Genomic DNA, 57671 nt, shown 5'->3' with positions numbered 1-57671 from the left:
GTACGGTATAGACCACCGTTTTCTTTGCCAGCAGGCCAAGGGAGTGCGGCAGCGCAATGCCCTCACCCAACAGCGTACTGACAATCGCCTCGCGTTCTACCACCGAGGGGAAAAAGTCAGCGCCGACAAAGCCTTCCCGCTCCAGTTGCGGGCACAGCAGGCTGAACAGCCCGTGCTGATCCATCGGCGCATCAAGCACGATAAAATGCCCGGCATCAAAAAACTTCTCAAACATATAAGGCCGCGTGCGATCCACCAGCACCAGCTTGCCAATCTGTTCGAGTTGATAATCGGTGGGAAATGGCGACATCACTACCACCGGCTTATTTTTGTCGCTGAGCCGCACGGTGGAGATCACAAAATCTTCGTCGATCGCCACGCGCTGCTCATAATCACGCAGTGACAACCGCTCGCGTACCACGATGTGTGGATATTTACGCAGCAGCATCGCCTCGATCATGCGCACCGTGGAAGTGCCGGTATCGCACACCAGCAGCACCTGCGGATGACGCTGATAGCCAACGTCATAATGACGCTCAAGGCCGACGCCAATGTGCAGCACCAGAAATCCGATCTCATTTTCACTGATGCTGTAGGGCGAATATTTACCCCAGCTCGATACCGCCGCCAGGGTCACATCCCACGCCATTGGATAGTGCTGTTTAATGTTGCCGAGCAGCGGATTGGGGATATTAATTTGATAGCGAACCCGCGTAATCATGGTCTTCACGTGGGTCAGCAGATCGGCACGCAGCTGCGCATCGCGCTGTAAATCGTAGTTATAGTGGCGGTTGATATAACCGAGAATATATTCCACCAGCGTGTCGCTGTCGTCAGCGTTGATGGCGCTCGGCGCCCGCTCTTCGGTGCGGCGCGCGGCGATGTTAATGCGCAGAAATGCCTCTTCCGCCGGTGAAATAGGCTTACCGGCCATCGGCTCAAGCTGATTCACCAACTGGCGCGCGGCATCGCGCACGTCATCATCCACATCGTCAGCAACAAAATCGGACAGCGGATAGCCCTCGCCGATGCGTCGCACCGCCACCGCGCAGTAGAGCAGCAGATAGCGCTCGCCTTCATCGGTAACCCGCACCCGGCAACGATTAAAGCAGCGCTGCAACAACGGTTTCAGCGTAATCAGCATGCCGCTGTGCAGCGCTTCCAGCGTCAATAATGGGCTGTGCTCACTGTGCAGCGCGATGTCATACAGCAGGTCGGTCAGGCAGGTGCGAATCGCCATTTCACTGCCAAACAACTTCATCCCGTAATGCGGACGAGTTTCTACCGAAAGCTGATAACGGCCCAGCCATTCACGCACTTCGGCCATGTCGCTTTGCAACGTCGCCCGGCTGACAAACCACTCCTCAGCCAGATCCTCCAGCTTCAACGAAAAGGCAGAAGTTAAAAAGCGCGTTAACAGATAATGCACCCGCTCCTGTGATGAACGCGGCACCCGCAGCTGCGCCGGCGCCGAACGCAGCAGGTTCTCATAGCGCGTGGCGTCATCAACGGTGAGCTGATAACCCGCACCGCGCGTCAGCACCAGCCGCGCGCCGTGATCCTGCAACAGCGCATTGAGCGCGCTGATGTCGGTGCGCACCGTGCGCGTCGAGACCGCAAAACGGCGGGCCAGCTCATCCTGCGGCAGCGTTTCATTCTGCAGCGCGCTGAACAGCTGCGCCAGGCGCTGGTTGGGAAATCTCATCATTACTCCCCTTCGCGTCGGTGAAAGCAGTGAAATCAGGCGGTTTCGTCCAGCACGCGGCGCGTGATCGCCAGCAGCGTGCTGACATCCTGCGGCCGCGTATCGCCGGTTGCCGAATCGATAATCGAACTGTAGATATGCGGAATGATCTTCGCTACGCCCGCCTCCAGTGCAATCCGCAGGATCGTCGCATAGTTATCGGGATCGATACCGCCGGTTGGCTCAAGCCAGAAATCGTGCCCGGCACAGGCCTGCGCCACCGCGCGATACTCGTCGATGGCCTGCAATCCGCCCATCGGGAAATATTTTATCGAGCTACCGCCCATATCTTTTAGCATGGCGATGGCGGTGGCAATCGGCACGATGCCATCGGCGGCGAGCGAACTCAGCGGGCCGGTGGAGATTTTGACCCAGCCTACCTGGCCGGTTGGCGACACCAGCCCGTTAACCAGCGTATGCGGTTGCCCGAGCAGCGCGCGGCTGGTGGCCACGCCGGTAAACACCTGATTGACATGCTGCGGCTGCAACTCGGCGGCGATAGCGCTGACCATCGCTGACTGGCGTGGGTCGCCCGCACCCAGCCCAACTGACAGCGCGTTATCGATACGCTGCGCATAATCATGCATATCGTCCACTGCCGCCGCTACGCTGGGGTAATTTTTTGACAGCACGCCAACCAGCACGTGGCCTTCAGCCGCCTGCCAGATATCGCTGGCATTGGTTTTGGAACCGGCCAGCACGTTGAGGCAAACACGATCGCGATAAAAATTAGCCTGTAAGGTCATGCGGTTTCTACTCCAGTGAGCAGGCGTTGGATTGCCTCAAAAATTAGCTGCAGTTGGTCAGCAGAAACGCTGCGTACATCGGCTTCAATAATGCCTTCGTTGGCTTTGTAACCGCGAAAATAGATGGCGATGTCGCCGTTTTTCAACGCCTGAACCACGCTTCCGGCACCGATGCCGCAGACCGCCTCATCAAACCGTATCTCGGCGCGGGCAATATCGCGCCCTGCCGAGTCCCAGACCACGCGTGCGCTGACGCCGGGCAGGCCGTTAAGCTGGTTGATAAACGGCATCATTTTATCCACCATCTGTGCGCCGCTGCTCTGCTCGTGGATCAGATAATCTTCGATCGCCTGAGTCAGGCCAAGAATGCCCTCTTTGCCGACTTTCATCGCCCGACCGATGCCGTTTGCCTGCAGTTTTACCCATTCTATATAGCGCTGACGGCCAATCACCACGCCGCTGGAAGGGCCTTCAATGGCTTTCGCCCCGCTGTAGATCACCAGATCGGCACCGGCCAGATAATAAGCCTGTAAATCTTCTTCCGCTGCGGCGTCGACGATCAGCGGCAGGCCATGTTCATGGGCAACCGTAGCTGCCTGCGCCACGCTCAAATGGCTTTTTTGCACGCAATGATGCGATTTCACATACATCACCGCCGCGGTCTGTGGGGTAATCGCCGCGGCCAGCTGCGCGGCAGAACATTCGTTGCTGTAGCCCGCTTCCACGACTCTGCCGCCGCCTAACGCCACCATCGATCCTACCGGCGCGCCGTAATTCACGTTATGGCCTTTTGGCAGCACAATGTCGTGCGGCACGATCAGTGGCGAAGCATGCAGATTCTCAAGCAGCCATGCGTCATCTTTTACAATCATCGCCGCCACCGCCTGTGCGATGCCCGCCGACGCGCAGGAGACCACCACCGCGCTCTCGACCTGCAGCAGGTTAGCGATGTGCTCGCCGGTTTTGTTGACCAGATCTTTCATTTCAAAATAGTGGCTCAGGCCATTTTCTACAGCCGCAGCCACACTGGCGGTGGGTGTGGAAACGCCCAGAATCGTCATTCTGCCTGAGGCGTTGATCACCTGTTTCAGGCCATACTTTTCATAGATCGAAGCCATGATGCGTTTTCCCTTCTGCTGTTGGCATCCAGTGGCCCGCCACGACGGCGACCAGTGGCACCAGATGTTGTTCACCGTGCTGCTGCACGCCATCTGAATCGATAAAGTCCTGCTGCGCATTTTGCCGGGCAAAGATGGTCAGATCGGCATCGTAGCCCGGCGTCAGTTCGCCTTTGTGCTGCAGACGAAGCGCTGCGGCAGCCTGCACGGTGACGCAGGCGATCACCTGCGGCAGCGTCATGCCGATGGCGAGAAATTTCGACATCACATGTGCCAGGCTGCGTACCGGGCCGTTTAGCCGATTACGGCAGTAAATATCGGAGCTAATGGTGTCGGGCAGAATGCCCTGCGCGATGGCGGCTTGTGCCACCTCAAAGCTAAAACTGGCGCTACCGTGACCGACATCCAGCATCACGCCGCGCTGCATGGCGGCGGCAACTGACGCACGCAGTTCACCGGCAGGCGTCAGCACCCGATTGGGTTTGCCATTAAAGCAGTGCGTAATGATGTCGCCCTGGCTGAGCAGTGGCGCAATCTCATCCAAATCGGGCGGATTATTGCCAATGTGCACCATCAACGGCAGCCCGCCGATCGCGCGCTGGATCGCCTTCGCGCGCTGTAGCGGCTGAACGCCGTTGGTGCCGACCACGCTGCTGCTCATGCGCGCCTTGAGGCCCAAAATAAAATCAGGCAGACGCTGCACCGCCGCCTGCACCGCTTCGCCATCGATCTGCGCCATATCCGCCAGTTCGTTCTGGGTCACAATGCCACTGCGTGCAATGTTGATCAGCGCGTGCACCTGGGTTTTGGCACTGCGCGTCAGCTGATAAAAATCGTCGATGTCGTCGGCACCGGTGCTGCCAGCATCGATCACCGTGGTCACGCCGCAGGTAACGCCAACCTGGTCGGCCTCATCGTGATAAATCGGCGACGCGGGATAGCAGTGAACGTGGCTGTCGATCCAGCCAGCGCTCAGATAATAACGTCCTGCCAGATCGTGTTCCTGCATCGCGGGTTCAGCGATGTGCGCCGCAATCGCGGCGATTTTGCCGTTGTGCAGCGCCACATCCACCTGCTGCTCATCCACCAGTCGCGCGCGACGAATAATAAGATCGTACATTGCATGCTCCTTGCCGACGGCACGTCCGCCCTGGACGCGCCGTGGAATCAGGCGATCGCCACCGGGAAAATGGCGCCGAGGATCATGGCACCGAGGATGGCGCCGCCGGTGATCGGTTTGTTCCACAGATAGAACAGCAACGCACCAATCAACGAACCCAGTCCGATTGGAATGGACGCCGCCATTGCCGAGAGAATGATCAGCGGCCCGAGGAAACGCCCGGAGGCGTTGCCCGCGCCCATCATCACGTCGGCGCCGTAGGTAGAATCGCTTTGATTAATGGTAAATTTACGCGCCAGGATAATGACATAGCCCACCGCCAGACCGATCAACAGGCCGGTTACCAGCGAGGCAGCAAAGTTTTCCAGTGGAAAGACGATGCCCGCGCCCAGCAGCAGCGCCGGAACGCCGAGGCCGACGCCGGTCTGAATCGCGCCGCCAATATCGAGAATACCCACCAGCGAGCCTTCAATGATGCGGGCAAACAGAAAGCTGGCACCGAAGGCGGCTACCGCGCCGTAAGCGCCGGTTTCGATACCCGCGCGCAGCATCGACACAAACGCCACCTCGTTGAAGGCGCCGATACCGTAGAGGTAATACATGTGCGTACCGGCGAACACGCCGGATGACAGCAGCCCGACAAACAGCGGGAATGACCAGTCGGCATACCAAAAACCCTGCTTTGACTCTTCCATCGCCTGCCCCTTATTTGCCACTGATAGCGTTGTGCATCGCATCAAGCCAGCCCGGAATGCCCAGCTGGAAAGACTGCAACATTTTCATATCGAAGCCGCGGAAGAAGCCGCTCAGCACAAACAGCAGCACAATCGCCACCATCATGACCCGCGTTACCCGGTTCCAGCCGCTCTCTTCCACGCCTTTGCCAATCAGAATGCCCAGCACCAGACCCGGCACCGCATTGCCCATGATCAGCTGCGCCAGACCGCCGAAAATCGTTGCCCAGAAGCCCGATTTTTTACCGGCATCAATCGCAGCCAGCCAAAAGATCACCGGCATTACCGTGTTGACCAGCAGGTTCGCCGCGGGCACCAGCACTTTTACCGCCGTCACCTGCAGCGCCGCAGGCACCGCTGAGGCGGTGGAGTTGAGGAAGGCCACCACAATCATGCCGATGATGCCGCAGGCGATGGCCATCTTTTTCGGATCGTGCAGCGTTTCAGCGAGGTTACGATTTTTTACCATCAGCGCCGCCGCGCCCCAGTTGGGGATGATGCGATGATCGACATCCTGCGTGAAGGCGCCCGCCGCCACCGACGATGCCCAGGCGTTAAAGAAGAAGCCAAGGCCAAAAGAGAAGTGAGAAGCGGGGTCGCCTTCACAGGAGTTAAGTTCGCCCAGCGTACGAAAGGCACCCATACCTTGCGATGTAGGCGCATGAAACATGCGCGCCGCGCCTGCCCCTACGCCGACACCCACCAGCGCGCCGATAATCAGAGATTTAAACAATATAATTAAAAACATCCGTCTTCCTGTGCGGCTTACGCCAACGTTTTTACATTGTTATTCGTTGTACGGGCTGCTGTAGCCAGCACGACAACACCGTTTTTCATGCTGCCGTGAAGGTCACCTTATCGGTGTCGATCACCGTGACGTTGACGGTAATCTCCAGCTCAACGCGATAGCTGCGTTTTTCACGGGCAAGGAAAAAGAACAGGAACGCCTCTTTTTTTACCGCTTCATGGGCAGAGATCACCCTGACGTCCTGCGGCTCAATGCGCAGCAGGATCTTTTGTGTTGAGCGCAGCACCGCATGCTGCACCTGATTCAGCGCATCGGCAAAGGCGCGGCTTTTACTCTCGCCTTTGCCGCTGACGGTCACGGTGGTGGTGTAATGTTCTTTCATCCGCTGTACTTTTTATTCCAGGCCTGCACCAGCCGTTCGCCCAGCTCTTCTTTATCCATAAAGCCGAAGCCCAGTACGGTGGCGCCTTCGTTGATCGCGGTGACGCCCTCTTCCACCGAGCGCATGCCATGCTTCGCTTTGTAGCCATATTTATTCTGCGCGGTGATCGCGCCTGCGCCGCCGCTGCCGCAGAAGGAGATGCCAAAATCTGCCCCTTCAGCCTTCATCACGTCGCCCAGCTTCATGTCCGCCGCCACGCCCGGCACCACGACCGCACGGCCACCCGCTTTCTCAACGCCAGCCGCGACTTTCAGCCCTTTACCTAAACGATCGCCAATCACTACGGTTACCATTTTCTCTTCCTTATTGTCTGTATTGCGCAGCCCGATCGACTATCAGGCACGCTGGATCTACTGATTTTCCCGCGCCACATCGATATGCACGGATAACAGCCAGGCCTCCTCAACCGGTAAATTGCCGAACAGATCGACCACCTGCTGCGCCAGCGCAATCGACGCGGGAGAGATCTCATCAAACAGATCCGCATCGACGTCAGGCAGGGCCTCGCCGGTTAATGAACGCAGCGCCATCGCCTTAACGTGCGAAACGAGCATCTGCTGCTGCACCGGATTGGGCGAAATCTGCTGCGCCGCAAACAGCCGGTTGATTTGCCCCAGCACCCTGTCGGCCAACGCCTGAATCTGCTCCGGGGTCGCCGTGTTGCTCACTGAAACCGCGCCGTTGTTCACTCTGTCACTCCTGTTAAAGCGAAAAATCCACTGTCGCGTGAACCTCAACTTAGCGTTGTGCCGCGCCGCTTTACAGACGCACTTTTTCCAGCTCGAAGTGGAAATGGTCGCGCAATGCTGGTCAGAGATCGCAGGATGAGAAAATCAGAGGGATAAAGACGATCCAGTGCACAAAACGTGCATCTTTTGGCGCTGAACGCAGGGCTTAGGGCCGATTGCCGTCAGAAAAAGCAGGAAAAAAATGAGTAAGGCGGAGAAGGATAAGAAAAGGTGATGGCAGGGCAGAAAGTGAAGCGGATAGCGCCATAAGGGAACGCTACCCGATTAAGTCTTAGCGGAACTTCTTATGGTTGCTGTCGCGAATATCGGTGAGTTTTTTCGCTTCGGCTTTGGCACCGTCGAGGTTGTTTGCCTGCGCCAGCTTATCCACCACATTGATTTGTGCGATCAGCGAATCGATACCGGCATGGAAATCTTTTACCTGCGCGCTGTCCGCTGGCTGACCTTCCAGCTTATCTGGCGTCTGCGTTCTGGCATCCTGCGCAGCCTTGCGCATATCGCCGAGCGCGCGCGTCATTTCTGCCCGGTCGTCGGTTTTCATGACCACTCGCAGGCCGCCTTTGAGCATATCCATATCCTGCTCGAGATCGGCCAGCGCCGCAGCGCTACTGAATAAAAGTGAGATCGACAACATTGCTAACAAAGGCTTACGCATGGCGCACTTCCTGTTTTTATTATGACTGGAATAGTCGCGGGCAACGACCGCTGCCCGCAGGAAGGGATTATTGCCCGGCGATTTTCATTTCCGGCAGCAGCACAGAACCACACTGAATATTGCTGCGCGTTTCAATATCACTGCCGACGGTGACGATATTACGCCACATATCTTTCAAATTGCCTGCGATGGTGATCTCACTAACCGGATACTGAATTTCACCATTTTCCACCCAGAAGCCCGAGGCGCCACGCGAATAGTCGCCGGTGATGCCGCTAACGCCCTGGCCCATCAGTTCGGTCACCAGCAGGCCGGTGCCCAGCTTTTTCAGCATCTGCTCGAAGTTGTCGCCCTGGCCCTGAATGCGCCAGTTGTGAATGCCGCCCGCATGGCCGGTGCTTTGCAGGCCGAGCTTGCGCGCCGAGTAGCTGGTCATCAGCCAGGTTTGCAACACGCCATCCTTGATGATATCGCGCTGCTGGGTGCGCACGCCTTCGCTGTCAAACGGCGTAGACGCCAGGCCTTTCAGCAGGTGTGGCTGCTCATTGATGGTCAGCCACTCCGGCAGAATTTGCTGCCCCATGGCATCCAGCAGGAAGGTCGATTTACGGTAAACGCTACTGCCGCTGATAGCACCTACCAGATGACCAAACAGGCCGGTAGCCACTTCACGGCCAAACAGCACCGGCGCTTTCATAGTGGAAAGTTTGCGCGGCGACAGGCGAGCCAGCGTGCGGCGGGCGCACTCTTCGCCAACCCATTCCGGCGACTGCAAATCACCCAGCGCGCGTCCCACGGTGTAGGCGTAATCGCGCTCCATGTCGCCATCCACTTCGGCAATTACGCAACTCGACAGCGAGTGACGGCTGGAGCAGTAGCTTTGCAGCATGCCGTGGCTGTTGCCGAAGACTTTGATGCCGACGTGGCTGTTAAAGCTGCCGCCTTCGGTATTGGTAATACGCTTATCCGCCTTTAGCGACGCCTGCTCGGCGCGAGCAGCCAGTTCGATGGCGCGATCGGCATCCAGATCGGCGGGATGGTAAAGATCGAGATCCGGCGCGTCAAAGGCCAGCAGTTCGGGATCGGCCATACCGGCAAACGGATCGGGTGAGGTGTAACGGGCGATGTCGATCGCCGCCTGCACGGTGCGCTTGATGCCGTCTTCACTCAGATCGGTTGATGAAGCGCTGCCTTTGCGGTTCTGATGATAAACGGTAATGCCGAGCGCACCATCGCTGTTGAACTCGACGTTTTCCACTTCACCATAGCGCGTGCTGACGCCAATTCCGATCGTTTTACTGACGGCGACTTCTGCGCCATCGGTGCCCGCTTTAGCCAGTTCCAGCGCCATCGCGACCGCCTGCTCCAGCACCTTACGTTGTTCTGCGACTTGATTTGATACGTTCATGAACCTGCCATAATAGTGAGAGCCGTCATGAGGTTGGGGCCATGCCCAGGACCATGAATATGCGGCTGAGGGTTGTGGATCGCTGATTTGAGTCTAACAGAGTCAGAGAACAATTTCGCAGTCGCGGCGTAACCTGATAGCATTAGGCCCGCTGTCGGCTCTCCAGGCCAGGAGCAGAGCATATCTTTGCCCTTCGCCGTCGCCTTGATAGTGGGCTTTGCGTTCGGCGCTATCGCTTTTTTTTGCGCAGCGGAGCCCAACTTTTTTTCAGGAACCTGATAATGAATAACCACCCCGAAGACGAATGGCTCGACGATGCCCCCGATAATCACGAAGAAGAAGATGAAGAGATTATCTGGGTCAGCAAGAGCGAAATTAAACGCGATGCCGAAGAGCTGAAACGCCTCGGTGCCGAACTGATGGAGCTGAGTAAAAACTCGCTCGATAAGATCCCGCTTGACGATGATTTGCGTGCCGCCATTGAACTGGCACAGCGGATTAAAAAAGAGGGCCGCCGCCGCCAGCTGCAGCTGATTGGTAAAATGCTGCGCAGCCGCGAAGAAGAACCGATTCGTCTGGCGCTGGATAAGTTAAAGAACCGTCATAACCAGCAGGTTGCGCTGTTTCATAAGCTGGAAGGCTTGCGCGATCGTTTGGTCGAGCAAGGCGACGACGTGATCGCTGAAGTGATCGCACTCTATCCCGATGCCGATCGCCAGCAGCTGCGTTCAATGATCCGCAACGCCCAGAAAGAGAAAGCGACTAATAAGCCACCGAAGGCTTATCGTCAGATTTTCCAGTATTTGCGGGAGTTAGCGGAAACACAATAGCGGGAGGCTTTTGCCTTGCAGGCGGGCTTTAAGGTCAACGTCTTAAGGTCAACGTCTTAAGGTCAACGTCTTAAGGTCAACGTCTTAAGGTTAACATCTTAAGGTCAACGTCTTAAGGTCAAAGGCCATTTCGTTCTGCCCTTCGGGCCGCCCGAGCAGGGGCGGCATGCGCCCCGCCCCTGCACCCCGGCTATCCGGCAAACACAACCGCCCGCCGCAGGCGGGTACCTTCGTCGGTTCACATTTCTTCACGGACCGCTCGCGATTCGCTCCTGCTCAGCGCTCCCTTGTCCCGCCATCCATGGCGGGACATCCTAAAATGTTCACCTCCTCAGCGGTAGTGATGCCTCCTCAAGGTCAAAATCCAGGTCAAAAGCTAAACAAAAAACCAAAAACCAAAAACCAAAAGCAAAAAGCAAAAAGCAAAAAGCAAAAAGCAAAAATCTATTAATCAAAGCCCAATGCCTGAACACCTAAAACTTAGTGTTCATTGCTCATTGCTTAGTGTCCATAGCCTCAAATTTTAAGATCACAAATAAGGGGTTTGGGTTTGGGTTTGGGTTTGGGTTTGGGTTTGGGTTTGGGTTTGGGTTTGGGTTTTATTTCGAATTAAGATTTTAGTCTTTTAGGTTTTGGCCTGGGTGTTGACCTTGAGGAGGCATCACAAACGCCGAGGCAAAAGCGTTTTCCAGGGCGAGCCGCAGGGATGCGGCGAGAAGGTGCGTTGAGCAGGAGCGAATCGCGCCTGGTCCGTCAGGAAAACGCTTTTGCTGAGGGCACCCGCGCAGCGGGCGGTTGTGTTTGCCGGATAGCGCGGGTGCAGGGCCGGGGCGACTGCCGGCCCTGCTCGGGCTGCCTTCAGGCAGAACGAAATGGCCTTTGAACTTGACCTGGGTGTTGACCTTGAGGAGGCATCACAAACGCCGAGGCAAAAGCGTTTTCCAGGGCGAGCCGCAGGGATGCGGCGAGAAGGTGCGTTGAGCAGACAAAAACGCCGGGAGCGTTTTTGAACAGCGCTTGCGCTGCCCCGAAGGGGTGAGCCTCAGGATGAGGCGAATACTCCGAATCGCGCCTGGTCCGTCAGGAAAATGGTTTTGCTGAGGGTACCCGCGCAGCGGGCGGTTGTGTTTGCCGGATAGCGCGGGTGCAGGGCCGGGGCGACTGCCGGCCCTGCTCGGGCTGCCTTTAGGCAGAACGAAATGGCCTTTGACCTGGCCCTGCCCGGGCTGCCTTCAGGCAGAACGAAATAGCTTTTGACCTTAAGACGTTGACCTTAAGACGTTGCCCCTAAGACATTGACCTTAAGAAGCCGCCCGCTTCCGGGCAAACCTCCCCGCTTTGGGCGGCCTTACGCCAACCGATCCAACAACTTCTGGTGAATGCCACCAAATCCGCCGTTGCTCATCACCAGTATGGTGTCGCCCGGCTGGGCCGACTTAGCAATCATCTCAACCAGCGTATCGACATCCGCGCTCCAGCTCGCTTTCTGTACGCAGGCGTCAGCCACTTCGGCGACCTGCCACGGAATGTGGGCGGGCTGTAACAGGAAGACTTCATCGGCACGGCCCAGCGAGGGGGCCAAATCGTCTTTGTTGATGCCCATCTTCATGGTGTTGGAGCGCGGCTCCAGCACGGCCAAAATGCGCGCACGGCCACCAACCTTACTGCGTAATGCCGCCAGCGTGGCGTGAATCGCCGTGGGATGATGGGCAAAATCATCATACACCTGAATGCCGTTGCTCTCGCCACGCAGCTCAAGACGGCGGCGCGCATTGATGAAATCATTCAGCGCTTTACCGGCATCTTCCGGCTTAATGCCTACATGCCGCGCCGCAGCAATCGCCATCAGCCCGTTGTGCATATTGTGTTCACCGACCAGCGCCCAGTTCACCTCCGCCACGCGCTCGCCATCGAACAGCACTTCCCAGTGGGATGCGTCCGGCTTCAGCTTTTTCACCTGCCAGTGACCGCCGTCGCCGACGCTCTCCTGCTCGCTCCAGCAGCCCATCGCCAATACCTGCTTCAGGTTAGCGTCATGCTCCGGGAAAAGGATTTTGCCGCTGCCCGGCACGATGCGGATCAGATGGTGGAACTGCTTTTGAATAGCGCGCAGATCGTCAAAAATATCCGCGTGATCGAACTCAAGATTGTTGAGGATCAGCGTGCGCGGCGCGTAATGCACAAACTTGGAACGCTTATCGAAAAAGGCACTGTCATACTCATCCGCCTCTATCACGAAGAATGGGGTTTTTCCTAAATTTGCCGAAACGTCGAAGTTACCGGGAACACCGCCGATCACGAAGCCCGGCTCAAGGCCGCAGGCCTGTAAAATCCACGCTGTCATGCCCGCCGTGGTGGTTTTTCCGTGGGTTCCGGCTACCGCAATCACCCAGCGATCGCGCAGCACATAATCGTGCAGCCATTGCGGTCCTGAGAGGTAAGGAATGTTGCGCTCCAGCACTGCCTCGACACACGGATTGCCGCGCGTCATGGCGTTACCGACGATCACCAGATCGGGCGCCGGATCCAGCTGACTGACGTCATAACCTTCCGTCAAATCAATGCCTTGCTTTTCCAGCAGCGTGCTCATTGGTGGATAAACGTTGTTGTCTGAGCCGGTAACCTCATGGCCCAGTGCCCGTGCCAGCATCGCCAGCCCACCCATGAAAGTACCGCAGATTCCCAGAATATGAATACGCATAACAGATCCAGTTACTAAAAGTTCGGCGCACAGTGTAGCGCCGAGTGACGGCGGAAGAAACGGATTTGGACTATGGCCTTTGCGGTTCAATCGGCTAAACTGCGAACGCATACGTTGGCAGTTTGTTAAACCTGCTGACACTCCACCGTAGATTCAGGGAATGTGTTATGAAAACGTTAGGCGAATTTATCGTCGAGAAGCAACACGACTTTCCGCACGCCACAGGTGAACTGACGGCGCTGATTTCCGCCATCAAACTGGGCGCAAAGATTATTCACCGTGACATCAACAAAGCGGGCCTGGTGGATATTCTGGGTGCCAGCGGCGTTGAAAACGTGCAGGGCGAGCAGCAAATGAAGCTCGACCTGTTTGCTAACGAGAAACTAAAAGCGGCATTGAAAGCCCGCGGTATTGTGGCCGGTATTGCATCAGAAGAAGAAGACGAGTTCGTCATCTTTGAAGGCGCAGAAAACGGTAAATATGTGGTTCTGATGGATCCGCTGGATGGCTCATCGAATATCGATGTTAACGTCTCTGTCGGCACCATCTTCTCTATTTATCGTCGCATCACGCCGCCAGGCACGCCGGTAAAAGAAGAAGACTTCATGCAGCCAGGCAGCCAGCAGGTTGCCGCTGGCTATGTGGTGTATGGCTCCTCCACCATGCTGGTTTACACTACTGGCTGCGGTGTGCACGCCTTTACCTACGATCCTTCGCTGGGCGTATTCTGCCTGAGCGCAGAGCGTATGACCTATCCACCGGAAGGGTATACTTACTCGATCAACGAAGGTAACTACATCCGTTTCCCACAGGGTGTAAAAAAATACCTGAAATTCTGCCAGGAAGAAGATGCGGTGTCTCATCGCCCTTACACTTCCCGTTATATCGGTTCACTGGTGGCGGATTTTCACCGCAACCTGCTGAAAGGTGGAATTTATCTCTATCCAAGCACTGCAAGCCATCCACAGGGTAAACTGCGCCTGCTGTATGAGTGCAACCCAATGGCGTTCCTCGCCGAGCAGGCGGGCGGCAAAGCGAGCGATGGCGCACGCCGTATTCTCGATCTGCAGCCGGAAACGCTGCATCAGCGTTGCCCGTTCTTCGTGGGTAATACCTCGATGGTTGATGATATCGAACGCTTTATTCGCGACTACTCTGACGAATCTGCCAGCTAATCGTTGCTATAAAAGAGGGCGCCATGAGCGCCCTTTTTTTATGCTGCACTGACCCGAAACAGCGCCATGGTTTGCACCAACTGCTGTGACTGTTCTTCCAGCGACTGCGTGGCCGCTGCCGCCTGCTCGACCAGGGCTGCGTTCTGCTGCGCCACCTCATCCATCTGCGTGACCGCCAGGTTAACCTGCTCAATGCCACGACTCTGTTCCGCAGAGGCGCTGGAGATCTCTTTCATTAAGGTGGTGACACGCATCACTTCACCGGCAATATCATCCATGGTTTCACCCGCCTGCGTGGCCATGTCGCTGCCTTCACGGACGCGCGTTTGCGATTCGGCAATCAGCGTACGAATCTCTTTGGCCGCGGTGCCACTGCGCTGCGCCAGGTTACGCACTTCGTTAGCCACCACGGCAAAGCCTCGGCCCTGATCACCAGCGCGCGCAGCCTCGACGGCAGCGTTAAGCGCCAGGATGTTGGTCTGGAAAGCGATGCCGTCAATCACGCTAAGAATATCGCCGATGCGCGCCGAGCTACTGGTGATCTCCTGCATTTTTTCCATCACGTGGCACACCACCTGCGCGCCGCGATCGGCGGTATCGGAAACGCGATTAGCCAGCTGATGCGCCTGCTCGGCATTTTGCGCGTTGAGCCGCACGGTAGCGGTCAGCTGCTCCATGCTGGCGGCGGTCTGTTCCAGCGACGCCGCGGACGCTTCCGTACGCTGCGATAAATTGTTGTTACCGGCGGAGAGTTCGCGGCTGCCGACATCAATCTGCTGGCTCGCCTCACGTACCCGGCCCACCGAGTGACGCAGCGCCACCTGCATATCGGCCAGCGCCCGATTCAAACGCCCCAGTTCGTTGCTGCCACCAGCCGGTTCCGGCTGCGACAGATCGCCTGCGGCAACGCCTTCCAGATGCGTAATCGCCTGATTTAATGGCGTAAGCAGCATGATGCGCAAAATATGCCAGGCAAAACCGATCAGCAGCACCGTCAGCACGCAGCTGATGCCGATGAGGATTTTCATCATGCGCTCATTCCACGTCGCCTGCGCCAGCTGCGCGGCGGTAACCTGATTGGCGTAGTGACCAAAATTCCCTACCGCCTCGGTAAAAGCCTGCGCCTGCGCGGACATGTTGCCTTCCAGCAGATCGTAATACTCATCGGTGTACTGTTTATTTAACGCCGTCATCATCGGCGTAATGCTTTGATCAACATAAACATTGAAAGTGGCTACCACCGCATCGGCTAGCGTTTTGCCATGGGCGGTTACCGTACCGGCATCGACGAACTGCTTCAGCCGCTGGCGTGACTCAGCCAGATCGGCGGCGGCGTGCTTGCTGATGGCCGTCCCCTCATCCAGCAGGCCAATCTCAATCTTGCGCACTGCCAGCGCGGCGTTGGTGCGCGCGCTCATTAATCCACTGTTGCTTTGGTAAAGGCTGTTGAGTTCGATCGCCTGAATTCGATTGATCACATCCAGAGAACGGTTGCCTTTATTGATAGCGATAATGCCCATCACGCTGACCAACAGCAGCAGCAATGTCATACACGCCAGTAAGAGTAATAACCCGGAACGAAGTGAGACCTTTTTCAGCATGATGTTTCCCGTTATCCAAGAAGAGGCAAAAATCCCGATGCCTGAAGCGGATAAGTTATCGGCAATAAAAGCGGGAAACTTTACTGGTATGATGGCTGCCGTTGGCTGTGACGCTGATGCGTTAGCAGCGCTAATCGTTGTTTTTTCATTCAGAAAAAGGAAGCGAGTGATGAGAAAAAGAATTTTACTCTGTGGCGGATTAATGACCGCCAGCCTGTTAGCCCATGCCGCACCGGCCGATCAGGCGCTTGAGCAGTGTTTGCAGCATGAAAGCACCACTGCGGGCATGTCCGGCTGTTACACCACTGCCAGCAAAGCCTGGGACAAGGAATTGAACCTGGCCTATCAGTCAGCGATGGCAAAACTCACCGGTGATGACAAAGCCAAACTGCGCAGCGCGCAGCGCGCCTGGCTCACCTATCGTGACAGTTGGCTGGCCACCAGCAAAAGTCTGGCGGCTCAGCAGGGCACGTCGGGCGTGCTCAACTATGGCGCACAGGCGGTAAGCCTGATAAAAAATCAGACCCTAATGCTGCAATCCCTGACTCAGGGAAGCTGTGCAAATCCGGACGACTGTTAATTTCTGAACCGGCTGGCCAGGTGCCAGCCATGCTGGAGCCTGTCATGACCGCTTACGCCTCACTAATTATTCTGGTGCTGCTCGCCGTTCTCAGCTTTTTTGTCCACAACACCGCCGTGACCATCTCTATTCTTGTGTTGCTGGCGATCAAGCTGACGCCGCTGGCGCAATTTTTCCCGGTGGTGGAAAAACAGGGCATCACCCTGGGCATTATTATTCTCACCATTGCGGTGATGGCACCGCTGGCCAGCGGCACCCTGCCCCCTTCCACGCTGGTAAAATCCTTTCTCGACTGGAAGTCGCTGCTGGCGATTGTGGTTGGCATCTTTGTCTCGTGGTTAGGCGGCCGCGGCGTTAGCCTGATGGGCGCACAGCCAACCATCGTCGGTGGATTATTGATCGGCACCATCATTGGGGTTTCGCTGTTTCGCGGCGTGCCGGTGGGACCGCTGATTGCCGCGGGCATCGTCTCGCTGTTCCTTGTCGGCAAGTAAAGCAAGGCGCATTCCTAAAGGGTAAAAAGGGGGCTTACTTTCAGGGGCAGTTGGCTATAATAGCCATCACTCGACTTATGACTAATCAAGGAATCCGAGATGAGTTTGAACCATGTTCCAGCCGGTAAAGACCTGCCAGAAGATATTTATGTAATCATTGAGATCCCGGCCAACGCCGATCCTATCAAATATGAAGTGGATAAAGAGTCTGGCTCGCTGTTCGTAGACCGTTTCATGTCTACCGCCATGTTCTATCCTTGCAACTATGGTTACATCAATAACACCCTTTCTCTGGATGGTGATCCGGTTGACGTACTGGTGCCAACGCCCTATCCACTGGTGCCGGGTTCCGTCATTCGCTGCCGTCCGGTTGGCGTGCTGAAAATGACCGACGAGTCTGGCGAAGATGCCAAAGTGGTTGCCGTGCCGCACACCAAACTGTCTAAAGAATACGATCACATCAAAGATGTGAACGACCTGCCAGAACTGCTGCGTGCGCAGATCACCCACTTCTTTGAGCACTACAAAGATCTGGAAAAAGGCAAGTGGGTTAAAGTTGACGGCTGGGACGACGTGGAAGCGGCTAAAGCTGAAATCGTGGCCTCATTCGAACGCGCAGCAAAACAGTAATTCTGTTGTTGCCCGCATAAAAAACGCCGTCATCATGACGGCGTTTTTTTTATCTGCTATTCGCCTTCTGGCTGCTCATCGCGCAGCAACCAGTCGCCGCTGTCGATCAGCTGCCGCCCGGCAACCGGGCGCTGGTAAACATAAAGCCATGCGCTGCCGTAAGGCGTTTGCAGCAGCTGGCGTTTATATTCACCGCCCTTGGTGCGTAACGCATCAAGCTCGCCCAGCGTACTGGCATCGATGCGATAAACCTCACAGATGACCTTGCCGTCACCCGGCACGACGCCGGGATAATGGCCCAGACTGTAGAGCTGAAAGCCCTCAATCTGGTGTTCGCCTAATAGTTGCGCATTCGTCATCCAGTGACTGTTTCCCTGTTTGCGCCGTAACGTGCCGTAGACAATTATTCGCATTGCTAAAACTCAAACTGATAGAGCAGATCCAGCGTCTGATCGAGACCAGACACCGCTTCCAAATAGAGCTTAGGCATAAGGCGATAACGCAAGGTTAAGGTCGCCAGTGAATCAAATATGCCGACACCGTATTTTACCTGTAGACCTGGCAGCACGTAGCCGCTCACCTGCACCTGCTGGCTGTCGCCAACACCGGCGGTGTCGAGCGCCAGATTGCTGACGCCGAAGGTCTCACCGATTTTACCCACAACCTGCCCACTTTGTGCAACCCCCAGCCCAACTAATGCTGAGGTTAATGCGTTGCTGTCGCCATCGCTACCTAATCCCTGACCGCGCAGCAGGTAAGAGAGCGCTTCCTGCTGTGACATAGCAGGATCGGCAAACACTTCCGCTTTTGGTTCATCAGCAAGGCCGGTAACGCGTAATCCGGCGGTCACGCCATCTTCGGTAGCATCCGGGTTGCGGATCGCTTCCAGGTTAACGTATGGCTGATCCGGCGGACCGGCAAACTGCAGCTCACCTTTGCGCACCAGCAGATCCTGACCGTAGGCGTGGAAACGACCGGACGGAATGTTGATCTGCCCGTTTAGGCCGAGACCGCGTTTATCCTGCACCAGTTTGAGATCGCCATTCAGCTTCGCCTTGAGGCCAAACGCGCTGAGTCGCACATCGTTGCCAACGTGAATGACCAAATTGCTGTTGATTGGAATGGCCGCAGTTTGTGGTGCGATCGGCTTCAGGTTCTCATCCAGCAGCACCTCATCCGAAGAGACGCCGGTGGCGCTTTCCGGTACTTCCTGCACCGTGATGCGCGCCCACGGAATATCAACGCTGCCGTTGAGATTAAAGGCGGTCGGCGACGCATCAAACACCAAATCCGGCGAGACATCGAGCCGTACCATTGGCGGAACAGTCACGCGTACGCGGCTGCCCTGCGCGGCGATGCGCGCGCGCCAGTTATCGATCTGACTCCAGTCGGCGTTGCCGTTGAGATTAATATTGCCTTTTGCCGTCTGAATCGCGCCTTGCAGCGTGGAACTCATGCCGTTGAACACCATGCTGAGGTTAGCGGCGGTAAGATCAACCGGCATAAAGCTACCTTCAACATCGATATTGCGCAATCCCAGCTGACCAAACACCTGCGGCTGTTGCAGATTACCGCCCAGACGCAGATTGCTGTTGAGCATGCCGGCGATTTTCTCGCCCTGCATCAGCGCTGGATTCAGCAGCGCCAGCGAGATATTGGTGATATTGACGTTGCCGGAGAGCGTACGGCGGTTTTGCGGATCGGCGATCTGCACATTGCCATCCAGCTGACCGTTGTTGGCAATGCGGATCAGCCAGTCGAGCTGGGCGCGTCCGTCGCGCAGCGCGGCGTTGAGGTTCAGTGCGGTAAAGGCCACCGGCAACGTATTGCCCTGTACATCCTGCTCAACCTTGACGCCGTTGCCTTTCAGCGAGACGCGGCCCTGCGGCAGCGCACCATCGGCGGTCCAGGTGACATCCGCATCACCGCTAAACACGCCGGTGAGTTTGGTTTCATCGGTCAGGAACGGCTTGATCATCGCCAGGTCAAAGCGGTTCAGCGCCACGCGCGCGTGGCCGCTCGGGCCTGCCTCAATCGGCTGCGGCACGCAAAGCTCGGCGTTGGGATTGAGCCAGCAGTGAGTGCCAATGGTAACGGTTTGCTTGCTGTTGAGATAATCCAGGCTCATCGCACGAGAGAGCCGCCACACGCCAACCGGCGTATCGAAGCGCGTATCGTTCATGCTGCCCTGCCAGCGCTCACTCTGCCGATCAAAACTGCCGCTTAGTGCCAGCTGCCCAGAAACCGGCTCGCCCTGCACGTTAAGCTTCAGCTGATGCTTTTTCTCATCGCCATCGGCATTCAGGGTAAGCAGTCTGATTTTCAGCGCATCCTGCTGAAGCTGTTCAACGCGCAGTGCCAGCTTGCCAGACACCTGATCGCTGGAGCGTACGTCGCCCTGCAGCGTGACACGGGCGATCTGCAACTGCTGCCAACGCAGTCGGGTAGCGGTGAGATCGGCCAGCAGCTGCGGTGCTTTCAGCGTGCCGCGCGCTTTTATCGATCCTTTCGCCACGCCGCCAAGGCCCGGTAACGCATTATCCAGCGACGGCGCATCAACCAGCGCATCAAGATTCAGCGCATCGCCCAGCGAACCTTTCACATCAATATGGTTGCGCCCCAGCGCCAGCTGCAGCGCCGGAATGTTCCACTGGTTATAGCTGTTGCCATACAACGTGCCCTGCGCCGATACCGCATTCTGTTTCACATTGCCTTTCAGCTGCAGTTCCGGCACGCGCATCTGCCAGGTGCCGCCATAGAGGCTGCCGCGCGTGGTGATTTTACCGTCCAGCTTCGCCGGCCAGTCCGGATACTGTTTCGCGGTGTTGATACCAGAAAGCGTCAGCTCGCTGCGCCAGCTAATCGCCTTGCTCCAGTCCACCAGCGCGGTCAGATCGGCGTTGCCCTGCAAGGCAGCAATGCGCAGCTTGTCGAGGCTGAACTGTTCCACGTTGCCTTTGCCATCCAGCGCAATGTTGGCAGGTGGAATGGACTCGCCTTTTACCGCGGTGCGCAATGCCATGACATAGTCGGTGGCTTTGCCCTTAAAGGAGAAATCGAGATTGTCGGCCTGAACCTGCACCGGGCCGGTTAACGGCCAGCGCAGCTGTGGGCTGGTCAGCGACATATTCACTGGCAAGCCAGTTACCGCAGGCTGCGCGTCACCGTTGAGCTGGGCCTGTACCGGGCCGGAGAGGTTCAGTGCGAGGTTGAGCTGCTGACGCATCGCGCCGCCCAGCGTCATTTTGATCTTCTCGCCTTTCAGCGGTTCGATGTTTAACGCGCCATTCAGATTGAAATTCACCGGCCAGTTATCAGCCAGCGTCGCCTCCCCGCTGGCATTAAGCTGCCCCTGCGGTGAATCGATATCGAGCGTCTGCAACTGCAACAGCTGATCGGCGGTTTTCGCTTTGAGCAGCAGACGGTTGATGGCGATATCGGTATCGCCGGTGATGCGCAGCTGTTCGCCGATCAACTCCTGCACGTCAACATTCAGCGGCAGACGAAATTCAGGCAGATCGGGCAGCAGCGGTTTGGCAAACATCGCCTTCAGCGTTTCGCCCAACGGCGGCTCATCGGCCTGCGGCTTATTCACCTTCGGCTCAATCACCTGCTCCTGTGCCACCTGCGCCGCTTTCGGCAAGGCAATCAGCAGGCTTTGAATATGCGTTGGCGTAATGGTGAGATTTTTGTCCTGCCAGGCGAGGCCGGTGGTGAAATCGAGCAGCGACACCGCGGTGTCGTCGATTTTAATAGTGATATTGTGCAGCGCCAGCTGACGCAGCGTGATCGGATAAGGCGTGCTGATATCCCCGCTGCCAGGCTGCTCTTCCACCGGTTGCTGCGCGGCGGGCGCCATTTTTTTGCTGTCCACGGCGACGTTCACATCGCTGATGGAGAAATCATTCACGCAGATAGCCGAATGGGTCAGACAGCCGAGCTGCACCGCCAGATGCACTTTGCCGACGTTGACGTTGACGCCCGGCATCTCATATTGCACGCCGCTCAGCGTCAGGTTCCGCCAGCCGCCATCCACCTGTTTGATCTCCAGCCCCGGTACCCAACGTGACGCGCCGTTCAGCAGCAGATGCAGGCCCGGCGTGGTGCCAATCAGGAAGGCCACGGCAGCCAACAGCACCGCCAGAAATATCAGTAAGCCAATCAGGGCCTTTTTCCACCAACTCATAATTCCGGCCCCAGTCCGACATAAAATTGCAGGTTGCTCGACTCTTTATCGCCAATCGGTTTGGCGATATCAAACTTGATTGGTCCCACCGGGGATGACCAGCGAACGCCGACGCCCGCGCCGGTTTTCACGTTGCTCTGTTTGATATCGTCCACCGCTTCGCCGGAGTCGACAAACACCGCACTCCACCATTTTCCGGTGACGTTGTACTGATATTCCAGCGAGCCGGTGGCCAGTTTGGAAGCGCCCACCAGCTTGCCGTCCTCATCGCGTGGCGCGATGTTTTTGTATTTGTAGCCGCGGATGCTGCGATCGCCACCGGCGAAGAAGCGTAAATCGGGCGGCACGCGATCGAAGTCGTTGGTTTCAATCCAGCCGAGATTACCGCGCGCCACAAAGCGGTGTTTATCCGCCAGCGTACGGATCCAGACGTTCTGCGCCTGCAAAATCATGAAATCAACGTCCGAGCCCCAGGTGGTATCGGAGACGTCAACCGAATAGCGCTGAGAATCGCCCCAGGTTGGCATCAGTCCGCCGCGCGAACGCGTGCGGTTAATGCTGGCGCCCGGATAGAGCAGCATAGTGGTGTTGGTGACGTTACCCTGCGTAAAGTGGTCGAGGCTCCAGCGCAGGTTCAGCGCTTTTTGCCAGCCGGAGCTGTTATCCCAGTTACGCGCCAGGCCCAGCGTGGTGGTATCGGCTTTGGTATCGTTGAGATCGGTACGCTTCAGGCCACCGGAAAAGGTGTAATACTGTTCAAGCGGGCTTTTCAACACCGGCACTTTGTAGCCGAAGGCCAACTCCTGTTCGGGCGCGGAGACGTTGGCGCTGGCGCTGAGGCTGTGCCCACGATCGTTCACCCAGGGCTTTTTCCACGTCGCTTTCAGCCGCGGCCCCACGTCGGTGGAGTAGCCGACGCCGGTTTCAATGGTATTTTCCGTACGCGGTGAGACCACGGCGCTGAGCGGCAATATTTTGCTCTGGCGGCCTTTATCAAATTCAGGCGCAACCACCACCGAATTAAACCAGCCGGTGGCCGATAAGCGACGGTTTAGCTCTGCCAGTTCACGCGAGCTGTAATAGTCGCCTTTTTTAAACGGCACCAGGTTATCGAGATATTCTTCGCGGATTTGCGAGCCCTGATAGGTGACGTTGCCAAAACGATAACGCTCGCCGCTGTCATAATCGAGATCCCAAAAGGCTTCACGCCGTTCAACCGACACGCCCAGCTGGCTTTTTTTAAAGTCACCGTCGAAATAACCGTTACGCAGCGCCAGGTTAGTAAAGCCATTTTTGAATTTTTCGTAGGCGCCGTGATTCAGGACGGTGCCTTTTTTTGGCGTGCCTTGTGCAACCCAGGCTTTATAATCGCTGTCGTTGTGCGCATCACCGCTGACAATAATGGTGCTGCCAGCTATTTTTACCGGCTCGCCCGCCTTAACGCGCGCGATCAGCACCGGACGACCACCGGCTGCCGGTGCCGGGCGCGATTCAAAATCGATATCCGGCTCGTAGTAGCCCAGCGCCCGCAGCCCGCCTTTAATCGCCTCCGCAACGCGCGCGCGAAAACGGCCATCGGACGACACCTCATCGCTGGCGATGGTCGACAATTGTGCTCTGACGTTTTTCTGTAATTCCCCGGTTAACCCTTCAAGCTGCAAGCGCACGGTGGCGGCCTCAACGGCCGGTGCCACCAGCAGGCAACATAAGCAATAAAAACGAAATCCTGGCACGTTCACTCCTGTTTATAATGCCGACCCCAATACAGGTGGGGCAAAGCCAGTTTTAACGCGCTCTGATGCGCATGCGGCGTGCTATCACTATAGCCGCTGGCTGGCGTGCGTCCTGCGGTAATCACCTGCAGCGCGACGTTAAGCCAAATCGTTGCGCTTATTGTGGTCAAAGGCGTGAATCGATACAACCGGCAAAGCGCATTAATCAGCGTACTGCCCGATAAAACCGCGCATCTGTTGCGCGGCCCCGCTACTGTTATTTGCACAGCCGGTTTACGCTATGAGCGCTGTCTGGAAAATTTCTCTCTGCATCGCCCTCTGGCGGCGGCAATGGCGCTACTGCTATAATCGCGATCACCGGCCTTTTACGGCCCTTGATTGTGATTCTGCTACGGCATTTCGCCGATTCAGGCAGACATTTTTGGCACGGATAGCCTTCAATACGCATGATGCTAATGCTGCCCAGGCCAAAAATGACAAGTCGATAAACCAACGGAAATTTTATGTTAAACAGCTTGCTTGTCATTGTGTTGCTGATTGCGGTCAGCTCCTTTTTCTCCCTGTCGGAAATCTCCCTCGCGGCCGCGCGCAAAATTAAACTGAAGCTGCTGGCGGACGACGGCAATATCAACGCACAGCGCGTCCTGAAGATGCAGGAAACGCCCGGTATGTTTTTTACCGTGGTGCAGATTGGCCTGAACGCGGTGGCGATTCTTGGCGGTATCGTCGGCGATGCGGCATTTTCACCGGCGTTCTATTCCCTGTTTATCCGCGTCGCCGATCATGAACTGGCCGAACAGCTCAGCTTTATCTGCTCATTCACCGTGGTCACCAGCTTCTTTATTCTCTTCGCCGACCTGACGCCAAAACGTATCGGCATGATTGCGCCCGAGGCGATCGCCCTGCGCATTATCAACCCAATGCGCTTCTGCCTGTTTATAATGCGTCCGCTGGTCTGGTTTTTTAACGGTATGGCGAACAGCATTTTCCGCCTGTTTAAGATTCCAATGGTGCGCAAAGACGACATCACTTCCGATGATATTTATGCGGTGGTGGAAGCGGGTGCGCTGGCTGGCGTGCTGCGTAAGCAGGAACATGAGCTGATTGAAAACGTGTTTGAGCTGGAATCGCGCACCGTCCCCTCTTCGATGACCTCACGTGAAAATATTGTCTGGTTCAACCTGCATGAAGATGAAACCAGCCTGAAGACGAAAATCGCACAGCATCCGCACTCCAAGTTTCTGGTCTGCAACGATGATATCGACCATATCGTCGGCTATGTTGATTCCAAAGAGCTGCTGCTACGCGTGCTGGGTAATCAGAGCATGGCGCTAAGCAGCGGCGTACAGATTCGTGCGGCGCTGATCGTGCCCGATACCCTGACGCTGTCCGAAGCGCTGGAAAGTTTTAAAACCGCCGGTGAGGATTTTGCGGTGATCATGAATGAATACGCGCTGGTGGTCGGCATTATTACGTTGAACGATGTAATGACCACGCTGATGGGCGATCTGGTGGGCCAGGGGCTGGAAGAGCAGATTGTTGCCCGTGATGAGAACTCATGGCTGGTTGAGGGCGGCACGCCGATTGACGACGTGATGCGCGTGCTGGATATCGACGATTTCCCGCAGTCAGGCAATTACGAAACCATTGGCGGCTTTATGATGTTTATGCTGCGTAAAATCCCGAAACGCACCGATTTCGTGAAGTTCTCTGGCTACAAATTTGAAGTGGTGGATATCGACAGCTACCGCATCGATCAGCTGTTGGTAACACGCATTGATGCCCGGCCAACCACGCTTAGCGTGCTGAAAAGCGAAGAGCCAGAATAACGCTGTTATCTGCGGCGAGCATCAGCGCCGACGCAGATAAAAAAGGCCGGGGAGCATCCCGGCCTTGCTAAATTGGCTCTCGCCGTTAAACCGTAAACGTATTGAGTTCTTCTTCCAGTGACAGCGGATTACCGACTATATCCACCTTCACCTGCAAGCCACTTTCGCTGCTCAGCAACAAATCATCGGCGTTTAGCGCCAGCGTCGAATCGCCAGCAGCGACCTCAGCACCATGGCCGAACAGCGTCTCATTGCTTGCAACCAGCAGCGGATCGCTTTCCACCTCATAGCCGCGCGCCATTGAACGGGAGAAGGCTGGCGCTTCCGCCTGCACGTTGATGTTCACCGCGTTGCTGGTGTTATGCTCGGTCATCGCGCGCACCTGGTTGATGCCGTTATCCAGACTCTCAGTGATTTCCAGTGTCCAGCTACCGCTGCCGTTGGCGACGGTGCTGCCCAGAATCTGGTCTCCGCTATAGAGCGTAACCACTTCATTGGCGCCTGCGGTGCCGCTGAAGGTTGGACGCGCATCATCCGTTTCTTTGCCCTGTGAAATGGCACCCTGCCTGTTGACGTTGTCATAGGCGCGATTGATATTCACAGCGGCATAGCCTGGATTATCAACGTTGATCACGAAGTCATTGCTGGTATGCGTGTCGGTTTTCGCCACCACGTGATGCACCACACCCTGACGTAACGGCGTGGTGATTTCCAGCTCCCACCAGCCGTCGTCACCGGCGATCACGCTGCCCAGTACCACGTTGTCGCTGTAGAGCGTGACCAGCTGGCCAGGCGCGGCGCTGCCGTCAAACAGCGGACGCGTGTCATTGGTGCGCTCGGCACCGCTATAGCTTTCCGCTGCGGCGGCGTTGCCAATAAAGTTGATGCCACCAACATCATCCAGCGCATAATCGTTGATGATCAGCAGATTGCCCGCTTCCGGCGCTTCCGGTGCGTCAACTGACATCGTAAAGCCCGCGCTCTTCTTCGAGGCGGTTTCAGCCACCAATTGCACATGACCGTTGGCAATATCCACTTCCGGCGTAAGCACCCAACGTCCATCATGACCGGCGACGGCGCTGCCGATCAGCATTTTGCCAGCCTGACTGTTTGCGTACACGTTTACGATTTCACCGACACCGGCTACGCCGCTGATGGTCGGACGCGCATCGCCAGAAATCTTGAAGGTGTCGGAGTTGTTGAAGCCGCCCGTGCCGTCATCAACCTGGGTAATAGCCAGCAGCGCATCGGCCGCCGGAATATAGTTCAGCCAGATACCGTTGCTCCATTGAGTCGCGGTTTCTGCGGTGTAGCTTTCCAGACCTTTAACTAAATCGACTTCTGGCTTGATCGTCCATTGGCCATGCTGATCAGCAAAGGCACTGCCAATCGCTTCATAAGCCATGTTGTACAGCGTCACCAGCTGATATGCGCCTGCACGCCCGCTGAAGGCAGGACGCGGATCGTCAATATTATCGCGATTACCCGCGACGCCGGTTTTACCGACGTTATCGAACACCTGAGTAATGGTCACCGGCGTATTGTCAGCAGCCGCTCTCGCCAGCGGAGAGATTTGGCTGGCCGCTTCCTGCACGTCCTGCACTTCCTGCACCGCAGCGGGCTGCGGTGCGTTAACGTTCAGCGTAAAGCCCTTGCTGTGCTTTGAAGCCGTTTCGGCTACCAGCTGCTGATGACCATTTCTCAAATCGGCCAGCGGTGTCACCGTCCAGCGTCCTTCTTCATTTGCTACCGCGCTACCAATAAGCACTTTGCCAGCCTGCGTGTTGGCATACACCGTTACCAGCTCGCCGACACCTGCATGACCACTGATTGGCGCACGCGGATCGTCGACCATTTTAGGCTGGTGAGAAGAATTATAGATTTTGGCATAGTCGCCGACGTGGTCTTCAACGAAGGTAATTTCCAGCGGAAAGTCAGCCGCCGGTTTGTAGATAAACTGAAAGCCAGTGCTCCAGCGGGTCGCGGTTTCTGCGGTAATGCCCTGCGGTCCCTCAGGCAAATCAAATTCTGGCTGGATGCGCCAGTGACCTGCGGCATCCGCATAGGCGCTGCCCAGAGCGTCGCCAAGGTGATCATAAAGTGTGACCAGCTGGTTAGCACCCGCACGACCCAGGAACATTGGGCGCGGATCGTCAATGGTGCTGTTATGCGTCACGGTGCCGGTCTTGCCGATGTTATCGATAACCTGAGTAATGGTCACTGGTGCATTGGCTGCGGCCATGCGCGGCGCCGCAGGTGAAGTTGTCTGGGTAATGTTCAGAGTCGAGGTGTTAAGAGAAAAATCGCTCAGCGGCAATGCGCCAGCCTGTGCGTCGGTTGCTGCATTTTTACCGCTATCGGCACCGTTATTTTTCATGTTGCTATTCCTTTTTATAAGCATAAAAAACCGCTTACGTTATAAAAGGCACGGGCAAAGATTGCGTGAGGAACGGTCTCGAAAGAGAATGATAACTCTGACAGCGTGAAAAGCGACATGGCGGGATGAAGAACAGAAAAGCGCAGAAACAGCGGTTATAAGCCAAACGTGGAAATTTCCGTATAAAGCAATAAACAGGGCGCCCAGCAGGCGCCCAATATTGCTAGCCAAAATCAGCCTGTAAACGCATGACCTGGCGGTTTACTTCTGACATCACGCTAAAGTGCTGTTTATCCTTAACGCGCGGCAGCAAAATCTTTCCTTTATCGAACTCAAACGCGCCTACGTCCTTGATATACAACCGCCCTTTAAACAACGTTTTGACATATTTGGCGACCTGCAAGGGATTGTAACGCTGAAAAATCTTCATACTGCTTATACTCCTGAACAGTGTTAACTACGCTTCGCCGTTACCAAAAGGGGGGCAACAAGCCCGTGAAGCGCAAAGTGGGATAACTATAGATCACGCTGAATTTTTGTGTGCCCGAAAATAACCTTTTTTACTGAATTGACACACAATTACAGAACACTCCGTTACCTGGCAGCTACAACCCAGTATAAACCTTCACTTTTAGCACCATTGTGCTCTGTGCCGCAAAGTCAGCATGCCTTAACGACTGCGGCATGATGCCGGGGAAATATTGCAGGAAAATGACGGATAAAAAGGGAATCTGGTGGGAGCATGATTTGTACAAAACGCAGCACTGACAACCTTCGCAGCGGAACAGGCTGCCTGCCAGTGAGTATGAAGGGGATAAAAAAAGGCGACCTACTGGCCGCCTGGTTTATTCAGAACATGGAGACGCGAAAGCCCGGATTAAGGAAAGATTCGCGCGGCGTATAATCCAGCGTTTGTCCTTTCCAGTCATGAACATGCGCACCAGCCGCAATGGCCACCGCATGACCCGCGCCGGTATCCCAAATATTGGTCGGCCCAAAGCGTGGATAGAGCTGCGCTTTACCTTCAGCAACCAGGCAAAATTTCAGCGAGGAGCCGATCGAAACAGTCTGGTGCTCACCCAGTTGCGCCAGATATTCTTTTAGCTCCGGATCGCTGTCGGCATGGGAACGGCTAATCACCACCAGCGGCGGGCGCGCGTCAGCGACATGAATCTGCGTTTTATGCCCGCCCTCTTCTTTCCACGCTTTGCCGTCGGCGGCGGAATACAGTACATCCAGCACCGGCGCGTAGACCACGCCCATCACCGGTTTGCCGTGCTCAATCAGGGCGATATTCACCGTGAACTCGCCGTTGCGCTTGATAAACTCTTTGGTGCCATCCAGCGGATCAACCAGCCAGTAACGCTGCCAGTGCTGGCGTTCTTCCCAACTCGCAGGATCCTCTTCGGACAGCACCGGCGTTTCCGCATCCAGCTCGCGCAGGCCCGCAATAATGATGTGATGTGCTGCAATATCCGCAGCGGTGACCGGAGAATCATCGCTCTTGTGCGTGATATCTGCCGGTGTTTCGCCGTTATAGACCTGCATGATTGCGTCGCCCGCCTTGCGGGAAAGTTGGCAAATTTGCTCTAACATGGTTCACCTCGTTTAAGTAGCCGTCTGCGCCGCGCTGGGCATACAGCGGTTAACAGGTTCACTTAGTGAGCATAGCATTTCGCGCCATGGTCACCGCTCGCGCCTGTCCTGGGCGGTTATCTATTCTAATTGATAATGTTATCAACAGCATAGTTATCTGTATTCATAATGCTGCCCTCTGCTAACCGCGGATCGTTCTCAGCGCTTATCGCCCTCAGGCGGCAATTCGCGCATTAATCCTACAATGATCACATTTTAATGAGATAAATAACCTCGATTGCAGTGAAATTTGCGATGTTGATGGCCTGGAAAAATCTGATTAAGGAGAGGGACATGTTTAAACCCGGTATCACGCTGCTGGCGCTGGCGGTCACCGCTGCAAGCCATGCGGCCACGGTTGACCTGCGCATCATGGAAACCACCGATTTACACAGCAACATGATGGATTTCGATTATTACAAAGACACACCAACCGAGAAGTTTGGCCTGGTGCGCACCGCCACGCTGATCAACGCCGCGCGCGCCGAGGTAAAAAACAGTGTTTTAGTCGACAACGGCGATATCATTCAGGGCAGTCCGCTCGGCGATTATATGGCAGCGAAAGGGCTGGGCAAGGATGAGGTGCATCCGGTTTACAAAGCGATGAACACCCTGGATTACAGCGTCGGTAACCTCGGCAACCATGAATTCAACTATGGCCTCGACTACCTGCACAAGGCGCTGAGCGGCGCGCATTTTCCTTATGTGAACGCCAATATCATCGACAGCAAAACCCACCGGCCGCTGTTTACGCCTTATCTGATCAAAGCCACCACGGTGACCGATCGCGCCGGCAAAACCCACAGGCTGAATATTGGCTACATCGGCTTTGTGCCGCCGCAGATCATGGTCTGGGATAAGGCGAACCTGGAGGGCAAAGTTACCGTTAACGACATTACCGAGACCGCACGCCATTACGTGCCGGAAATGCGCAGCAAAGGCGCCGATATTATCGTGGCGATTCCGCATTCTGGCCTGTCCAGCGAGCCTTACCACGCGATGGCAGAGAACTCGGTTTACTATCTCAGCCAGGTGCCTGGCATTGATGCCATTATGTTTGGCCATGCGCACGCCATCTTCCCGAGCGATGAATTTAAGGCGATAAAAGGCGCTGACATTACACAGGGCACGCTGAACGGCGTACCGGCGGTGATGCCAGGGATGTGGGGCGATCACCTCGGGGTGGTGGATCTGGTGCTGGAGAGCAAAACCGCGGGCGGCTGGCAGATCAGCAGCGGCAAAGCGCAAGCGCGGCCGATTTATGACAAGGCGGCGAAGAAGTCGCTGGCCGGAGAAGATCAGGCGCTGGTAAATGTGCTGGCCGATGCGCACAAGGCGACGCGCGACTTCGTCGCCAAGCCAATTGGCCGCTCCGCCGACGTCATGTACAGTTATCTGTCACTGATTCAGGATGATCCGACGGTGCAGATTGTGAATAATGCGCAGCGTGATTACGTTGAGCGTTTTATTCAGGGCGATCCCGACCTGGCGCGTTTGCCGGTGCTCTCCGCGGCGGCCCCTTTCAAAGCGGGTGGGCGTAAAAACGATCCCGCCAGCTATGTTGAAGTGGAAAAAGGCGCGCTAACCTTCCGTAACGCCGCCGATCTCTATCTCTATCCCAACACGCTGGTGGTGCTGAAGGTCACCGGCGCCGAGGTTAAAGAGTGGCTGGAGTGCTCAGCCGGGCAGTTTAATCAGATCGATACCACACGCACTGAGCCGCAGTCGCTGATTAACTGGGATTTCCGTACCTACAATTTTGATGTGATCGATGGCGTTGATTATCAAATCGATGTGACGCAACCCGCGCGTTATAACAACGACTGCAAGCTGATCAATGCTGGCGCGTCACGAATTCATCAGCTTACCTTTAACGGCAAGCCGATCGATCCGGCAGCGACGTTTCTGGTGGCGACCAATAATTACCGCGCCACTGGCGGCAGCTTTGCCGGGACCGGTGAAAGCCATATCGCCTTTGCCTCGCCGGATGAGAACCGATCGGTGGTCGCGGCGTATATCAGCGCGCAGACCAAAGCGCACGGCGAAGTACATCCGCAGGCGGATAATAACTGGCGACTGGCGGCGATAAACAGCAGCACGCCGCTGGATATTCGTTTTGAAACCGCACCGGGGGAGAAGGCGACGCGCTTCATTAAGGATTACGCGCAGTATCCGTTACAACCTAAGGGCAATGATGCGATTGGTTTTGCGCTGTGGCAGGTGAATTTACAGCAGCCGAAGCCCTGACAGCCGGTGACACAATGACAAAAGCCAGCGTTTCCGCTGGCTTTTTTATCGGCTGTCTGCAAGGAATTACAGGATTTCCAGCAGCTCAACTTCAAACACCAGCGTGCTGAATGGTGGAATCGAGGCACCTGCGCCACGTTCGCCATACGCCAGGTTTTGTGGGATGACCAGCTCCCATTTGGAACCCACTGGCATCAACGTCAGCGCTTCAATCCAGCCGGCAATCACGCCGCTGACCGGGAACTCAGCTGGTTCGCCACGCGCTACCGAGCTGTCAAACACGCTGCCGTCGATCAGCTTACCGGTGTAGTGCACGCGTACGCGATCCTGGCGGGAAGGAATCGGGCCATCGCCCTGCTTGATTACGCTGAACTGCAGGCCAGACTCGGTGCTGCTGACGCCTTCACGCTTGATGTTTTCTTCGAGGAACTGCTGACCTTCCACGGCCATCGCCTGCTGGCGATCGCGACGCACCGCATCGGCACGCTCGTGGATTTCACGCAGCGCACGGTGCACAACGTCAACCGGCACCGCTGGCGCATTCCCTTCCAGCGCATCGCGCAGGCCCGCAAGCAGCGCTTCCGGCTGTAAGCCCTCTAAACCGGACTCCTGCAACTGCTGGCCAACCTGTAAACCGATTCCGTAACTTGCTTGCGCTTCAACGCTGTCAAAAGAAGGGGTGGTCATTGCATTTCCTTTCATCATTGAAAATTTCAGAAGGCGCAGCATAACAGTGCAGGCGCTGAGGGTAAAATGCCACGTGGGAAAGATGACTTTTGCCCGCGAAAAGTAAACAATAGCGGCGTGCTAATTTATCAATAATGACAGGCACTTCGCGTTAACATTACCCATACTGTAATCATACCGGTTGTTTTCGCCTTCTATCGCACTGCGTCATAACAAGAGAGTTTACATGGGCCGAATTGCCCCTAAAAAACGGAAATCAGCGCAGTCTGTGCCGCTGATGCAAAGAATCACCCAGTTAGTCCGCCCGCACCGCGAGGAGGAAACCATGCCCAATGCCGCATCATCCCGTACGCCACAGTGGGCGTTACGCGTCTGGCATCTGACGGATAATTTGCGCTGGATGGATCCCCTGCCCGCCATGCACCGGCGCGGCATTGTGCTGGCGTTAATCGTGCTGCTGGTGGCCATTCTCTGGCCTGCACCCACCACGCGCTATCCGGTGGAACAGCCGGTCACGCCGTCGCGCGAGGTGCCGATGCAGGCTGAGTTGCAGGGCAAGGCTCCCGCAGCACCGGCGGCGAAAGCGGACAGCCAGGGCGCCTGGCGCAGCTATCAAATCGCTTCCGGGCAGACGCTGGCGCAGCTGTTCCGTGACAATAATCTGCCGGTAAACGATGTGTTTGCCATGGCGCAGGTTGAGGGCGACGATAAACCGCTGAGCACCCTGCGCAGCGGGCAGCAGGTGAAGATTCGTCAGGATGCACAGGGCGTGGTCACTGGCCTGACGATTGAGACCGACAATGGCCCGGTGTTGTTTACTCGCCAGCCAGACGGTTCCTTTCTTCGCGCGCAGTAATTCTTGCGTCAGCGGACGATGGCGCTCTGCCTACTCTCCCGCCCGCTCTCTTTATACGCCTTATGGCGCAGATCGCATCTCCGGCAGCACCCGCCGAATCGCAGGCAATAAAAAACCCGGCCGAAGCCGGGTTTCTTGTCGAACGCAATCAGGCAAGCCTGACGCCATTCTTAACGCAATTACTTCGCAGCAACCACGTTCACGATCAGTTTCGCAGTCACATCGCTGTGAACCTGGAACTCAACTTCGTGCTCACCAGTGGTGCGCAGAACACCGTTTGGCAGACGAACTTCGCTCTTAGCTACTTCAACGCCTGCTGCAGTTACTGCATCAGAAACGTCGCGAGCGCCGATTGAACCGAACAGTTTGCCTTCGTCGCCTGCTTTAGACGCGATGGTAACGGTGCCCAGTGCGTTGATTTTCTCAGCGCGTTCGTTTGCAGCGCCCTGTGCGTCAGCCAGTTTGGCTTCCAGCTCAGCGCGACGTGCTTCAAAAAACTCAACGTTTTTCTTGGTAGCAGGAACAGCTTTGCCCTGTGGTACCAGGAAGTTACGAGCGTAGCCCGCTTTAACGTTAACCTGATCACCTAAGACGCCCAGGTTTGCTACTTTATCAAGCAGAATAACTTGCATTACCTTATCCTCTCAAAGTCGTTAATGGACAGTGACCGATTACTGATGACGATCAGTGTACGGCAGCAGAGACAGGTAACGCGCGCGCTTGATAGCACGAGCCAGCTGACGCTGGTATTTAGCACGAGTACCGGTGATACGGCTTGGAACAATCTTGCCGCTTTCAGTGATGTAGTTTTTCAGCGTTGCGATATCTTTATAATCGATCTCTTGAACGCCTTCCGCGGTGAAACGGCAGAACTTGCGACGACGGAAATAACGTGCCATTAGGCTAGTCTCCAGAATCTATCAATTCAATCTGCTCGGCATGTAACACCAGTTTACTGAGGCCATTGCGTGCCTGATGGCAGCTAATAAAACCTTCAAGACTGAGTTGCGTGCCGACCGTTATATGTTGAGTAATGACCTGATGGTGGCTGCCGCTAATAATAACAGGCAATCGACACCAGGCTTGCCGGCTGAAACCGGCCTCTTCCTGCTGCGAGCGGTGCTCAAGCACAAACTGGCAGTGTGGAATACCGGACGGGCTCACTTTTCGCACTGGCGTCTTGCACACGGTGCCAGACAGGCGCAGTCGATTTGCCGTCACGGTTGATTACTCTTCAGAATCCCCAGCATCCGAATCATCCGAGGTTTCGTTGGCGAAATCTTCACGGCGATCACGGCGCTCGTCTTTCGCTTTTACCATCGGAGATGCTTCGGTAACCGCGTTTTTAACGCGCATAACCATGCTGCGGATAACGGCGTCGTTGAAGCGGAAGTTTGTTTCCAGCTCATCGATAGCAGACTGCGGTGCTTCAACGTTCAGCAGAACGTAGTGGGCTTTGTGCAGTTTGTTGATCGGGTAAGCCAGCTGACGGCGGCCCCAGTCTTCCAGGCGGTGGATCGTACCTTCTGCGCCAGTGATAGCTGCAGAATAACGCTCGATCATGCCAGGAACCTGTTCGCTTTGGTCAGGATGAACCATAAATACGATTTCGTAATGACGCATCGAATTTGCTCCTTACGGATTATTCAGCCTCCTGTCGGGGTCAACCGCGGCCCATGGAAGCAAGGAACGTTGTAGGCTGTGTCTCAGAATGGTTGGCGAATCACCAGCGATTCTGAGACACAGCCCTGTAATGCGGCTGAAAAATTGACGCGTAATAATAGGGATTCCAGGCCATAAACACAAGCAGCATTACTGCTCAAAGCGGATTTATCGTGCGGGTCAGCGCCAGGCGGATGCTATCCGTCGCCTGGCCACTAAGTTGACATCAGAGAGAGTGGGTAAAAAAATCCACGGCGGCGGAGAGCGCGGCGGGCGTAATTTTGTGGCCGATCTGTTTCTCGGTCAGCCAGGTGAGCTGCGTATCCAGCGACTGCGCGCGCAACGCCTCCTGCAGACGGACGCTTTCGGTGGCTGGCACCAGCTCATCCGCCTCGCCGTGCCAGAGCAGCAGCGGACGATTACCGAGCGCGGCAAGATGCTGACTGGGATCGTAATCTGCCAGCGGCGCCATGCGCGCGGCAAAGTCGGGATGTGAGGCGGGCAACGGCGGAAACAACGTCTGACTGAGCGACATAAACCAGGCCGAGCCCATCAGGCAGGCTACGCTGTGAAGCTGCGGATAACGCGCCATTGCTCCCAGCGCAGTCATGCCGCCCATCGAGGCGCCCGCGACCGCCAGTTTGCCCGGCGCGACCATCCCCTGCGCCTTCAGCGCCCGTTCCAGCAGCGGAAGCTCATCAATATTGTGTCTGAGAATGTCCCAAAAATGGTGCAGCCGTGCCTCGCTGTCGCCATCGTAACGTGCACCGTGTCGGTCTGCATCTGGCATAACGACGCGAAAACCCGCCTGAGCCAGCGCCACGGCAAAGTAGCTGTAAACCTCTTTCGACGAGGTAAAGCCGTGATAAAACAGAATGGTGGGCAGCGGCAGCGCACGTTGTCCGGCGGGTGCCGCGTGCAAACATTCAATGCCAGCCCATTGCTCAACAGCCAGTTCAATCATTCTCTTTGCCTCTATTTCTTTGCTTCCGTATCAACAGGCATCAGGACGCTCACACAATGCGACCCCGATCACACTTTAATCGCGATAAATAGTTCTTTGATCTGCGTCATTGACGCTAAATTTTTTAATGTAACTGCCGTTAATCGTACTTTAACAATGCGATTAAAAGGTAAACAAATGAAGCGTCTCTCTCTCAGCGCCATGAGTCTTGGCTTTAAGCTGTCGGTAATGACGTCTTTGAGCGTGGCCGTGTTGGTTTTTATTTTCACGCTCGCTTTAAGCCAGAATGCAGCAAAGCAGTTACAGCAGCTCTCCGTAGAGAATATGCAAAATCAGGTGAAAGGCATGGGTGAAATGGCAGAGATGTTCAATGCCACGCTCAATGAAGAGGTCAGTAGCTATACCCAACTGTTCAGCAGTTTCCTGCCAAAAAAGTTCAGCCGTGATGAAAGCTCCCGCGTAATCGTCGGTAATGAATCAACACCCACCCTGCGCGCCGGACTGAAAACCCTGAATCTCGATCAAACCGCGGTGGATGATTTCCTGGAGCGCACCCACGCCGTTTCCACCATTTTTGTGCGCGATGGCGATGACTATATTCGTATCGCTACCTCGCTGCTGAAAGAAGATGGCAATCGCGCAATTGGCACACGGCTCGATCGCCAGAGCGCCGCCTGGAAAGCGGTATCGGGCGGCACGGTTTATCGCGGTCTCGCTACGCTGTTTGGCAAACGCTACATCACGCAGTATCAACCGGTTAAAGATGCCGGTGGGCAGGTGATCGGCATTCTGTTTGTTGGCGTGGAGATCAGCGCCCAGATTCAGCTAATGCGCGGCAAAATTCTTGAACGTTCGCTGGGCGACAGCGGTCACTTCTTTGTGCTGAATGGCGCCGCAGGCAAAGCGCACGGGCAATATCTGTTTGATCGTCAGCTGGAAGGCAAGCTGCCGGACTGGTCGGCCGATACCCAACGCTCTCTGATGGAACAACCTGTGGGTACGCAGATCGCCGAACATCGCGGCGAGCAGCAGTTTCTGGCATGGCAAAAGATGCCGGGCTGGGACTGGATTATCGTTGGCGAAGTCAGTCGCGACGCGTTACTGGCACCGATCAATCACACGCGCAATCTGTTCCTGCTCGGCGGGCTCAGCATTGTAGTGCTGTTTGCGGTGAGCTTTATCTGGATCTGTCGTCGCTGGCTGACGCAGCCGCTGAACCAGGTGATCGGCCTGGCGCAGCAGTATGCTGCCGGTAATTTGCAGGCCAGCCTGGCCACCCGCCGCGAGGATGAAATCGGTCAGCTGATCGTTGCCATTAATGGCATCGGCAACGGTCTGGCGCAGATCGTGGCGCAGGTGCGTGGCGCAGCACAGGAGATCAGCGACGGCACCGATGCGATTGCAGCGGGCAGTGGCGACATCAGCGAGCAGATTAACCGTCAGGCGAGCAGCGTTGAAGAGACCTCCGCCAGCATGGAGCAGTTGGGTGCCACGGTAGAACAGAACGCCGACAGCGTGCGCCAGGCGCTGGCGTTGGTGGCGGAAACGGCAACCGCCGTGCATCACGGCGGCGAAACGGTATCGCGCTCGGTGAGCACCATGTCAGCAATCAAAGTCTCCTCGCAAAGCATTGCCGATATTACCCAAGTGATCGAATCGATCGCCTTCCAGACCAATATCCTGGCGCTGAACGCCGCGGTGGAAGCCGCGCGTGCCGGCGAACAGGGCAAAGGTTTTGCCGTAGTGGCGGCAGAAGTGCGTGCGCTGGCACAGCGCAGCGCGCAGGCGGCCAAAGAGATCGACACGCTGATTGAGGCGTCGATTAGCCACGTTACCGAAGGCAACCGCCTCTCGGCAAATACTCAGCAGGCGATGGAAAATATTGTGGTGCGCGTTGAGCAGATCAAAGCGCTAATGGGAGAGATCAACGTGGCGTCGCAGGAACAGGCGGCGGGCATCGGCCAGGTTAATCTGGCAATGTCCCATATTGGCCAGGCAACTCATCACAACAGTGAACTGGTGACACGCTCTGAAGAGACGGCGCAGGCGCTAAGCCAGAAAGGCCATCATCTGACACAGCTGGTAAGCATATTTAGCCTGAAACAGTAATGCCCGCGCGGGGATGTTTTACACTTATCTTTTCATCCCCGTTCTGGAGCATGACGATGCGAAAAAGCCTTATCCTGCTTGTGCTGTTATTAACCGGCTGTAGTGCGCTGCGCGGTACGCCGCAGCCGCCACCGGCACCCACTGCGCAGTCTCAGCAAATCAGCCGCGAACAGGCCCGTGGATTGCCGAAGCTGGGCACGATCACCACAACCGTACGCGGTTCTCCCGACGATGCGCAGCGCGATCTGGCTGCTCAGGCGAATCGGGCTGGCGCAACCTACTATCAAATCCTGATGATCAGTGAAACTGTCGTGCTCGGCTCGTGGTATGGCACGGCGCTGCTGTATGGCCCGTCACCCACCGCAGGCACGCAGCAGTAGGCGATCCACTAGCGCGGGCGACAGCGATTTTTGCCCGCGCGCATCAAGGCTCATCTGCGCGTAAGCATCGGCTAACGGTGGTGAACCCACGCGCAAAAGCTGCGCCGTGGCCGCCAGCGCGTAAAGATCGCCTGTGACTTCGCGCGCGTCACTTTCCTGCAGACGTGGCAAACGACGCTGTAGCTGGCGCCACCGGCGATCAAAATGGCGATTAACCCCTTTCAGCTCAGCAAACTCAGCGTCCAGCATCTCCTGTAATGCGGGCTGCTTACGCAGTACGCGCAGCACGTCAAGGCACATCACATTGCCCGAACCTTCCCAGATGCTGTTCACCGGCATTTCGCGATAAAGACGCGGCAGCTCGCTCTCTTCGCAATAGCCAATACCGCCCAACACTTCCATCGCCTCGGCGACAAAAGGGATGCCCGCTTTGCAGATGGCAAACTTCACCACCGGCGTAAACAGACGGCACCAGGCGGTGGACGAAGCATCAAAACGGTGCGCCAGCTGCATCAGCAGCGCGGTTTGTGCTTCCAGCTGCAGCGCCTGTCGACCCAATACCTGCCGCATCAACGGTTGATCCACCAGGTTTTTGCCCATTACCTGTCGCTGATGGGCGTGAAACAGGGCGACAGACAGCGCCCGCCGCATTTGGCCATGACTGCCCAGCGCGCAATCCACCCGGGTAAAGCTGCCCATTTGCATGATATGCCGAACGCCATCACCCTCTTCGCCTATAAGCCAGCCGATCGCCTCTCTAAACTCCACTTCGGCGCTGGCGTTGGCACGATTACCCAGCTTGTCTTTTAGACGCTCAATAATGATGGCGTTACGCGTGCCGTCAGGCAGCAGACGCGGCAGAAAGAAGCAGCTGATGCCCTGCTGCGTCTGTGCCAGTACCAGGTGCGCATCGCTTTGCGGGACTGAGAAAAACCATTTATGGCCCGTTAGCCGATAGGCTTCGCCCGGTCCACGTGCGTTCAGCGGTTCGGCGCGCGTGGTGTTGCTCAACACATCGGTACCGCCCTGTTTCTCCGTCATGCCCATGCCGATCAGCAAACCGCGCTTTTGCTCAGCGGGTTGCTGATGAGGATCGTAACGATCTGAGAGCAGCGGCGTCAGCCAGTCGCTGAACAGCGTGGGCAAATGCTGGCGCAGTAGCGGAATGGCGCCAAAGGTCATGGTAAGCGGACAGAGCGTGCCCGCTTCCACCTGCGCATGCAGAATGAAACGCGCGGCGCGTGCGACCATCGCCGCTGCGGGCGGATCGGTTTGCCAGGGAAGATTATGCAGACGATTGGCACACAGGCCATGCATTAACAGATGCCATGCCGGATGAAAACGGACCTCATCAAGACGCTCTCCGCGCGCATCGTAACGCAGCAGCTCGGGAGGAAAAGCATTGGCCAGGCGGCCTGATTCCAGCGATTCGCTGCCGCCCAACTGTTGGCCAACGGAGGCGAGCCGCTCAGCATCCCACTGTGCGCCTTCACGCGCGACCGCTTCACGCAGCGGCGTGTCAGACAGAAACAGATTGCTGTTGCTCAGGGGGCGGGGCTGGTTGAATACGCTGTGGGTAGTCCAGTTCATGCGTCGCTCCTGTTCTCACTGGATTAAGTATGAGAAGTGCGCGCTATTTTACCTGGCAGAAGAGGGAAATTCGGGGCGCAGATCACGCCCCGGACGATCATTTACGGCGCTGGCGCACCGCTTCAAACAGACACACACCGGTGGCCACTGACACGTTCAGCGAAGAGACGCTGCCCGACATCGGAATGCTGATCAGTTCATCGCAATGTTCACGGGTCAGACGACGCATACCTTCGCCCTCCGCGCCCATGACCAGCGCCATCGGGCCGGTCATCTTGCTTTGATAGAGGTCGTGATCGGCTTCGCCAGCGGTGCCGACGATCCAGATCTGCGCTTCCTGCAGCATGCGCATGGTGCGCGCGAGGTTGGTCACGCGAATCAGCGGTACATTTTCCGCCGCGCCGCTGGCCACTTTTTTAGCGGTAGCATTCAGCTGGGCAGAACGATCTTTTGGCATGATCACAGCATGCACGCCCGCCGCATCGGCGCTACGCAGACAGGCACCGAGGTTATGCGGGTCGGTAATGCCGTCGAGGATCAGCAGAAAAGGCTGATCCAGTGAAGCGATCAGATCCGGCAGATCGTTTTCCTGATACTGACGGCCCGGCTTAACGTGCGCAATGATGCCCTGATGTGAAGCGCCCTCCACTTTGCTGTCCAGCCACTGGCGCGTAGCCACCTGAACCACAATGCCCTGCGCTTCCAGCGCTTTGACCAGCTGCTGCAAACGGCGATCGTCACGCCCTTTCAGGATAAACACGTCCTGAAAACGCAGCGGATCGTTATCCAGCAGCGCTTGCACCGCATGGATGCCAAAAACAATTTCACTCATTTCGTAAACTCAAGTATTTCAGCCGAAGAGATCCTCCGGCCGGTATTAAGGAGGGGCGCCGCTGGGGCGCCCGGGCAAGCACCAAGGCAGCAGATCAGCTGCTTTGCTTTTTCGCCGCGCGCTTCTGTTTCGTTGCCGCGGCGATTTTACGGGTTTTCTCTGAGGGAGATTTCACTTTTTTCTCAGCTTTTACCCCGGAGTTGGCCGCAGCCGGTTTTTTGCTGTCGCCACGGAAAGCGGTATCAGGCTCAAAATTTTTGCCTTTACGCTGCTCACGACGACGTTTGCCGGAGTGGGTGGCGCCGCCTTTTTTCTCTTTCTCGCGGGCCGTTTTACCGACGCCGCGCGGCTGGCGGGTGCTGGAAACCAGCGCGAAATCGATCTTGCGCTCTTCCATGTGCACTGCTTCCACGCGCACTTCCACGGTATCGCCAAGGCGATAGGTTCGGCCACCAGACTCGCCGATCAGACGCTGGCCAACCGCATCAAAGCGATAGTAGTCATTGTCCAGCGTGGAAACATGTACCAGACCATCGATAAACAGATCGGTCAGGCGCACAAAGAAGCCAAAGCCGGTCACGCTGGAGATGATGCCGGTAAAGTTATTGCCGACATGATCCAGCATGAAGTCACACTTCAGCCAGTCCGCCACATCGCGCGTCGCTTCATCGGCACGGCGCTCGGTCAGCGAACAGTGCTGACCCAGCTCAAGCATCTGGTTCATCTCGTAGTGATAGCCACCGGTTGGCGTGGTGATGCCGGTGACTTCGCCCTCCTGCTTCGCCAGCTGATACTTAATGGCGCGGTGCAGCAGCAGATCGGGATAACGACGAATCGGCGAGGTAAAGTGCGCGTACGACGTCAGCGCCAGGCCAAAGTGGCCACGGTTTTCCGGATCGTAAACTGCCTGCTTCATCGAACGCAGCAGCATGGTTTGTAGCATTTCATGATCGGGACGGTCGGCGATCGCTTCCAGCAGCGCGGCATAATCGATCGGCTGCGGCTTATTGCCACCCGACAGCGTCAGGCCAAGCTCATTAAGCACGGTGCGGAAGCTGGTGATGCTGTCATCACTTGGGCGATCGTGGTCGCGGAACAGCGCAGGCTCTTCGTGCTTCTCAACAAAGCGTGCGGAGGCAATGTTTGCGAGGATCATGCACTCTTCGATCAGCTTGTGCGCATCGTTACGTACCGTCTGCTCAACGCGCTCAATGCGGCGCTCAGCGTTGAAGATAAACTTCGCTTCTTCGGTCTCAAACGAGATGCCGCCGCGCTGATCGCGTGCGGTGCTCAGCACCTGATACATATTGTGCAGTTCCTGCAGATGCGGTACCAGGGCATGATACTGTTCGCGCAGCTCCTGGTTGCCCTGCAGAATATTCCACACTTTGTTGTACGTCAGGCGCGCGTGCGAGTTCATCACCGCTTCGTAATGCCTGAATCCGGTCAGCTTACCGCTGGCGGAAATGGTCATCTCGCACACCATACAGAGACGGTCGACCTGCGGATTAAGCGAGCAGAGGCCGTTAGACAGCACTTCCGGCAGCATCGGGATAACCTGCGACGGGAAATAGACTGAGGTGCCACGACGATGCGCTTCGTCATCAAGCGGTGTGCCCGGACGCACGTAATAGCTGACGTCAGCTATGGCTACCCACAGGCGCCAGCCGCCACCGCGTTTTTTCTCGCAGAACACCGCATCATCAAAGTCGCGGGCGTCTTCGCCATCAATGGTGACCAGCGGCAGCTGACGCAGATCGACGCGTCCGGCTTTCGCTTCTTCCGGCACCTCTTCGCTCAGCGTTGAAATCTGCTGTTCCAGTTCCGGCGGCCATTCGTGCGGAATTTCGTGGGTCCGCAGCGCCATGTCAACGGCCATGCCGGTACCCATGTTATCGCCCAGCACCTCGACAACTTTACCAATTGCTTTTGTGCGGCGCGTTGGACGCTGGGTGAGTTCAACCACCACCACAAAGCCCATGCGCGCGCCCATCAGCTCTTCTGGCGGAATGAGAATATCAAAGCTCAGACGGCTGTCGTCCGGTACCACAAAGCCCACGCCCGCTTCGGTAAAGTAGCGACCGACGATTTGGTTGTTACGCGGCTCAAGCACGCGAACCACGCGTGCTTCACGGCGGCCCTTGCGGTCAGCGCCCATTGGCTGAGCGAGGATGATATCGCCATGCATGCACATCTTCATCTGTTCGGCTGAAAGGTAGAAATCCTCTTTTTGCCCTTCGGCACGCAGAAAGCCGAAGCCGTCGCGGTGGCCGATCACTTTGCCGCGCAGCAAATCAAGGCGCTCTGGCAGCGCGTAACATTGACGTCGGGTAAACACCAGCTGACCGTCACGCTCCATGGCGCGCAGTCGACGGCGCAGCGCTTCCAGCTGCTCTTCTCCGCTGATGTTCATTTCCTGTGCCAGCTCTTCGCGGCTGGCCGGTTTTTCACGTTTGTCTAAATGCGCAAGTATGAACTCGCGGCTTGGAATAGGATTTTCGTATTTTTCAGCTTCTCTTTCCTGAAAAGGATCGTTTGACATTGCGGGTCCTCCGTTGTCATCGGGCCGGGTGCGCGCCTGGCTCCGGGAGTAAGATTTTATAAAGCGGGTGATTTTCGCGCACAAGGTCAGCAAGGGTGTAATTGTCCAGCTCCTTCAAAAAAATTTGGACGGCGTTATTGAGAACGTTTCTGAGCCGGCACGCAGGCGTGATGGCACAGGTTTCACAGTTCACCAGTTGCAACGGCTCCAACCGACGGACGACTTCTCCAATAACAATTTGTTCAGCTGGCATCGCCAGCCGGATACCGCCATTTTTGCCGCGCGTGGCCAGGATAAACCCCTCGCGGCTAAGTTGATTAACGATTTTGACCATATGATTACGAGAAACACCATAAATTTCAGTGACCTCGCTAATATTGGTCATGCGACCGGCTGGCAGTGAGGCCATGTAGATCAGCGCACGCAAACCGTAGTCGGTAAAACTTGTTAGTTGCAATGATACCTCGTTGCCTCGCACAGGGCGATTTACTCATCTAACAGAATAGCCGTATTGTCTGATAAGCAGCGGCAGACATCTACGATATAGCGCTAGCAAGTGTAGATTTTCTAAAAGGAAAAGAGAACCGACGTGGCCTGGATATCACCGCTTACGGCTCAAACCTGGCTGAAGAGTGGAAAAGAAAAGGCCGGAACGTATCCGGCCCTGGCTGATTATGCGTCGAACGGGTCACGCAGAATCATGGTTTCACTGCGATCCGGCCCGGTAGAGATAATATCCACCGGCACGCCCGTTAACGCTTCAACGCGTTTGATATAGTCACGTGCGGCCTGCGGTAAACCTTCCAGTGTTTTCACGCCAAAGGTATTTTCACTCCAGCCCGGCAGCGATTCGTAAATCGGCTCAATGCCTTCCCAGCCTTCAGCGGCCAGCGGCGTGGTCGTCACTTCTTTGCCATTCGGCATACGGTAGCCGACGCAAATTTTGATCTCTTTCAGGCCATCCAGCACATCCAGCTTGGTCATGCAGAAGCCGGAAAGTGAGTTGATCTGCACGGCGCGACGCACCGCAACCGCATCAAGCCAGCCAGTACGACGACGGCGACCGGTTGTCGCGCCAAACTCGTTGCCTTTGGTGCAGAGGAACTCGCCGGTTTCATCGAACAGTTCCGTCGGGAAAGGACCAGCGCCAACGCGCGTGGAGTAGGCTTTCACGATACCCAGCACATAATCGACATAACGTGGACCAATACCAGAACCGGTAGCAACGCCACCCGCGGTAGTGTTGGAAGAGGTCACGTAAGGATAGGTACCGTGATCGATGTCCAGCAGCGTGCCCTGCGCGCCTTCGAACATGATGAGATCGCCACGCTGACGCGCCTGATCCAGCAGGTCGGAAACGTCAACGACCATGCTGGTCAGGATATCGGCAACCGCCATGACATCATTCAGCACGGTATCGTAGTCAACTGCATCGGTTTTGTAGTAGTGCACCAGCTGGAAGTTGTAGAAATCAACGATCTCTTTCAACTTCACTGCGAAGGTCTCTTTGTTAAAGAGATCGCCAACGCGCAGACCGCGACGAGCGACTTTATCTTCGTAAGCCGGGCCGATACCACGACCGGTGGTACCGATGGCTTTATCGCCACGTGCTTTCTCGCGCGCCAGATCCATTGCCACGTGATATTGCAGGATCAGCGGACAGGCTTCAGAAATCAGCAGGCGTTCGCGTACCGGTATGCCGCGCTCTTCCAGGCCTTTCATCTCTTTCATCAGCGCAGCAGGCGACAGCACCACACCGTTGCCGATGATGCTGGTGACGTTCTCACGCAGGATGCCAGAAGGAATTAAGTGGAGGACGGTTTTTTCACCGTTGATGACTAAAGTGTGGCCTGCATTATGACCACCCTGGTAACGCACCACATAGTTAGCACGCTCAGTCAGAAGGTCTACAATCTTCCCTTTACCTTCGTCACCCCATTGGGTGCCCAGTACGACGACGTTCTTACCCATTTCTCAAAATCACCGATTGCTTAAAAATGGATTCTACCATCGTCATTTTTCGGTTTCAGCACTTTTAGCATACGATTGCGGAGTTTTTTTGAACATTTCCTGAACAGCAATTTCTGTTATGTCAGCCAACGTTTTGCCGTAGCGCTTATCCAGGTCAATTACTGCCGTGGACACGCAACATGTAGTAAACCACCACGCCTGCGACGACTAATCCACCACCGAAGCGCTGCAACAGGCGATCGGGCAATTGCGTCATAGATTGAATCATACGGCGCCATAAACCGGGCGCCAGCATCGGACCAAGCCCTTCGAGTACCAATACCAACGCCAGCGCCGTCCAGATAGTTGAGTTCATTACTGATAATTTTCCAAAAAAAAGGGCCGGAACAGATTCCGGCCCGAGCTGTTATAGCAGTTTCTTAACGCGTTGCGTGAGCAGGCGATTTCATAAAGCGGAAGAAATCGCTGTCCGGACTCATCACCATGATGTCCTGGTTACTCTGGAAGCTGTTTTCATACGCGCGCAGACTGCGCAGGAACGCGTAGAAATCGGGATCCTGACTGAATGCATCAGCAAACAGCTTAGCGGCATCGGCATCGCCTTCACCACGAGTAATCAGCGCCTGACGCTGCGCTTCTGCCAGCGTACGGGTCACTTCATAATCTGCACCGGCACGCAGTTTCTCTGCCTCTTCCTGCCCCTGAGAACGCTGGCTACGTGCAACCGCTTCACGCTCAGCGCGCATACGGTTGTAGATAGCGTCAGACACTTCCGCAGGCAGGTTGATCTGCTTGATGCGCACATCCACAACCTGGATACCTAATGCTGCCATGCTATTTGGATTGATGGCTGGCTCATTACTGGTGGTTTCGCGCTCAACGCGCGCCGCCACGCTGGCAATAGCGTCATCTGCAGCAGGTGTCTGCACATCGTCATCACGACCCGCGCTACCGGTGTTCAGTGCATCACGCACGTCGGTGGTTAAGCGGCCACGAGAATCGGTAACGATATCCTTCACATCCAGACGGCCCATTTCAGAGCGCAGACGGTCGCTAAACTTACGTTTCAGCAGGACTTCTGCCTGTGAAACATCGCCGCCGCCGGTCGCCAGATAGTAGCGACTAAAGTCGCTGATGCGCCATTTGATATAAGAATCGACGATCAGATCCTTTTTCTCTTTGGTCACAAAGCGATCGGCCTGGTTATCCATGGTCTGAATGCGTGCATCCAGGTTCTTAACGGTTTCCAGAAACGGAATTTTAAAGTGCAGGCCGGGTGCAAAAACCTGCGGTTTGTTCTCATCGTCGCGCAGGACTTTGCCAAAACGCAGCACGATGCCACGCTGGCCTTCCTGAACCACAAACAGTGAGGCGTAAAGCACCACCAACACCACAATGAGTAAGGCAACTAAGGATTTACGCATCGATTATTCTCTCCCTTCGCGCTGGGTATCGTTGCGCTGAGCATTGGCCCGACGCTGGTCCATGATATTTTCCGGACTCCATGAGGCACTGTTGTTCGCGCGACTGCTGCTGTCACCGTTAGCCGGTGGCCGCGTCAGAATGCTGCTGCCCTGACTGTTGCCACCCGCAGCGGCTTGTCCACGCATCAGTTGATCGAGCGGTAACACCATCAGGCTGTTGCCTTTGTCATTAACCAGCACTTTGCGGGTATGACTCAGCACACGTTCCATGCTTTCGATATACAGACGTTCGCGAGTGATTTCCGGTGCTGCTTTGTACTCAGGCAGGATCTTGGCAAAGCGCGCCACTTCACCCTGCGCTTCCAGTACGGTCCGCGTTTTGTACGCGCGCGACTCTTCCAGAATACGCTGCGCCTGACCGTTAGCACGCGGTTGCACTTCATTGGCATAAGCTTCCGCTTCACGCACGTACTGCTCGCGGTTTTCACGAGCGGCAATCGCGTCGTCAAACGCCGCTTTCACCTCTTCCGGTGGCCGTGCCGCCTGGAAGTTAACGTCGAGAATGGACACGCCCATGTCGTACGGACGTATCGTTTCATCAATTTCACGCTGGGTTTCACTACGCACTACGGTTCGCCCTTCAGTAAGGATGCGATCCATAGTGGAACGGCCGATTACGCCACGCAGCGCGCTGTCCGTTGCCTGACGCAGGCTGTCATCAGCGCTGGTTACGGCAAACAGATAACGTTCCGGATTGGTGATCCGGTACTGAACGTTCATTTCAACGCGCACCACGTTTTCATCAGAGGTCAGCATCACGCCTGAAGCTGCGAGTTCCCGCACCGCCTCAACGTTCACCGCACGCACCTGATCGATAAAGGTTGGCTTCCAGTTCAAACCTGGCTCAACCAGATGACTGAATTTGCCGAAACGCGTCACCACACCACGCTCTGCTTCTTTAATGGTATAGAAACCGCTGGCTGCCCAGATGACCACCGCAGCAACCGCAACGATACCGATCAGCTTACCGCTGCTTCCTGCAGGGCGCTGTCCGTTTTCGTTTGGCTTGCCACCGCCCAGTCCGCCAAGCTTTTTGCTCAGCTTACGGAAGATATCATCCAAATCCGGCGGCCCCTGATCGCGACCTCCTTTATTTCCCCCAGAGTTGCCGCCTTTATTATTGCTGCTTCCCCACGGGTCGCGGTCCTGTCCGTTATTACCGGGCTGATTCCACGCCATGTTTATACTCCATTAAAAGTGTGTGCGGTGGTATCCCAGACCGGGATACACGTTTCAGGCGACGTCGATCAAACAATATAATCTGTTACTGACGGTTCCTGTTTGCACAGTCGGCGCCAGTCAACAATCGGCATGCGCACGTGTAATCCCACGCTGCCATCCTCTTCATTCCATTCTTTTTCAATTGCCTGCAATTGATAAAAGCGGCTGCGTAAGCGTCCAGCTTCAGGAGGCAACCGCAAATCATACTGCGCAATTTCACCCGCCAGTCTTTCAGTCAGCGCCTGAAACAGCAGCGGCAATCCCGCACCGGTTTGAGCCGAAACCCACACGCGAACAGGATAATTTTCATCGTTGCGATCGATACGCGGTTCAAACTCATCCAACGCATCAATTTTATTCATTACCAGCAATGCCGGAATTTCATCTGCTTCAATCTCTTCCAGCACGGTTTGCACCGCTTCGATGTTCTCACCCATACGGACGTCAGAAGCATCGATAACATGCAGCAGCAGCGTCGCCTGACGCGTCTCCTGCAATGTCGCCTTAAAAGCAGCAACGAGGTCATGCGGCAGGTGTCGGATAAACCCGACGGTATCTGCCAGCACCACATCGCCGACGTCGGCCACATCAAGACGGCGCAGCGTTGGATCCAGCGTGGCAAAAAGCTGGTCTGCCACATAGACGTCCGCGGAAGTGATGGCGTTGAATAACGTGGATTTGCCAGCGTTGGTATAGCCGACCAGAGACACGGTTGGCACATCTGCTTTAGCACGTGACTGTCTGCCCTGATCGCGCTGTTTTTCGACACGTTCAAGACGGGACAAAATCTGGCTGATGCGATTTCGCAGCAGACGACGGTCTGTTTCCAGCTGTGTTTCACCTGGGCCACGCAAGCCGATGCCGCCTTTCTGGCGTTCAAGGTGGGTCCAGCCACGCACCAGGCGAGTTGCCAGGTGGCGCAACTGTGCCAGCTCAACCTGTAATTTCCCTTCATGGGTACGGGCGCGCTGGGCAAAAATATCAAGAATTAAACCGGTGCGGTCGATAACCCGACACTCGCACAGACGCTCAAGATTTCGCTCCTGAGCTGGGGTTAAGGCGTGATCAAATAGCACAACCGATGCACCGCTGGATTTTACCGCATCGGCAATTTCAACTGCCTTTCCTTCACCGACAAAATATTTGGGATGGGGCGATTTGCGGCTGCCTGTGACAACGCATAACGCTTCAACGCCAGCAGAAGAAACCAGAGTTTCGAACTCCTGGAGATCTTCCGTATTTTTGTCCTGCGAGAAATAGATGTGTACCAGTACGGCCTGCTCACCGGCATCATAACGGTCAAACAAGCGTTAACCTCTCTGTAATCAAATACCGAGACAGGAATAAAATTTTTCCTGTCCCGGACATGCGGCGAAACAGCTTATTCAGCGTTATCACCGTCTTGTTGTGGCTGCGCGGAGGCTGCTTGATTGCTGCCGCCGTGATGATAGTTAGAGCTACCGCTACCGCCACCTGCATTGTTGCTGTGGTGGGAAACCGGTCGGGACGGAACAACGGTAGAGATAGCGTGTTTGTACACCATCTGGCTGACCGTGTTTTTCAATAAAATGACAAACTGATCGAATGACTCAATCTGTCCTTGCAATTTGATACCATTCACCAAATAAATCGAAACCGGAACACGTTCGCGACGCAATGCGTTTAAAAACGGGTCTTGTAATGATTGCCCCTTAGCCATTCTATATTTTCCTTATATGCTTGTTGTTTATACCCTTTATGTGGAAACCGTCTCTGCAAAAAATGACGCTCAAAAACCTGAATTGCGTACTATTCACACTATCCCGGATGCGCTACCTTGCCGCGTTGAATCAGTTCCAATTATGTCGGGTATCTTACTCAAGAACCGGAGTTCTGAAATACTGCGTAAAAATTTGCGCACGATAGACAACTCGCTAATTGTACACAATCACCCATGCTTAGCACTAACTACCTGTAATACCGCATCACGAGCCAAGTCAGGCCGATCGCTGTCGAGCCAGTGGACGTTCTGCCAGCCACGTAACCAGGTAATCTGTCGTTTAGCAAGCTGCCGGGTGGCGCAAATCCCCCGATAAACCATTTCGTCGTAATCGATTTCGCCCTGCAGATAAGACCACATCTGGCGATATCCCACGCAACGAATGGAAGGCAAATCCGTATGCAAATCACCTCGGGCAAACAGTGCCCGGGCCTCCGCCTCAAATCCTGACGCCATCATCTGTTCGAAACGTAAGGCAATGCGCTGATGCAAAAGTTCGCGACTTGCCGGGGCAATAGCAAACTGATGAACATGCCAGGGCAGAGCTTCGCCAGATATTTTAGTCAGTTCTGTTAAAGTTTTACCCGAAATAAGAAAAACTTCCAGTGCTCGCGAAAGTCTCTGCGGATCATTCGGATGAATACGACGTCCAGCAACGGGATCGATTTCACATAATTGACGATGCAAGGCTTCCCATCCCTGATCATTCGCCATTTGCTCAATACGCTGACGGACTTCCGGATCGGCCGAGGGCAACGGTGACAATCCTTCCAGTAGCGCCTTGTAATAGAGCATCGTACCACCAACAAGCAACGGGATTTTTCCGGCTCGGGAAATCTCCGTCATTTCTGCCAGCGCATCGCGACGAAACTCGGCGGCGGAATAGGTTTCTGCCGGGTCGCGAATGTCTAACAGTCGGTGAGGCGCCTGCGCCAGCTCTGCGGCATTCGGCTTAGCCGTGCCAATATCCATACCACGATAAATCAGAGCGGAATCTACGCTTATCAACTCCACCGGCAAGACTTTTCGCAGGGCAATCGCCAGTGCAGTTTTACCGGAGGCCGTTGGCCCCATTAAAAAAATAGCCTTTGGTTGGCCAGCCTGATGTTGTTCACTCATGCTTCAGGGCGTTCAGCGCCGTTTCAATATCAATCTGTTGCAATAATCCGGAAGGCGGCTTTTTTACCAGCGTGGGACAAAGTCGTTCGACCTCGGCCAATAAAGCGATCGCCTGCGAGTGATTCCAGTCGGGGATTGCTGTCATCGTATGACGCGCCAGCCATTGTGTTACCTGACTGACGGCAACCTCCTGCTGCCGGGCGAGATAGCCTAACAGTTCTGGAATCAAGATTTGTAAATTTTGTTGGCGCAAAGGTAAAGGCACCGCGCGCAGCGTGACATGCTGGCCTTCCGCCTGCAAATCAATGCCCATCTGTGTAAGCAACGGCTGATGCTGCGCAATCGCCGCCAACTCCGATTTACCCATTTTAAGCCTGACCGGAATCAGCAGCGGTTGCGGTTTCAGCCCTTCGCTGCCTGGTGTTAGCTGGATCTGTTTGAGCCAGCGATCGGCGACCGAAAGCGACAGCAACGCCAAACCGTTGCCACGTTCAATCACGGCAAACTGCTTTTCAATCACTGACAGCAGGCGTCCAAAGCTTTGGCTGTGACTTTGTAAAGGCGCGCTCTGCGGCGTGGCCTTTATAGGGTCGGACACCGGATCTGACTCGCGGGCAACGGCAGGCGTCTTGAGTAGCTGCTCATATACCGCGCCTTCACGTTTTTGATAGCCCGGTTCCTGCCGTTGCCAGCTGGCTGAACCACCGCCTTGCTGGCGTGGCGTACCGCCCGATGGCGGAGCAGCAAACTGATTTTCTCCAGCGGCCTGACGATTTTCAGGCTGCCAGCGTACCGGTGCTTCTGGCTCATCGGCCAGCGGCAGTGCTGGCGTGCCGGCAGATTGCAGCACGCTGATCACGCCCTGATAGATGAAGTCGTGTACCAGCCGTGATTGGTGAAAGCGCACCTCATGCTTGGCAGGATGCACATTCACATCAACCTGGTGCGGATCGATGGTGAGATAAAGCACATACGCCGGCTGCTGATCGGCACCCAGCTGATCGTGATAGGCCTGACGAATCGCATGGTTGATCAGCTTGTCGCGCATCATGCGGCCGTTCACGTAACAGTATTGCAGCTCGCTTAGCTGGCGCGCGCCTTCAGGATCGGCAACCCAACCGCGCAGGCTTAGATCATCGTGCTGCCATTCAATGCGCAGCGCATGCGCCATAAAAGTGGTGCCGCAAATGGCGCCCAGCCGACGTTCGCGCTGGCTTTCGTCACTGACGCCACGATACTGGCGCACCAGCTTGCCGTTATGACTGAGGGAAATGGCGATGTCAAAACGTGCCAGCGCAATGCGCCGCACGATCTCATCAATATGGGTAAACTCGGTTTTTTCGGTGCGCATAAACTTGCGGCGCGCGGGCGTATTGTAAAACAGATCCAACACTTCAAGCGTGGTGCCCTGTGGATGCGCAGCGGGTTTAACCGTCACGGTCATATCGCGCCCTTCGGCATAGGCTTGCCAGGCTTCGCTTTGATCGGCAGTACGGGAAGTCAGCGTCAGACGGGAAACCGAGCTGATACTGGCCAGCGCTTCTCCACGGAATCCCAGGCTGACAATGGCTTCCAGATCGTCAAGGCTGGCGATTTTACTGGTGGCATGGCGAGCCAGCGCCATCGCCAGCTCGCTTTGCGGAATGCCCGCGCCGTTGTCACGAATGCGAATAAGTTTAGCGCCGCCCTTCTCGATATCGATATCGATCCGCGTAGCACCGGCATCAAGGCTATTTTCGACCAGCTCTTTTACAACCGATGCCGGCCGCTCCACCACTTCGCCAGCGGCGATCTGGTTAGCCAGCTGTGGCGGAAGAATTTGAATAGGCATGGTAATAATCCTTGATGAATGGGACGGCTGGCGCCGTCCACTCTAAAAGATCGCAGAATCAGGAAGCAGGAATGGTTAACGTCTGTCCCAACATGACATTAGACGATTTCATATTGTTCACCTGCATAATCGCTTTGGCGCTCACACCGTAATGCACGGCGATAGCAGTCAGTGAATCACCGCGTACCACCTTGTGGCGTTTTGGCGCCGAGCTTGCCGTCGCGCTTACCGCGCTGCCAGCGGGCACTTTCAGCCGCTGTCCCACCCATACCACATCTTTTTTCAGGCGGTTCAGCGAGCGCAGCGTCGACATACTTACGCCGTAATGCGCGGCGATCCCGGACAGGGTTTCCCCTCTTTTCACCACATGGCGCGTGGTGCTGCCGGTGTACTGCGTGGTACCGGATGCCACGTTGGGCTGGACGTTAACCGCCTCTGCGGACTCCAGAGGACGGTTTTCCGCCTTTGGGGCAGATTGTAGCGGATGCGCCAGGAAATAATTGCGCAGGCCTCGGTAGATCGAGGCGGCAATTTTATCCTGGTAAGCGCTACTGCCGAGCAGTCGCTCCTCCGATGAATTACTGATAAAGCCAGTTTCCACCAATAACGACGGAATATCCGGCGAACGCAGCACGCCGAGGCTGGCGTGTTCCGGGCGGCGCTTATGCAGTGGCGATACGCCCTGCAGCTGTTGAATCACTTTCACCGCAACGTCATAACCGACGCGCTGCGAATGACCAAACTGCAGGTCAAGTACCGCCTGGCTCAGATAGGGATCGGCCTGACTGTTCGCCAGCAGATCGCCTGCGCCGCCAAGCAGTTCAGACTGCTTCTCGCGCTGTTCCAGCCAGCCTGCCATTTCACTGTTGGCACGGCGGTTTGACAGAACCCAGACCGAAGCGCCGCTGGCGCTATGACTTGGTGCAGAGTCAGCGTGAATTGAAATCAACAGGTTGGCATTTTCTTTACGGGCTACGTCTGACCGTCCCATCACCGAAATAAAATAGTCGCCGTTACGGGTCAGTACGCCTTTAAACATGCGGTCGTTGTTTAACAGCACCTTCAGCTTGCGGGCGATGGCAATGGTCACATTTTTCTCTTTCAAACCACGCTGACCGATGGCACCCGGATCCTGCCCGCCGTGACCGGCATCAATCGCCACCACAATGGTGTCGTTGTCGCTGATGGTGGCGCCGCTGACCGCGCGATCGTTGCCGCTGCTAACGGCGGTGACCTTATTGCCCTCAAACGGATTGCCCTGCGAGATAACCGGTGCGGGAGCGGCAGTGACCGGATTGCGCGTCGGCTGGCTTACCGGTGTGCTGACCCGGCTGGCGGCTGGCCCGGTGATAGTAAAGACCACCTGATAACCGTTGCTGGTTTGCTGGGTGACCGCCCGGGTTTTCGCTGGCTGGGTAAGTTCGAACACCAGACGCAGGCTTTGGCTATCTTTGGGCTGACTGCTGCGGATGCGTTTAACCAGATTATCGCCGCTGAAGGTCAGTGGCAGGCCTTTAATCACGCCGCTCTGTCGAATATCCAGCACCACGCGATTGGGATTGCGCAGAGGGAAATAGCCGTATACCGGCTGACCTGAAAAGCGCAGCGTCACCGTAGCGACCCGATCGCCGTTGGCCACCTGAATATCGGACAACGTTGCCGCCAGCGATGAAAAAGCCATCAGGCTGAGCAGCATGAATATCACCAATTTTACCCGCAACATCATGAGCGCGTTCTCTCCGCGTCGAAACGTTGCAGCATCGCAACACCAGAATCAGTGTGAGCAGTCACTTCGGCTGTACGGCCATTGCCATCATAGCTGAGCGTTAAGGAGAGGTCGGCAGGCGGCAAGAAGCCGGCCCCCTGCTGCGGCCATTCCACCAGGGCGATGGCCTGCTCGGTGAAATAATCACGAATACCCATAAACTCCAGCTCTTCTGGATCGGCAAGGCGATAGAGATCAAAATGATAAAGCTGATGGTTAGGCAACTGGTAAGGCTCAACCAGCGTATAGGTTGGGCTTTTCACATTGCCCTGATGGCCAAGCGCCTGCAAAAAGCCGCGGCTGAAGGTTGTTTTACCTGCACCCAGATCGCCATGCAGGTAAAGGGTCGCGGCACGCGGAGCAGCGCGCGCTAGCTCTGCGCCCAGGTTGAGGGTCGCTGCCTCATCGGGCAATGCAATAACACGGGTATTCATGCTTTATTATTCAACATCTCAGGATTTACAAACAGGTACAGCTCGGAAAACAGGTCGGTCGCGACCATGCCGCGCGTGCCGCGTTGTACTGCAACGGCATCGGCAGCAGCACCGTGTGCGACGGTTCCTGCGCAAGCTGCGTCAAATAGCGAGAGCTGCTGTCCCGCCAGCGCACCAATAATGCCTGAAAGAACATCGCCCATGCCGCCCGTGCCCATGCCGGCATTGCCGACATCCGCTAACGCCAGCGGGCATGCTTCACTCGCGATCACCGTGCCAGCGCCTTTCAGCACCACCACGCCACCATAGCGTTTTGCCAGATTTTTCGCGGCCAGTAAACGGTCTTTCTCTACCTCTGCGGTGGCGATACCGAGCAGGCGTGCCGCCTCACCGGGATGCGGCGTAATAATGCGATTCTGACGGTTATCCGGGCTGATTGCCAGCAGGTTAAGCGCATCGGCATCCCAAAGCATCGGCTTTTCCGACTTTCTCACCGCGGCCAGCGCATTCTTACCCCAGTCGCGCTGTCCCAGGCCGGGACCGATGACAATCACATCGGCCCATTGCAGGCTTTCGCTCAGCGAATCATCGGTCAATTCATGCACCATTAATTCCGGGCGCGCGGTAAGCAACGGCAGCATATTATCTTTGTGAGTGAGTACTCGCACTAACCCGGCACCCGCCCGCAGCGCCGCCTCGCCGGTCATACGGATGGCGCCTGCGGTGCCATGATCGCCACCGATAACCACCAGCTTACCGTTGCTGCCTTTATGCGAAGTAGGACGTCGCGGCTTCAGCCAGTGCGTCAACGCACCGGCATTGTAGCGGTGCATTGGCGCCGACTGGCTGGCCAAAAAGGCCTCCAGACCGAGCGCATCGCAGGTCACTTCGCCGGTAAAATCCCGCGCCTTGCCGGTCAATAAGCCCGGCTTAAACGCAATAAACGTCAGCGTAGACTGCGCAATGATCGCTTCTCCTGGGGCCGCACCGCTGTCGGCGAGCAAGCCGGAAGGAATGTCGAGGGCAAAACAGGGCGCCGGATGTTGGTTAGCAGCCTGGATCAGCGCGTCATAAGGCGCGGACGGTGCGCGGTTCAGGCCGGTTCCAAGTAGCGCATCGATAATCACGTCAACCTGCTCGGGCCAGTGCGCATCGGCGTCAGCAAGGGTGCCGCCCGCGTCCAGCCAGCTTTGCCGCGCACGGGCTGCTTCTTCTGGCAGCGGCTTGCTGCCCGCGCAGGCCAGCAATGTCACCTGCATGCCTGCCGCCTGCGCCAGGCGCGCCACTACATAGCCGTCACCGCCGTTGTTGCCGTGGCCACAGAGAATCAGCCAGTGCTGCGCCTGAGGCCAGCATTGACGTATCTGAGTAAAGGCCGCCTCGCCGGCACGCAGCATCAACTCATACAGCGTGATACCAATGGCGGCAGCGCCCTGCATCTCCAGTTGACGTATCGCCTGCGCAGGCCAAACAGAGTGTGGTAAACTGCGCGTGTTTTCCTTCAGGTTTCGATCCGTCATGTCACACCCTCTCGATCTTCAACAATTAGCTCTGGATATTAAACAATGGGGCTTATCGCTCGGCTTCCAACAGGTCGGCATTTGCGATACCGATCTTTCCGCTGAAGAGCCGAAGCTACAGGCGTGGCTGGACAAGCAGTATCACGGCGAAATGGCGTGGATGGAACGGCACGGCATGATGCGCGCACGTCCTCATGAATTACAGCCCGGTACACTGCGCGTTATCAGCGTACGCATGAATTATCTGCCTGCTAAAGCCGCCTTTGCCAGCACCCTGAAAAATCCTCAGCTGGGTTATGTCAGCCGCTATGCGCTTGGCCGCGATTACCACAAAGTATTGCGTAATCGCCTAAAAAAGCTCGGCGAAATGATCCGCGAGCGCTGCGAGTCGCTGAATTTTCGTCCTTTTGTTGATTCCGCACCGCTGCTGGAGCGGCCGCTGGCCGAGAAAGCGGGTCTGGGTTGGACCGGCAAACATTCGTTAATCCTGAATCGTGAAGCGGGATCGTGGTTTTTCCTCGGGGAGCTGCTGATCGATCTGCCCTTACCCACCGATGAACCTCAGCCGGAAAATTGCGGGCGCTGCGTAGCCTGCATCACTACCTGCCCCACCGGCGCCATCGTTGAGCCTTACGTCGTGGATGCGCGCCGCTGTATCTCTTATCTGACCATTGAGTTGGAAGGCGCCATTCCTGAAGAGTATCGGCCGCTTATTGGCAACCGCATTTATGGCTGTGACGATTGTCAGCTAATTTGTCCGTGGAATCGCTTCGGCCAGTTAACCGATGAAGATGATTTCAGCCCACGCGCCGTTTTGCATGCACCGCCGTTGGTTGAGCTGTTTGCCTGGGACGAAGCCCGCTTTCTGAAAGTGACGGAGGGTTCGGCGATTCGGCGCATCGGCCATTTGCGCTGGCTGCGCAACGTTGCCGTGGCGTTAGGCAATGCACCCTGGCACGACGATCACTACGCCGTTCTGGCATCGCGACTCGGCGAAAATGCCATGCTCGATGAGCATATTCACTGGGCAATGGCGCAGCAGCGCGAAAAACGTGCGCGAAATGCGATTGATGTGCAACTTCCGCAGCAAAAACGTCTGGTTCGTGCGGTAGAAAAAGGCTTGCCGAGAGATGCCTGATGGCTTTTCCACATGCTGTGAATAAAATTAAAAAAGCGTTGTCATTCAACTGACATAGTTTCCGCAAGCGATCTGCATAACAATTTGAAATAAAAATATTAACAGAATATTCAAAGAGTTAAAAAGAAGGCGTAAGAAAATATGTATCGATTCAGCAGCATAAGAAAATAGCTGGATTGTGGATAACTCTGTTCACAATGGTTTTGATACAGGCTGACGACGCCGAAAAAATGGCGCTTATCGCTGTGGATAACTGAAGAAGAGAAAAAATTTTGGAGCGGGAAACGAGACTCGAACTCGCGACCCCGACCTTGGCAAGGTCGTG

53 protein-coding genes (1 of these 53 running past the window's edge) are annotated in these 57671 nt (G+C 55.9%); 12 read left to right on the top strand and 41 right to left on the bottom strand.

Going from position 1 to position 57671, the window contains the following annotated elements; genetic code table 11:
- The 11 genes from ACJY2L_RS16325 to pmbA all read right to left on the bottom strand — a co-directional run.
- Positions 1-1705, bottom strand: the 5' portion of a protein-coding gene (locus tag ACJY2L_RS16325; RefSeq protein WP_439214120.1) for a BglG family transcription antiterminator. The gene continues 203 nt to the left of window position 1, outside the view; 1705 of the gene's 1908 nt are visible here — the first part of the coding sequence; the start codon lies at positions 1703-1705; its stop codon lies beyond the left edge, outside the window.
- Between the two features lie 35 nt (positions 1706-1740).
- Entirely contained in the window at positions 1741-2490 is a 750-nt protein-coding gene (dagF, locus tag ACJY2L_RS16320; protein ID WP_439214085.1) for a 2-dehydro-3-deoxy-phosphogluconate aldolase, read from the bottom strand.
- A complete protein-coding gene (locus ACJY2L_RS16315) occupies positions 2487-3608 on the bottom strand; it encodes a DgaE family pyridoxal phosphate-dependent ammonia lyase (protein WP_439214084.1) in 1122 nt (373 codons plus the stop codon). The genes dagF and ACJY2L_RS16315 overlap by 4 nt, the downstream gene beginning before the upstream one ends.
- Entirely contained in the window at positions 3592-4728 is a 1137-nt protein-coding gene (locus ACJY2L_RS16310; RefSeq protein ID WP_187488272.1) for an amidohydrolase/deacetylase family metallohydrolase, read from the bottom strand. Before ACJY2L_RS16310 ends, ACJY2L_RS16315 begins: the two co-directional genes overlap by 17 nt.
- A gap of 47 nt (positions 4729-4775) precedes the next feature.
- A complete protein-coding gene (locus tag ACJY2L_RS16305) occupies positions 4776-5423 on the bottom strand; it encodes a DUF4310 family protein (RefSeq protein WP_067433882.1) in 648 nt (215 codons plus the stop codon).
- A 10-nt stretch (positions 5424-5433) separates the two neighbouring features.
- Complete coding sequence (locus ACJY2L_RS16300; RefSeq protein WP_187486515.1) at positions 5434-6210, bottom strand: DUF4311 domain-containing protein; 777 nt, start codon at positions 6208-6210, stop codon at positions 5434-5436.
- An 85-nt stretch (positions 6211-6295) separates the two neighbouring features.
- Positions 6296-6592 (bottom strand): DUF4312 family protein, encoded by a 297-nt coding sequence (locus tag ACJY2L_RS16295; RefSeq protein ID WP_067433887.1) that lies wholly within the window; start codon positions 6590-6592, stop codon positions 6296-6298.
- A complete protein-coding gene (locus ACJY2L_RS16290) occupies positions 6589-6945 on the bottom strand; it encodes an SFCGS family glycine-rich protein (protein WP_067433890.1) in 357 nt (118 codons plus the stop codon). The genes ACJY2L_RS16295 and ACJY2L_RS16290 overlap by 4 nt, the downstream gene beginning before the upstream one ends.
- A gap of 57 nt (positions 6946-7002) precedes the next feature.
- Complete coding sequence (locus tag ACJY2L_RS16285; protein WP_439214083.1) at positions 7003-7341, bottom strand: glycine dehydrogenase; 339 nt, start codon at positions 7339-7341, stop codon at positions 7003-7005.
- Positions 7342-7672: 331 nt separating this feature from the next.
- Positions 7673-8056 (bottom strand): cytochrome b562, encoded by a 384-nt coding sequence (gene cybC, locus ACJY2L_RS16280; protein WP_067433896.1) that lies wholly within the window; start codon positions 8054-8056, stop codon positions 7673-7675.
- Between the two features lie 67 nt (positions 8057-8123).
- Entirely contained in the window at positions 8124-9464 is a 1341-nt protein-coding gene (pmbA, locus tag ACJY2L_RS16275; RefSeq protein ID WP_439214082.1) for a metalloprotease PmbA, read from the bottom strand.
- Between the two features lie 281 nt (positions 9465-9745).
- Between pmbA and yjgA the strand changes: the two genes are divergently transcribed.
- Positions 9746-10294 (top strand): ribosome biogenesis factor YjgA, encoded by a 549-nt coding sequence (yjgA, locus tag ACJY2L_RS16270; protein ID WP_067433905.1) that lies wholly within the window; start codon positions 9746-9748, stop codon positions 10292-10294.
- A 166-nt stretch (positions 10295-10460) separates the two neighbouring features.
- Positions 10461-10745 carry a hypothetical protein gene (locus ACJY2L_RS16265; RefSeq protein WP_439351301.1) on the top strand — a complete coding sequence of 95 codons (285 nt, stop codon included), beginning with the start codon at positions 10461-10463 and terminating at the stop codon, positions 10743-10745.
- An 897-nt stretch (positions 10746-11642) separates the two neighbouring features.
- Here the strand turns inward: ACJY2L_RS16265 and mpl are convergent.
- The gene (gene mpl, locus ACJY2L_RS16260) at positions 11643-12995 is read right to left on the bottom strand and encodes a UDP-N-acetylmuramate:L-alanyl-gamma-D-glutamyl-meso-diaminopimelate ligase (protein ID WP_439214080.1); all 1353 of its coding nucleotides are present in this window, start codon (positions 12993-12995) and stop codon (positions 11643-11645) included.
- A gap of 167 nt (positions 12996-13162) precedes the next feature.
- Between mpl and fbp the strand changes: the two genes are divergently transcribed.
- The gene (gene fbp / locus ACJY2L_RS16255) at positions 13163-14170 is read left to right on the top strand and encodes a class 1 fructose-bisphosphatase (RefSeq protein WP_439214079.1); all 1008 of its coding nucleotides are present in this window, start codon (positions 13163-13165) and stop codon (positions 14168-14170) included.
- A gap of 38 nt (positions 14171-14208) precedes the next feature.
- On the opposite strand, the gene ACJY2L_RS16250 is transcribed toward fbp, so the two are convergent.
- Positions 14209-15768 (bottom strand): methyl-accepting chemotaxis protein, encoded by a 1560-nt coding sequence (locus ACJY2L_RS16250; RefSeq protein ID WP_439214119.1) that lies wholly within the window; start codon positions 15766-15768, stop codon positions 14209-14211.
- 172 nt (positions 15769-15940) lie between these two features.
- On the opposite strand from ACJY2L_RS16250, the gene ACJY2L_RS16245 reads away from it, so the two are divergent.
- The 3 genes from ACJY2L_RS16245 to ppa all read left to right on the top strand — a co-directional run bounded on the left by ACJY2L_RS16245 (position 15941) and on the right by ppa (position 17475).
- Positions 15941-16351, top strand: coding sequence for a lysozyme inhibitor LprI family protein (locus ACJY2L_RS16245; RefSeq protein ID WP_067433914.1), 411 nt, complete (start codon positions 15941-15943; stop codon positions 16349-16351).
- A gap of 44 nt (positions 16352-16395) precedes the next feature.
- Positions 16396-16845, top strand: coding sequence for a DUF441 domain-containing protein (locus ACJY2L_RS16240; protein WP_067435550.1), 450 nt, complete (start codon positions 16396-16398; stop codon positions 16843-16845).
- 99 nt (positions 16846-16944) lie between these two features.
- Positions 16945-17475, top strand: a complete 531-nt coding sequence (gene ppa, locus ACJY2L_RS16235; protein ID WP_067433917.1) for an inorganic diphosphatase — start codon at positions 16945-16947, stop codon at positions 17473-17475.
- Between the two features lie 56 nt (positions 17476-17531).
- Here the strand turns inward: ppa and ACJY2L_RS16230 are convergent, their stop codons facing one another.
- From ACJY2L_RS16230 to tamA, 3 genes are read right to left on the bottom strand one after another with little or no spacing between them, the layout of a single operon-like run.
- A complete protein-coding gene (locus ACJY2L_RS16230; RefSeq protein WP_067433920.1) occupies positions 17532-17888 on the bottom strand; it encodes a gamma-glutamylcyclotransferase family protein in 357 nt (118 codons plus the stop codon).
- 2 nt (positions 17889-17890) lie between these two features.
- Entirely contained in the window at positions 17891-21661 is a 3771-nt protein-coding gene (gene tamB / locus ACJY2L_RS16225; protein WP_439214078.1) for an autotransporter assembly complex protein TamB, read from the bottom strand.
- Positions 21658-23394, bottom strand: a complete 1737-nt coding sequence (gene tamA / locus ACJY2L_RS16220) for an autotransporter assembly complex protein TamA (RefSeq protein ID WP_439214077.1) — start codon at positions 23392-23394, stop codon at positions 21658-21660. The genes tamB and tamA overlap by 4 nt, the downstream gene beginning before the upstream one ends.
- A 503-nt stretch (positions 23395-23897) precedes the next feature.
- Between tamA and ACJY2L_RS16215 the strand changes: the two genes are divergently transcribed.
- On the top strand, positions 23898-25223 hold the full coding sequence (locus ACJY2L_RS16215; RefSeq protein WP_439214076.1) for a hemolysin family protein: 1326 nt from the start codon (positions 23898-23900) through the stop codon (positions 25221-25223).
- Between the two features lie 85 nt (positions 25224-25308).
- Here ACJY2L_RS16215 and ACJY2L_RS16210 read toward each other — a convergent pair whose 3' ends face one another.
- From ACJY2L_RS16210 to cysQ, 3 genes are all read right to left on the bottom strand, one after another.
- Positions 25309-27600 carry an Ig-like domain-containing protein gene (locus ACJY2L_RS16210; protein WP_439214075.1) on the bottom strand — a complete coding sequence of 764 codons (2292 nt, stop codon included), beginning with the start codon at positions 27598-27600 and terminating at the stop codon, positions 25309-25311.
- 223 nt (positions 27601-27823) lie between these two features.
- Positions 27824-28030: a DUF1107 domain-containing protein gene (locus ACJY2L_RS16205; protein WP_067433935.1), complete on the bottom strand. Its 207-nt coding sequence runs from the start codon at positions 28028-28030 to the stop codon at positions 27824-27826.
- 419 nt (positions 28031-28449) lie between these two features.
- Entirely contained in the window at positions 28450-29196 is a 747-nt protein-coding gene (gene cysQ / locus ACJY2L_RS16200; protein ID WP_067433938.1) for a 3'(2'),5'-bisphosphate nucleotidase CysQ, read from the bottom strand.
- 333 nt (positions 29197-29529) lie between these two features.
- Here cysQ and ACJY2L_RS16195 point away from each other — a divergent pair, with 333 nt between their 5' ends.
- The gene (locus tag ACJY2L_RS16195; protein WP_439214074.1) at positions 29530-31482 is read left to right on the top strand and encodes a bifunctional 2',3'-cyclic-nucleotide 2'-phosphodiesterase/3'-nucleotidase; all 1953 of its coding nucleotides are present in this window, start codon (positions 29530-29532) and stop codon (positions 31480-31482) included.
- Positions 31483-31548: 66 nt separating this feature from the next.
- On the opposite strand, the gene fklB is transcribed toward ACJY2L_RS16195, so the two are convergent.
- Positions 31549-32169, bottom strand: coding sequence for an FKBP-type peptidyl-prolyl cis-trans isomerase (fklB, locus tag ACJY2L_RS16190; protein ID WP_067433943.1), 621 nt, complete (start codon positions 32167-32169; stop codon positions 31549-31551).
- Between the two features lie 226 nt (positions 32170-32395).
- Here fklB and ACJY2L_RS16185 point away from each other — a divergent pair, with 226 nt between their 5' ends.
- Complete coding sequence (locus ACJY2L_RS16185) at positions 32396-33025, top strand: LysM-like peptidoglycan-binding domain-containing protein (RefSeq protein ID WP_439214073.1); 630 nt, start codon at positions 32396-32398, stop codon at positions 33023-33025.
- 179 nt (positions 33026-33204) lie between these two features.
- Here the strand turns inward: ACJY2L_RS16185 and rplI are convergent, their stop codons facing one another.
- The 5 genes from rplI to yjfP form a co-directional block, all read right to left on the bottom strand.
- Complete coding sequence (gene rplI / locus ACJY2L_RS16180; RefSeq protein WP_067433954.1) at positions 33205-33657, bottom strand: 50S ribosomal protein L9; 453 nt, start codon at positions 33655-33657, stop codon at positions 33205-33207.
- 39 nt (positions 33658-33696) lie between these two features.
- Positions 33697-33924 (bottom strand): 30S ribosomal protein S18, encoded by a 228-nt coding sequence (gene rpsR, locus ACJY2L_RS16175; RefSeq protein ID WP_000135199.1) that lies wholly within the window; start codon positions 33922-33924, stop codon positions 33697-33699.
- Positions 33925-33928: 4 nt separating this feature from the next.
- A complete protein-coding gene (gene priB / locus ACJY2L_RS16170) occupies positions 33929-34246 on the bottom strand; it encodes a primosomal replication protein N (RefSeq protein WP_071852532.1) in 318 nt (105 codons plus the stop codon).
- 6 nt (positions 34247-34252) lie between these two features.
- Positions 34253-34648, bottom strand: coding sequence for a 30S ribosomal protein S6 (gene rpsF / locus ACJY2L_RS16165; protein ID WP_067433961.1), 396 nt, complete (start codon positions 34646-34648; stop codon positions 34253-34255).
- A 265-nt stretch (positions 34649-34913) separates the two neighbouring features.
- Positions 34914-35651: an esterase gene (gene yjfP / locus ACJY2L_RS16160; protein ID WP_439214072.1), complete on the bottom strand. Its 738-nt coding sequence runs from the start codon at positions 35649-35651 to the stop codon at positions 34914-34916.
- Positions 35652-35828: 177 nt separating this feature from the next.
- On the opposite strand from yjfP, the gene ACJY2L_RS16155 reads away from it, so the two are divergent.
- Entirely contained in the window at positions 35829-37760 is a 1932-nt protein-coding gene (locus ACJY2L_RS16155) for a methyl-accepting chemotaxis protein (protein ID WP_067433967.1), read from the top strand.
- 56 nt (positions 37761-37816) lie between these two features.
- Positions 37817-38140 carry a biofilm peroxide resistance protein BsmA gene (bsmA, locus tag ACJY2L_RS16150; protein WP_439214071.1) on the top strand — a complete coding sequence of 108 codons (324 nt, stop codon included), beginning with the start codon at positions 37817-37819 and terminating at the stop codon, positions 38138-38140.
- Here bsmA and ACJY2L_RS16145 read toward each other — a convergent pair.
- The 15 genes from ACJY2L_RS16145 to nnr all read right to left on the bottom strand — a co-directional run bounded on the left by ACJY2L_RS16145 (position 38114) and on the right by nnr (position 56208).
- The gene (locus ACJY2L_RS16145; RefSeq protein ID WP_439214070.1) at positions 38114-39730 is read right to left on the bottom strand and encodes an isovaleryl-CoA dehydrogenase; all 1617 of its coding nucleotides are present in this window, start codon (positions 39728-39730) and stop codon (positions 38114-38116) included. The genes bsmA and ACJY2L_RS16145 overlap by 27 nt on opposite strands.
- A gap of 97 nt (positions 39731-39827) precedes the next feature.
- Positions 39828-40562, bottom strand: a complete 735-nt coding sequence (gene rlmB / locus ACJY2L_RS16140) for a 23S rRNA (guanosine(2251)-2'-O)-methyltransferase RlmB (RefSeq protein WP_439214069.1) — start codon at positions 40560-40562, stop codon at positions 39828-39830.
- A 94-nt stretch (positions 40563-40656) separates the two neighbouring features.
- On the bottom strand, positions 40657-43104 hold the full coding sequence (gene rnr, locus ACJY2L_RS16135; protein WP_439214068.1) for a ribonuclease R: 2448 nt from the start codon (positions 43102-43104) through the stop codon (positions 40657-40659).
- Positions 43105-43120: 16 nt separating this feature from the next.
- On the bottom strand, positions 43121-43561 hold the full coding sequence (gene nsrR, locus ACJY2L_RS16130) for a nitric oxide-sensing transcriptional repressor NsrR (protein ID WP_439214067.1): 441 nt from the start codon (positions 43559-43561) through the stop codon (positions 43121-43123).
- Between the two features lie 215 nt (positions 43562-43776).
- Positions 43777-45075, bottom strand: coding sequence for an adenylosuccinate synthase (locus ACJY2L_RS16125; protein ID WP_067433985.1), 1299 nt, complete (start codon positions 45073-45075; stop codon positions 43777-43779).
- A gap of 154 nt (positions 45076-45229) precedes the next feature.
- A complete protein-coding gene (locus ACJY2L_RS16120) occupies positions 45230-45430 on the bottom strand; it encodes a DUF2065 domain-containing protein (RefSeq protein WP_067433988.1) in 201 nt (66 codons plus the stop codon).
- Between the two features lie 64 nt (positions 45431-45494).
- Positions 45495-46499 carry a protease modulator HflC gene (gene hflC, locus ACJY2L_RS16115; protein WP_067433991.1) on the bottom strand — a complete coding sequence of 335 codons (1005 nt, stop codon included), beginning with the start codon at positions 46497-46499 and terminating at the stop codon, positions 45495-45497.
- 3 nt (positions 46500-46502) lie between these two features.
- Positions 46503-47738 carry an FtsH protease activity modulator HflK gene (gene hflK, locus ACJY2L_RS16110; RefSeq protein ID WP_439214066.1) on the bottom strand — a complete coding sequence of 412 codons (1236 nt, stop codon included), beginning with the start codon at positions 47736-47738 and terminating at the stop codon, positions 46503-46505.
- A 68-nt stretch (positions 47739-47806) separates the two neighbouring features.
- Complete coding sequence (hflX, locus tag ACJY2L_RS16105; protein ID WP_067433997.1) at positions 47807-49087, bottom strand: ribosome rescue GTPase HflX; 1281 nt, start codon at positions 49085-49087, stop codon at positions 47807-47809.
- Positions 49088-49161: 74 nt separating this feature from the next.
- Positions 49162-49479, bottom strand: coding sequence for an RNA chaperone Hfq (hfq, locus tag ACJY2L_RS16100; RefSeq protein WP_067434000.1), 318 nt, complete (start codon positions 49477-49479; stop codon positions 49162-49164).
- Between the two features lie 228 nt (positions 49480-49707).
- Positions 49708-50658 (bottom strand): tRNA (adenosine(37)-N6)-dimethylallyltransferase MiaA, encoded by a 951-nt coding sequence (gene miaA, locus ACJY2L_RS16095; protein ID WP_067434003.1) that lies wholly within the window; start codon positions 50656-50658, stop codon positions 49708-49710.
- On the bottom strand, positions 50651-52489 hold the full coding sequence (mutL, locus tag ACJY2L_RS16090) for a DNA mismatch repair endonuclease MutL (RefSeq protein ID WP_439214065.1): 1839 nt from the start codon (positions 52487-52489) through the stop codon (positions 50651-50653). Before mutL ends, miaA begins: the two co-directional genes overlap by 8 nt.
- Positions 52490-52547: 58 nt before the next feature.
- Positions 52548-54215 carry an N-acetylmuramoyl-L-alanine amidase AmiB gene (amiB, locus tag ACJY2L_RS16085; protein ID WP_439214064.1) on the bottom strand — a complete coding sequence of 556 codons (1668 nt, stop codon included), beginning with the start codon at positions 54213-54215 and terminating at the stop codon, positions 52548-52550.
- Complete coding sequence (gene tsaE / locus ACJY2L_RS16080; protein ID WP_187486497.1) at positions 54212-54688, bottom strand: tRNA (adenosine(37)-N6)-threonylcarbamoyltransferase complex ATPase subunit type 1 TsaE; 477 nt, start codon at positions 54686-54688, stop codon at positions 54212-54214. The genes amiB and tsaE overlap by 4 nt, the downstream gene beginning before the upstream one ends.
- On the bottom strand, positions 54685-56208 hold the full coding sequence (gene nnr / locus ACJY2L_RS16075; RefSeq protein ID WP_439214063.1) for a bifunctional ADP-dependent NAD(P)H-hydrate dehydratase/NAD(P)H-hydrate epimerase: 1524 nt from the start codon (positions 56206-56208) through the stop codon (positions 54685-54687). The genes tsaE and nnr overlap by 4 nt, the downstream gene beginning before the upstream one ends.
- Between nnr and queG the strand changes: the two genes are divergently transcribed.
- The gene (queG, locus tag ACJY2L_RS16070) at positions 56207-57346 is read left to right on the top strand and encodes a tRNA epoxyqueuosine(34) reductase QueG (RefSeq protein WP_187486495.1); all 1140 of its coding nucleotides are present in this window, start codon (positions 56207-56209) and stop codon (positions 57344-57346) included. The two genes, nnr and queG, sit on opposite strands and share 2 nt — an antisense overlap.
- Positions 57347-57456: 110 nt before the next feature.
- Here the strand turns inward: queG and ACJY2L_RS16065 are convergent.
- On the bottom strand, positions 57457-57671 hold a 215-nt coding region (locus tag ACJY2L_RS16065; protein ID WP_439351300.1), incomplete at its 5' end, for a hypothetical protein.

This window comes from Duffyella sp. Ts4 (genome assembly GCF_051851875.1).
Classification (GTDB): Bacteria; Pseudomonadota; Gammaproteobacteria; order Enterobacterales; family Enterobacteriaceae; genus Duffyella; species Duffyella gerundensis.
Note: the sequence above shows the minus strand (reverse complement) of the source record. Positions and strands in the feature narration are given on the sequence as shown.

Excerpts from the sequence above, each read along its gene's own strand:
- ACJY2L_RS16185 (WP_439214073.1), top strand. The coding sequence starts at position 32,396 with ATGGGCCGAATTGCCCCTAAAAAACGGAAATCAGCGCAGTCTGTGCCG.
- ACJY2L_RS16240 (WP_067435550.1), top strand. The coding sequence starts at position 16,396 with ATGACCGCTTACGCCTCACTAATTATTCTGGTGCTGCTCGCCGTTCTC.
- ACJY2L_RS16210 (WP_439214075.1), bottom strand. The coding sequence starts at position 27,600 with ATGAAAAATAACGGTGCCGATAGCGGTAAAAATGCAGCAACCGACGCA.
- rnr (WP_439214068.1), bottom strand. The coding sequence starts at position 43,104 with ATGTCAAACGATCCTTTTCAGGAAAGAGAAGCTGAAAAATACGAAAAT.
- fbp (WP_439214079.1), top strand. The coding sequence starts at position 13,163 with ATGAAAACGTTAGGCGAATTTATCGTCGAGAAGCAACACGACTTTCCG.
- fklB (WP_067433943.1), bottom strand. The coding sequence starts at position 32,169 with ATGACCACCCCTTCTTTTGACAGCGTTGAAGCGCAAGCAAGTTACGGA.
- ACJY2L_RS16155 (WP_067433967.1), top strand. The coding sequence starts at position 35,829 with ATGAAGCGTCTCTCTCTCAGCGCCATGAGTCTTGGCTTTAAGCTGTCG.
- ACJY2L_RS16120 (WP_067433988.1), bottom strand. The coding sequence starts at position 45,430 with ATGAACTCAACTATCTGGACGGCGCTGGCGTTGGTATTGGTACTCGAA.
- ACJY2L_RS16300 (WP_187486515.1), bottom strand. The coding sequence starts at position 6,210 with ATGTTTTTAATTATATTGTTTAAATCTCTGATTATCGGCGCGCTGGTG.
- rpsR (WP_000135199.1), bottom strand. The coding sequence starts at position 33,924 with ATGGCACGTTATTTCCGTCGTCGCAAGTTCTGCCGTTTCACCGCGGAA.
- ACJY2L_RS16195 (WP_439214074.1), top strand. The coding sequence starts at position 29,530 with ATGTTTAAACCCGGTATCACGCTGCTGGCGCTGGCGGTCACCGCTGCA.
- mutL (WP_439214065.1), bottom strand. The coding sequence starts at position 52,489 with ATGCCTATTCAAATTCTTCCGCCACAGCTGGCTAACCAGATCGCCGCT.
- rplI (WP_067433954.1), bottom strand. The coding sequence starts at position 33,657 with ATGCAAGTTATTCTGCTTGATAAAGTAGCAAACCTGGGCGTCTTAGGT.
- tamB (WP_439214078.1), bottom strand. The coding sequence starts at position 21,661 with ATGAGTTGGTGGAAAAAGGCCCTGATTGGCTTACTGATATTTCTGGCG.
- ACJY2L_RS16305 (WP_067433882.1), bottom strand. The coding sequence starts at position 5,423 with ATGGAAGAGTCAAAGCAGGGTTTTTGGTATGCCGACTGGTCATTCCCG.
- ACJY2L_RS16205 (WP_067433935.1), bottom strand. The coding sequence starts at position 28,030 with ATGAAGATTTTTCAGCGTTACAATCCCTTGCAGGTCGCCAAATATGTC.
- nnr (WP_439214063.1), bottom strand. The coding sequence starts at position 56,208 with ATGACGGATCGAAACCTGAAGGAAAACACGCGCAGTTTACCACACTCT.
- amiB (WP_439214064.1), bottom strand. The coding sequence starts at position 54,215 with ATGATGTTGCGGGTAAAATTGGTGATATTCATGCTGCTCAGCCTGATG.
- mpl (WP_439214080.1), bottom strand. The coding sequence starts at position 12,995 with ATGCGTATTCATATTCTGGGAATCTGCGGTACTTTCATGGGTGGGCTG.
- hfq (WP_067434000.1), bottom strand. The coding sequence starts at position 49,479 with ATGGCTAAGGGGCAATCATTACAAGACCCGTTTTTAAACGCATTGCGT.
- miaA (WP_067434003.1), bottom strand. The coding sequence starts at position 50,658 with ATGAGTGAACAACATCAGGCTGGCCAACCAAAGGCTATTTTTTTAATG.
- ACJY2L_RS16245 (WP_067433914.1), top strand. The coding sequence starts at position 15,941 with ATGAGAAAAAGAATTTTACTCTGTGGCGGATTAATGACCGCCAGCCTG.
- ACJY2L_RS16310 (WP_187488272.1), bottom strand. The coding sequence starts at position 4,728 with ATGTACGATCTTATTATTCGTCGCGCGCGACTGGTGGATGAGCAGCAG.
- yjgA (WP_067433905.1), top strand. The coding sequence starts at position 9,746 with ATGAATAACCACCCCGAAGACGAATGGCTCGACGATGCCCCCGATAAT.
- queG (WP_187486495.1), top strand. The coding sequence starts at position 56,207 with ATGTCACACCCTCTCGATCTTCAACAATTAGCTCTGGATATTAAACAA.
- yjfP (WP_439214072.1), bottom strand. The coding sequence starts at position 35,651 with ATGATTGAACTGGCTGTTGAGCAATGGGCTGGCATTGAATGTTTGCAC.
- ACJY2L_RS16290 (WP_067433890.1), bottom strand. The coding sequence starts at position 6,945 with ATGGTAACCGTAGTGATTGGCGATCGTTTAGGTAAAGGGCTGAAAGTC.
- ACJY2L_RS16265 (WP_439351301.1), top strand. The coding sequence starts at position 10,461 with ATGCGCCCCGCCCCTGCACCCCGGCTATCCGGCAAACACAACCGCCCG.
- ppa (WP_067433917.1), top strand. The coding sequence starts at position 16,945 with ATGAGTTTGAACCATGTTCCAGCCGGTAAAGACCTGCCAGAAGATATT.
- ACJY2L_RS16230 (WP_067433920.1), bottom strand. The coding sequence starts at position 17,888 with ATGCGAATAATTGTCTACGGCACGTTACGGCGCAAACAGGGAAACAGT.
- hflC (WP_067433991.1), bottom strand. The coding sequence starts at position 46,499 with ATGCGTAAATCCTTAGTTGCCTTACTCATTGTGGTGTTGGTGGTGCTT.
- ACJY2L_RS16315 (WP_439214084.1), bottom strand. The coding sequence starts at position 3,608 with ATGGCTTCGATCTATGAAAAGTATGGCCTGAAACAGGTGATCAACGCC.
- ACJY2L_RS16125 (WP_067433985.1), bottom strand. The coding sequence starts at position 45,075 with ATGGGTAAGAACGTCGTCGTACTGGGCACCCAATGGGGTGACGAAGGT.
- cysQ (WP_067433938.1), bottom strand. The coding sequence starts at position 29,196 with ATGTTAGAGCAAATTTGCCAACTTTCCCGCAAGGCGGGCGACGCAATC.
- rlmB (WP_439214069.1), bottom strand. The coding sequence starts at position 40,562 with ATGAGTGAAATTGTTTTTGGCATCCATGCGGTGCAAGCGCTGCTGGAT.
- dagF (WP_439214085.1), bottom strand. The coding sequence starts at position 2,490 with ATGACCTTACAGGCTAATTTTTATCGCGATCGTGTTTGCCTCAACGTG.
- rpsF (WP_067433961.1), bottom strand. The coding sequence starts at position 34,648 with ATGCGTCATTACGAAATCGTATTTATGGTTCATCCTGACCAAAGCGAA.
- ACJY2L_RS16215 (WP_439214076.1), top strand. The coding sequence starts at position 23,898 with ATGTTAAACAGCTTGCTTGTCATTGTGTTGCTGATTGCGGTCAGCTCC.
- tsaE (WP_187486497.1), bottom strand. The coding sequence starts at position 54,688 with ATGAATACCCGTGTTATTGCATTGCCCGATGAGGCAGCGACCCTCAAC.
- hflK (WP_439214066.1), bottom strand. The coding sequence starts at position 47,738 with ATGGCGTGGAATCAGCCCGGTAATAACGGACAGGACCGCGACCCGTGG.
- bsmA (WP_439214071.1), top strand. The coding sequence starts at position 37,817 with ATGCGAAAAAGCCTTATCCTGCTTGTGCTGTTATTAACCGGCTGTAGT.
- pmbA (WP_439214082.1), bottom strand. The coding sequence starts at position 9,464 with ATGAACGTATCAAATCAAGTCGCAGAACAACGTAAGGTGCTGGAGCAG.
- ACJY2L_RS16295 (WP_067433887.1), bottom strand. The coding sequence starts at position 6,592 with ATGAAAGAACATTACACCACCACCGTGACCGTCAGCGGCAAAGGCGAG.
- ACJY2L_RS16145 (WP_439214070.1), bottom strand. The coding sequence starts at position 39,730 with ATGAACTGGACTACCCACAGCGTATTCAACCAGCCCCGCCCCCTGAGC.
- cybC (WP_067433896.1), bottom strand. The coding sequence starts at position 8,056 with ATGCGTAAGCCTTTGTTAGCAATGTTGTCGATCTCACTTTTATTCAGT.